The 57,671-nt window shown below is 36.1% G+C and carries 51 protein-coding genes and 1 pseudogene (2 of these 52 cut by a window edge); 50 read left to right on the top strand and 2 right to left on the bottom strand.

Features of this window, described 5'->3' with window-relative positions; genetic code table 11:
- The 39 genes from rpsB to rny form a co-directional block, all read left to right on the top strand.
- Nucleotides 1–224, top strand: partial view of a 30S ribosomal protein S2 gene (gene rpsB, locus HMPREF2603_RS04985; RefSeq protein ID WP_002480694.1) — the final stretch only. The gene continues 559 nt to the left of window position 1, outside the view; the window shows 224 of its 783 coding nt (coding positions 560–783); the start codon falls outside the window, past its left edge; the stop codon is at nucleotides 222–224.
- Nucleotides 225–461: 237 nt separating this feature from the next.
- Nucleotides 462–1,343 carry a translation elongation factor Ts gene (gene tsf, locus HMPREF2603_RS04990; RefSeq protein ID WP_002480695.1) on the top strand — a complete coding sequence of 294 codons (882 nt, stop codon included), beginning with the start codon at nucleotides 462–464 and terminating at the stop codon, nucleotides 1,341–1,343.
- Between the two features lie 138 nt (nucleotides 1,344–1,481).
- Nucleotides 1,482–2,204, top strand: a complete 723-nt coding sequence (gene pyrH, locus HMPREF2603_RS04995; protein ID WP_060803508.1) for a UMP kinase — start codon at nucleotides 1,482–1,484, stop codon at nucleotides 2,202–2,204.
- Between the two features lie 26 nt (nucleotides 2,205–2,230).
- The gene (frr, locus tag HMPREF2603_RS05000) at nucleotides 2,231–2,785 is read left to right on the top strand and encodes a ribosome recycling factor (RefSeq protein WP_023015695.1); all 555 of its coding nucleotides are present in this window, start codon (nucleotides 2,231–2,233) and stop codon (nucleotides 2,783–2,785) included.
- Nucleotides 2,786–2,970: 185 nt separating this feature from the next.
- Nucleotides 2,971–3,738 carry an isoprenyl transferase gene (locus HMPREF2603_RS05005; protein WP_002480698.1) on the top strand — a complete coding sequence of 256 codons (768 nt, stop codon included), beginning with the start codon at nucleotides 2,971–2,973 and terminating at the stop codon, nucleotides 3,736–3,738.
- A gap of 19 nt (nucleotides 3,739–3,757) precedes the next feature.
- A complete protein-coding gene (locus HMPREF2603_RS05010) occupies nucleotides 3,758–4,540 on the top strand; it encodes a phosphatidate cytidylyltransferase (RefSeq protein ID WP_002480699.1) in 783 nt (260 codons plus the stop codon).
- A 201-nt stretch (nucleotides 4,541–4,741) separates the two neighbouring features.
- Complete coding sequence (gene rseP / locus HMPREF2603_RS05015) at nucleotides 4,742–6,025, top strand: RIP metalloprotease RseP (RefSeq protein ID WP_002480700.1); 1,284 nt, start codon at nucleotides 4,742–4,744, stop codon at nucleotides 6,023–6,025.
- 21 nt (nucleotides 6,026–6,046) lie between these two features.
- Nucleotides 6,047–7,747, top strand: a complete 1,701-nt coding sequence (locus tag HMPREF2603_RS05020; RefSeq protein ID WP_060803509.1) for a proline--tRNA ligase — start codon at nucleotides 6,047–6,049, stop codon at nucleotides 7,745–7,747.
- A gap of 264 nt (nucleotides 7,748–8,011) precedes the next feature.
- A complete protein-coding gene (locus tag HMPREF2603_RS05025; protein ID WP_148130420.1) occupies nucleotides 8,012–12,319 on the top strand; it encodes a PolC-type DNA polymerase III in 4,308 nt (1,435 codons plus the stop codon).
- Nucleotides 12,320–12,456: 137 nt separating this feature from the next.
- Nucleotides 12,457–12,924, top strand: coding sequence for a ribosome maturation factor RimP (gene rimP, locus HMPREF2603_RS05030; protein ID WP_002480703.1), 468 nt, complete (start codon nucleotides 12,457–12,459; stop codon nucleotides 12,922–12,924).
- Nucleotides 12,925–12,945: 21 nt separating this feature from the next.
- Nucleotides 12,946–14,190: a transcription termination factor NusA gene (nusA, locus tag HMPREF2603_RS05035; protein WP_060803511.1), complete on the top strand. Its 1,245-nt coding sequence runs from the start codon at nucleotides 12,946–12,948 to the stop codon at nucleotides 14,188–14,190.
- 18 nt (nucleotides 14,191–14,208) lie between these two features.
- A complete protein-coding gene (gene rnpM / locus HMPREF2603_RS05040) occupies nucleotides 14,209–14,493 on the top strand; it encodes an RNase P modulator RnpM (protein WP_057509824.1) in 285 nt (94 codons plus the stop codon).
- Nucleotides 14,490–14,795 carry a YlxQ family RNA-binding protein gene (locus HMPREF2603_RS05045; protein WP_023015690.1) on the top strand — a complete coding sequence of 102 codons (306 nt, stop codon included), beginning with the start codon at nucleotides 14,490–14,492 and terminating at the stop codon, nucleotides 14,793–14,795. Before rnpM ends, HMPREF2603_RS05045 begins: the two co-directional genes overlap by 4 nt.
- Before the next feature lie 16 nt (nucleotides 14,796–14,811).
- Nucleotides 14,812–16,947 carry a translation initiation factor IF-2 gene (infB, locus tag HMPREF2603_RS05050; protein WP_060803512.1) on the top strand — a complete coding sequence of 712 codons (2,136 nt, stop codon included), beginning with the start codon at nucleotides 14,812–14,814 and terminating at the stop codon, nucleotides 16,945–16,947.
- A 95-nt stretch (nucleotides 16,948–17,042) separates the two neighbouring features.
- Nucleotides 17,043–17,426, top strand: a complete 384-nt coding sequence (locus HMPREF2603_RS05055; protein WP_002480708.1) for a VOC family protein — start codon at nucleotides 17,043–17,045, stop codon at nucleotides 17,424–17,426.
- A 272-nt stretch (nucleotides 17,427–17,698) separates the two neighbouring features.
- Nucleotides 17,699–18,448 carry a glycerophosphodiester phosphodiesterase family protein gene (locus HMPREF2603_RS05060; protein ID WP_060803514.1) on the top strand — a complete coding sequence of 250 codons (750 nt, stop codon included), beginning with the start codon at nucleotides 17,699–17,701 and terminating at the stop codon, nucleotides 18,446–18,448.
- A 29-nt stretch (nucleotides 18,449–18,477) separates the two neighbouring features.
- Nucleotides 18,478–19,761 (top strand): MFS transporter, encoded by a 1,284-nt coding sequence (locus HMPREF2603_RS05065; RefSeq protein WP_060803515.1) that lies wholly within the window; start codon nucleotides 18,478–18,480, stop codon nucleotides 19,759–19,761.
- Nucleotides 19,762–20,138: 377 nt separating this feature from the next.
- The gene (gene rbfA / locus HMPREF2603_RS05070) at nucleotides 20,139–20,486 is read left to right on the top strand and encodes a 30S ribosome-binding factor RbfA (RefSeq protein WP_002480711.1); all 348 of its coding nucleotides are present in this window, start codon (nucleotides 20,139–20,141) and stop codon (nucleotides 20,484–20,486) included.
- 132 nt (nucleotides 20,487–20,618) lie between these two features.
- A complete protein-coding gene (locus HMPREF2603_RS05075; protein WP_060803516.1) occupies nucleotides 20,619–21,818 on the top strand; it encodes a glycerate kinase family protein in 1,200 nt (399 codons plus the stop codon).
- Nucleotides 21,819–21,820: 2 nt separating this feature from the next.
- Nucleotides 21,821–23,194, top strand: a complete 1,374-nt coding sequence (locus HMPREF2603_RS05080) for an SLC13 family permease (protein ID WP_060803517.1) — start codon at nucleotides 21,821–21,823, stop codon at nucleotides 23,192–23,194.
- A gap of 13 nt (nucleotides 23,195–23,207) precedes the next feature.
- Nucleotides 23,208–23,885: a response regulator transcription factor gene (locus tag HMPREF2603_RS05085; RefSeq protein ID WP_070501978.1), complete on the top strand. Its 678-nt coding sequence runs from the start codon at nucleotides 23,208–23,210 to the stop codon at nucleotides 23,883–23,885.
- Nucleotides 23,886–23,887: 2 nt separating this feature from the next.
- Nucleotides 23,888–25,264 (top strand): sensor histidine kinase, encoded by a 1,377-nt coding sequence (locus HMPREF2603_RS05090; protein ID WP_060803519.1) that lies wholly within the window; start codon nucleotides 23,888–23,890, stop codon nucleotides 25,262–25,264.
- 34 nt (nucleotides 25,265–25,298) lie between these two features.
- Nucleotides 25,299–25,811, top strand: coding sequence for a PepSY domain-containing protein (locus HMPREF2603_RS05095; RefSeq protein WP_241964951.1), 513 nt, complete (start codon nucleotides 25,299–25,301; stop codon nucleotides 25,809–25,811).
- Nucleotides 25,812–25,929: 118 nt separating this feature from the next.
- The gene (gene truB, locus HMPREF2603_RS05100; protein ID WP_180363559.1) at nucleotides 25,930–26,844 is read left to right on the top strand and encodes a tRNA pseudouridine(55) synthase TruB; all 915 of its coding nucleotides are present in this window, start codon (nucleotides 25,930–25,932) and stop codon (nucleotides 26,842–26,844) included.
- A 14-nt stretch (nucleotides 26,845–26,858) separates the two neighbouring features.
- Complete coding sequence (locus HMPREF2603_RS05105; RefSeq protein ID WP_002480718.1) at nucleotides 26,859–27,833, top strand: bifunctional riboflavin kinase/FAD synthetase; 975 nt, start codon at nucleotides 26,859–26,861, stop codon at nucleotides 27,831–27,833.
- A gap of 124 nt (nucleotides 27,834–27,957) precedes the next feature.
- On the top strand, nucleotides 27,958–28,227 hold the full coding sequence (gene rpsO, locus HMPREF2603_RS05110) for a 30S ribosomal protein S15 (RefSeq protein WP_002480719.1): 270 nt from the start codon (nucleotides 27,958–27,960) through the stop codon (nucleotides 28,225–28,227).
- 164 nt (nucleotides 28,228–28,391) lie between these two features.
- Complete coding sequence (pnp, locus tag HMPREF2603_RS05115; RefSeq protein ID WP_002480720.1) at nucleotides 28,392–30,497, top strand: polyribonucleotide nucleotidyltransferase; 2,106 nt, start codon at nucleotides 28,392–28,394, stop codon at nucleotides 30,495–30,497.
- A 189-nt stretch (nucleotides 30,498–30,686) separates the two neighbouring features.
- Nucleotides 30,687–32,360 carry a ribonuclease J2 gene (gene rnjB / locus HMPREF2603_RS05120; RefSeq protein ID WP_002480721.1) on the top strand — a complete coding sequence of 558 codons (1,674 nt, stop codon included), beginning with the start codon at nucleotides 30,687–30,689 and terminating at the stop codon, nucleotides 32,358–32,360.
- Nucleotides 32,361–32,592: 232 nt separating this feature from the next.
- A complete protein-coding gene (locus HMPREF2603_RS05125) occupies nucleotides 32,593–34,965 on the top strand; it encodes a DNA translocase FtsK (protein WP_060803521.1) in 2,373 nt (790 codons plus the stop codon).
- A gap of 2 nt (nucleotides 34,966–34,967) precedes the next feature.
- A complete protein-coding gene (locus tag HMPREF2603_RS05130) occupies nucleotides 34,968–35,690 on the top strand; it encodes a GntR family transcriptional regulator (protein WP_002480723.1) in 723 nt (240 codons plus the stop codon).
- Between the two features lie 58 nt (nucleotides 35,691–35,748).
- Complete coding sequence (yfmF, locus tag HMPREF2603_RS05135) at nucleotides 35,749–36,975, top strand: EF-P 5-aminopentanol modification-associated protein YfmF (RefSeq protein WP_060803549.1); 1,227 nt, start codon at nucleotides 35,749–35,751, stop codon at nucleotides 36,973–36,975.
- Complete coding sequence (gene yfmH / locus HMPREF2603_RS05140; protein ID WP_060803522.1) at nucleotides 36,976–38,262, top strand: EF-P 5-aminopentanol modification-associated protein YfmH; 1,287 nt, start codon at nucleotides 36,976–36,978, stop codon at nucleotides 38,260–38,262.
- Nucleotides 38,263–38,967: an elongation factor P 5-aminopentanone reductase gene (gene ymfI / locus HMPREF2603_RS05145; RefSeq protein WP_023015676.1), complete on the top strand. Its 705-nt coding sequence runs from the start codon at nucleotides 38,263–38,265 to the stop codon at nucleotides 38,965–38,967.
- A gap of 132 nt (nucleotides 38,968–39,099) precedes the next feature.
- Nucleotides 39,100–39,939, top strand: a complete 840-nt coding sequence (locus HMPREF2603_RS05150) for a DUF3388 domain-containing protein (protein ID WP_023015675.1) — start codon at nucleotides 39,100–39,102, stop codon at nucleotides 39,937–39,939.
- A 21-nt stretch (nucleotides 39,940–39,960) separates the two neighbouring features.
- Nucleotides 39,961–40,359 carry a helix-turn-helix domain-containing protein gene (locus tag HMPREF2603_RS05155; RefSeq protein WP_002480728.1) on the top strand — a complete coding sequence of 133 codons (399 nt, stop codon included), beginning with the start codon at nucleotides 39,961–39,963 and terminating at the stop codon, nucleotides 40,357–40,359.
- 25 nt (nucleotides 40,360–40,384) lie between these two features.
- Nucleotides 40,385–40,966 (top strand): CDP-diacylglycerol--glycerol-3-phosphate 3-phosphatidyltransferase, encoded by a 582-nt coding sequence (gene pgsA, locus HMPREF2603_RS05160; RefSeq protein WP_023015674.1) that lies wholly within the window; start codon nucleotides 40,385–40,387, stop codon nucleotides 40,964–40,966.
- 134 nt (nucleotides 40,967–41,100) lie between these two features.
- Entirely contained in the window at nucleotides 41,101–42,246 is a 1,146-nt protein-coding gene (locus HMPREF2603_RS05165) for a CinA family nicotinamide mononucleotide deamidase-related protein (protein ID WP_002480730.1), read from the top strand.
- Between the two features lie 168 nt (nucleotides 42,247–42,414).
- A complete protein-coding gene (gene recA / locus HMPREF2603_RS05170) occupies nucleotides 42,415–43,479 on the top strand; it encodes a recombinase RecA (RefSeq protein WP_002480731.1) in 1,065 nt (354 codons plus the stop codon).
- 199 nt (nucleotides 43,480–43,678) lie between these two features.
- The gene (gene rny, locus HMPREF2603_RS05175) at nucleotides 43,679–45,238 is read left to right on the top strand and encodes a ribonuclease Y (protein ID WP_060803523.1); all 1,560 of its coding nucleotides are present in this window, start codon (nucleotides 43,679–43,681) and stop codon (nucleotides 45,236–45,238) included.
- 120 nt (nucleotides 45,239–45,358) lie between these two features.
- Here rny and HMPREF2603_RS05180 read toward each other — a convergent pair whose 3' ends face one another.
- A complete protein-coding gene (locus HMPREF2603_RS05180) occupies nucleotides 45,359–46,354 on the bottom strand; it encodes a YeiH family protein (protein WP_023015671.1) in 996 nt (331 codons plus the stop codon).
- A gap of 122 nt (nucleotides 46,355–46,476) precedes the next feature.
- On the opposite strand from HMPREF2603_RS05180, the gene HMPREF2603_RS05185 reads away from it, so the two are divergent.
- On the top strand, nucleotides 46,477–47,307 hold the full coding sequence (locus tag HMPREF2603_RS05185) for a LysR family transcriptional regulator (protein ID WP_002480734.1): 831 nt from the start codon (nucleotides 46,477–46,479) through the stop codon (nucleotides 47,305–47,307).
- A gap of 104 nt (nucleotides 47,308–47,411) precedes the next feature.
- Here HMPREF2603_RS05185 and HMPREF2603_RS05190 read toward each other — a convergent pair whose 3' ends face one another.
- Nucleotides 47,412–47,630, bottom strand: coding sequence for a hypothetical protein (locus tag HMPREF2603_RS05190; protein ID WP_002480735.1), 219 nt, complete (start codon nucleotides 47,628–47,630; stop codon nucleotides 47,412–47,414).
- A 270-nt stretch (nucleotides 47,631–47,900) separates the two neighbouring features.
- Here HMPREF2603_RS05190 and HMPREF2603_RS05195 point away from each other — a divergent pair, with 270 nt between their 5' ends.
- The 10 genes and pseudogenes from HMPREF2603_RS05195 to HMPREF2603_RS05240 form a co-directional block, all read left to right on the top strand.
- A complete protein-coding gene (locus HMPREF2603_RS05195; RefSeq protein ID WP_023015669.1) occupies nucleotides 47,901–48,698 on the top strand; it encodes a TIGR00282 family metallophosphoesterase in 798 nt (265 codons plus the stop codon).
- A 114-nt stretch (nucleotides 48,699–48,812) separates the two neighbouring features.
- The gene (locus HMPREF2603_RS05200; RefSeq protein WP_057509838.1) at nucleotides 48,813–50,588 is read left to right on the top strand and encodes a 2-oxoacid:acceptor oxidoreductase subunit alpha; all 1,776 of its coding nucleotides are present in this window, start codon (nucleotides 48,813–48,815) and stop codon (nucleotides 50,586–50,588) included.
- Nucleotides 50,575–51,441, top strand: a complete 867-nt coding sequence (locus HMPREF2603_RS05205; RefSeq protein ID WP_060803525.1) for a 2-oxoacid:ferredoxin oxidoreductase subunit beta — start codon at nucleotides 50,575–50,577, stop codon at nucleotides 51,439–51,441. Before HMPREF2603_RS05200 ends, HMPREF2603_RS05205 begins: the two co-directional genes overlap by 14 nt.
- Nucleotides 51,442–51,646: 205 nt before the next feature.
- Nucleotides 51,647–52,165, top strand: coding sequence for a type II toxin-antitoxin system YoeB family toxin (locus HMPREF2603_RS05210; protein ID WP_002480739.1), 519 nt, complete (start codon nucleotides 51,647–51,649; stop codon nucleotides 52,163–52,165).
- An 88-nt stretch (nucleotides 52,166–52,253) separates the two neighbouring features.
- Nucleotides 52,254–52,544 (top strand): thiamine-binding protein, encoded by a 291-nt coding sequence (locus HMPREF2603_RS05215; RefSeq protein ID WP_002480740.1) that lies wholly within the window; start codon nucleotides 52,254–52,256, stop codon nucleotides 52,542–52,544.
- 171 nt (nucleotides 52,545–52,715) lie between these two features.
- Nucleotides 52,716–54,437: an oligopeptide ABC transporter substrate-binding protein gene (gene opp4A / locus HMPREF2603_RS05220; RefSeq protein WP_060803526.1), complete on the top strand. Its 1,722-nt coding sequence runs from the start codon at nucleotides 52,716–52,718 to the stop codon at nucleotides 54,435–54,437.
- 64 nt (nucleotides 54,438–54,501) lie between these two features.
- Entirely contained in the window at nucleotides 54,502–55,482 is a 981-nt protein-coding gene (locus tag HMPREF2603_RS05225) for an ABC transporter ATP-binding protein (RefSeq protein ID WP_082709446.1), read from the top strand.
- Between the two features lie 12 nt (nucleotides 55,483–55,494).
- The gene (locus tag HMPREF2603_RS05230) at nucleotides 55,495–56,481 is read left to right on the top strand and encodes an ABC transporter ATP-binding protein (RefSeq protein ID WP_023015664.1); all 987 of its coding nucleotides are present in this window, start codon (nucleotides 55,495–55,497) and stop codon (nucleotides 56,479–56,481) included.
- The gene (gene opp4B, locus HMPREF2603_RS05235) at nucleotides 56,478–57,446 is read left to right on the top strand and encodes an oligopeptide ABC transporter permease (protein WP_060803528.1); all 969 of its coding nucleotides are present in this window, start codon (nucleotides 56,478–56,480) and stop codon (nucleotides 57,444–57,446) included. The genes HMPREF2603_RS05230 and opp4B overlap by 4 nt, the downstream gene beginning before the upstream one ends.
- A gap of 12 nt (nucleotides 57,447–57,458) precedes the next feature.
- Nucleotides 57,459–57,671 (top strand): annotated as a pseudogene (locus HMPREF2603_RS05240) (ABC transporter permease); it runs 607 nt beyond the window's last position.

Here is a 57,671-nt window from a genome sequence, read left to right on the forward strand (position 1 = left end):
TTGATACGAACTGCGATCCAGATGAAATTGATTACGTAATTCCAGCAAACGATGATGCTATCCGTGCCGTTAAATTATTAACAGGCAAAATGGCTGATGCGATCTTAGAAGGACAACAAGGTGTTTCTAATGAAGAAGTAGCTGCTGAGCAAAACATCGACTTAAAAGAAGAAGATAAAGGCGAAGCAAAAGAAACTGAAGAAACTTCTGTTGAATCAAACTAAGAATAATTCAAAATGGGTGATAAGATATTGAGGCTTATCACCTTTTTTTAAAAATAATATGAATAAAAAGTAAAGCTTTTATTGAGTATGCGATGCATACTTGATAAGCGTATAAAAAATAAAGAATAATCAGAGTTTACGCGTTTAACGCGAGACAAATAGAGTTATAATTAGAGAGAGAACTGATATACTATATTTGACTGATTATATTATGTTATATAAATGGAGGAAAATTGAATGGCACAAATTACAGCTAAATTAGTTAAAGAATTGCGCGAAAGAACTGGCGCAGGTATGATGGATTGTAAAAAAGCATTAGTAGAAACTGATGGCGATATCGAAAAAGCAATCGACTACCTACGTGAAAAAGGTATTGCGAAAGCTGCTAAAAAAGCAGATCGTATTGCTGCTGAAGGTATGACTTATGTTGGAGTTAACGGTAACGATGCTGTAATCGTTGAAATCAACTCTGAAACTGACTTCGTAGCACGTAACGAAGGCTTCCAAGAGCTAGTTAAAGAAATCGCTAACCAAATTCTTGAAACTAAACCAGAATCAGTTGACGCATTGTTAGAAACTAAATTATCAACAGGTGACACTGTTAGCGAACGTATCAACAAAGCAATCTCAACAATCGGTGAAAAATTAAGCTTACGTCGTTTCGCAGTTAGAACTAAAGGCGACAACGATGCATTCGGTGCATACGAACATATGGGCGGCCGTATCAGTGTATTAACAGTAGTTGAAGGTACAACTGACGAAGAAGCTGCTAAAGATGTTGCAATGCATATTGCTGCTATCAATCCTAAATATGTTTCTTCTGACCAAGTAAGCCAAGAAGAACTTGCACACGAAAAAGAAGTATTAAAACAACAAGCATTAAATGAAGGTAAACCAGAAAAAATCGTTGAAAAAATGGTTGAAGGCCGTTTACGCAAATATTTACAAGAAATTTGCGCAGTTGACCAAGACTTCGTTAAAAACCCTGATGTTACTGTTGAAGAATTCCTTAAATCAAAAGGCGGTAAATTAACTGACTTTGTACGCTATGAAGTAGGCGAAGGATTAGAAAAACGTGACGAAAACTTTGCTGACGAAGTTAAAGGACAAATGAAATAATAATCTATTAAAATGTTGAACAAGAAAGAAGACACCCTTGTATATCTATATAAATGCACACATTTGTATCGGACGTACCTCAATGTGTCTTCTTTACTTGTATCACATACATATTTTTACTATAGAGAGGATAAGAAAATGGCTGAAACTTCTAAATACAATCGCGTTGTCTTGAAATTGAGCGGAGAAGCACTAGCAGGAGAAAAAGGATTCGGAATTAATCCAATCATTATTAAAAGTGTTGCAAAACAAATTGCAGAAGTCGTAGAATTGGACTGTGAAATCGCAGTTATCGTTGGAGGCGGCAACATCTGGAGAGGTAAAACTGGCAGTGATTTAGGTATGGATCGCGGAACAGCTGACTACATGGGTATGTTAGCAACAGTTATGAATGCATTAGCACTCCAAGACAGTTTAGAACAACTTGACTGTGATACACGTGTTTTAACATCAATCGAAATGAAACAGGTCGCTGAACCTTATATTAGACGTCGTGCAATCAGACACCTAGAGAAAAAACGTGTTGTAATTTTTGCTGCGGGTATTGGCAACCCTTACTTCTCAACAGATACAACAGCTGCATTACGCGCAGCTGAAGTAGAAGCTGATGTAATTTTAATGGGTAAAAATAATGTTGACGGTGTTTACTCAGCTGATCCAAAAGTTGATAAAGACGCAGTTAAATATGAGCATTTGACATACATTCAAATGTTACAAGAGGGTCTTCAAGTCATGGACTCAACTGCCGCTTCATTCTGTATGGACAACAACATTCCGTTGAATGTGTTCTCTATTTCAGAAGAGGGTAATATTAAGCGTGCGGTATTAGGCGAAGAAATCGGAACAGCTATAACTAAATAATTTTATAAATTTGAGGTGTAAGAAAGATGAGTGACATTTTAAGCGAAACGAAATCAAGAATGAAAAAATCTATCGAGAGTTTATCACGTGAATTTGCGACAGTTAACGCAGGTCGTGCAAACTCTAACTTATTAGCTAGTGTAAATGTTGATTACTATGGTGCACCAACACCTGTACAACAATTAGCAAGCATCAACGTACCTGAACCACGTTTATTAGTAGTATCACCTTACGACAAATCATCAATCTCTGAAATTGAGCGTGCAATCAACGCAGCAAACTTAGGTGTTAACCCTACAAGTGATGGTGAAGTGATTCGTATTACAGTACCTGCTTTAACTGAAGAACGTCGTAAAGAATTAGTAAAAGACGTTAAGAAAATGGCTGAAAATGCGAAAGTATCTGTACGTAATATTCGTCGTGACAGCAATGATGAATTGAAAAAAGACGAAAAAAATGGGGATATCTCAGAAGATGAATTACGTTCAGCAACAGAACAAGTTCAAAAAATCACTGATGATTCTATTAAAGAAATTGAAAAAGTATTAGATGAAAAAGAAAAAGACATTATGGCTGTCTAATCATCTAAACAGATTTAAGCAAGACAGTGTTTAAATCACTTATTAAAACTGTACCAACTCAGACTTTGGTACAGTTTTTTAATTGTTCTATTCATTGCGTTTAACGAGTGTGATAAAATGATAGATAATTGCATGAATAATCTATTATAATGTAACAGAGATAGATTGAGCTCGGAGGATAGACCATGTTTAAAAAGCTAAGAAATAAGAATCGTTCTGAAACTGAAACGAACCATTCAGAATTAGATTTACATAACATACCCGAACATATAGCGATTATCATGGATGGTAATGGCCGTTGGGCGAAGAAACGTAAAATGCCAAGAATCAAAGGGCATTATGAGGGAATGCAAACCATTAAGAAAATCACAAGAGCAGCAAATGATATTGGTGTAAAGTATTTAACGCTCTACGCCTTTTCAACTGAAAATTGGTCCCGTCCTGAACAAGAGGTAAATTATATTATGAATTTACCAGTGAATTTCCTTAAGACTTTTTTACCTGAATTAATTGAAAAAGATGTCAAAGTTGAAACTATCGGATTTACAGATGATCTGCCGGCATCAACGTTAAAAGCAATTAATCACGCGAAAGAAAAGACAGCACATAATCAAGGACTTAAATTGATTTTTGCGATTAATTACGGTGGAAGAGCAGAAATCGTAGACAGTGTTCGTCGAATGTTTGATGATATGCAGAAACAAGGATATAATAGCGAGGATATCACTGAAAGTATGATGAATCAGTATTTAATGACAAGTCAGTATCCTGATCCTGAATTATTGATTCGCACATCTGGGGAACAACGTATCAGCAATTTCTTAATATGGCAGATTTCATATAGTGAATTTATATTTGACCAGAAATTGTGGCCTGATTTTGATGAACAAGAATTGTATGATTGTATTAAGATATATCAAAAAAGACAACGTCGCTTCGGCGGGCTATTATAATTTAAGGTAGGAATTTAATATGAGAGTAAGAACGGTCACGGCTATTATTGCCTTAATCATCTTTTTACCGATATTAATTATCGGTGGTCAAGTACTGATGTACTTTTCATTTTTACTAGCGTTTATCGCTTTAAAAGAATTACTAAATATGAATAAAATCCGTTTTATTTCTATACCAGGGATTATCAGTGCACTTGGGCTCGTCATTATTATGTTGCCGCAAGATTTAGGTTCATTAGTCCCTGCTATACAGTTGAAGGGACTTGTAATCATGAGTTTCGTGGTACTAAGTTATACGGTTATGTCTAAAAACCGCTTCAGCTTCATCGACGCAGCCTTCTGCTTAATGTCTGTTGCATATGTCGGCATCGGCTTCATGTACTTATATGAAACACGTGAAGCAGGTCTTGCCTTCATTTTATATGCTTTCTTAGTCGTATGGACAACAGATACAGGAGCTTACTTATTTGGACGCAGTATCGGTAAACATAAATTATGGCCGGTTATCAGTCCGAATAAAACGATTGAAGGTTTTATCGGCGGCGTGCTATGCAGCTTGTTGGTACCGATCATTATGCAGATGTTTATTGAATTCCCAGTCAACATTTTCGTTATGATGGTTGTAACGGTTGTATTAAGTATGTTCGGACAACTTGGCGACTTAGTTGAATCAGGATTCAAACGTCACTTTGGTGTGAAAGACTCAGGTAAAATATTACCAGGACATGGTGGTATTCTCGATCGCTTCGACAGCTTTATGTTCGTATTACCGCTATTAAATATTTTACTTTTACAAAACTAAAAACGTGAGGCATGCGGTTATGCAAACAAAGAAACAGCGTTTGCTTAAGGCATGCCTCATTTTTGTAACATCGTATATTTGTTGTATGTTCGCATGATTTTCATTAAAATGATTTTATAAAATGTTACCGTCACATGTATCTTGTTTAAGCAAGTTTTACATATTTGATGGACCAATTAATTAAATAGGAGTGGCCCAATTTTGCTAATAACTATACTATCTTTTATTATCGTATTCGGCGTATTAGTCTTCGTGCATGAGTTCGGTCACATGTTCTTCGCGAAGCGTGCAGGGATTATGTGTCCTGAATTTGCGATAGGCATGGGACCGAAAATATTCAGTTTCAGAAAGAATGAAACGTTATATACTATCCGTTTATTACCCGTCGGCGGTTATGTCCGTATGGCAGGGGACGGTTTAGAAGAACCGCCTGTAGAACCAGGTATGTCAGTTAAGATTAAATTAAATGATCAAGATGAAATTACGCATATCTTGTTAGATGATCAACATAAATTCCAACAAGCAGAAGTCATTGAAGTGAAGAAAATTGACTTCAAAGATGAAATGTATTTAGAAGGTATTACCTCTTATGATGACGAACGCCATCGTTTTTATATTGCGAAAGAAGCATATTTTGTAGAAAATGGTTCGTTAATCCAAATTGCACCACGTAATCGTCAATTGGTACACAAGACACCATGGCAAAAATTCTTAACATTGTTTGCAGGACCATTATTCAACTTCTTGCTTGCGATTGTGATTTTTATCGGATTAGCATATTACCAAGGCACACCGAATAATGTGGTGAAACAAGTCGCGGATAATACACCAGCACAAGAAATCGGTTTGAAGCCTGGTGATAAAATTGAACAAATCGGTGATAAAAAAATTGAGAACTTTAAAGATATCACAAAAGCTTTAGAAGATAATAAAGGTCAAAAAGTTTCAATTCAATATGAGCGTGACGGTCACCAAAAATCAGCTGAATTCAAACCTAAAAAAGTCGTTGAGAAGTTAACCAAACTGACATCTCAAACACGCTATATCTTAGGTTTCCAACCTGATAAAGACCATAGCTCTCTGATTGCGCCGCTTACAACAGGTGTAGAGCAATTCTTCAAAGCAGGAACGATTATTTTCACAGCAATTGTGTCTATGATAGGGAGTATCTTTACAGGTGGATTTTCATTCGACATGTTGAATGGACCTGTCGGTATTTACCATAATGTTGATACTGTGGTGAAAACTGGTATCATTAACTTGATAGCATGGACAGCTATGTTAAGTGTGAACTTAGGTTTAATGAACCTATTACCAATTCCAGCATTAGACGGCGGAAGAATTCTGTTCGTTATTTATGAAGCGATTTTCAGAAAGCCCGTCAACAAAAAAGCGGAAGCCTACATTATTGGTGCAGGTGCTATATTTGTAGTAATTATTATGATATTAGTGACATGGAATGACATACAACGTTATTTCTTATAGGAAATGGAGGAGCTCAGTTTTATGAGACAGTCAAAAGTATTTATACCAACGTTAAGAGAGGTGCCAGCGGAAGCTGAAGCCTTAAGTCATCGATTACTGTTAAAAGCAGGATTGATTAAACAAAGTACAAGTGGAATTTATAGTTATTTACCGCTTGCGACACGTGTATTAAATAATATTACATCAATTATCAGAGAAGAAATGGAGAAAATTGATGCGGTAGAAATCTTAATGCCGGCATTACAGCCTTCAGAATTATGGGAAGAGTCAGGACGTTGGGAAGCTTATGGCAGTGAATTAATGCGTCTGACTGATCGTAATGGTCGTCAATTCGCGTTAGGACCAACACATGAAGAAGTCGTCACATCATTAGTACGTGATGAATTGAAATCTTATAAGCAATTACCTTTAACACTATTCCAAATTCAATCTAAATTCAGAGATGAAAAGCGTCCACGTTTCGGTTTATTACGCGGTCGTGAATTCATTATGAAAGATGCGTATTCATTCCATGCGGATGAAGCGTCATTAGATGAGACATACAATGATATGTATGATGCATATGGCCGTATCTTTAAGCGTGCGGGTATTAACGCACGTCCAGTGGTCGCAGATTCAGGTGCAATCGGCGGCAGCCATACTCATGAATTTATGGCGTTAAGTGAAATCGGTGAGGATACAATTGTTTACAGTGAAAACAGCGACTACGCTGCTAATATTGAAAAAGCAGAAGTTGTGTATGAGCCAAAAGCACATGATGAAGCTTTACTGGAATTAGAAAAGGTTGAAACACCAAATGCGCATACAGCACAAGAAGTGGCAGATTTCTTAAATCGCCCACTAGATCAAATTACGAAATCAATGGTATTCAAAGTGGATGGCGAATTTGTGATTGTCTTAGTGCGTGGCCATCATGAAGTGAATGACGTAAAATTAAAAGCTTACTTCGGTACAGACAATATTGAACTTGCGAGCCAAGATGAAATTATCAACTTAGTGGGTGCGAACCCAGGTTCAATCGGACCTATTCAAGAAAAAGGCATCAAAGTATATGCGGATAATTTCGTACAAGAAATTCCTAATATTGTCGTTGGTGCAAATGAAGATGGTTACCATTATGTGAATGCGAATCCAGAACGTGACTTTAGCGTAGAAGCGTTCGGAGACTTCCGCTTCATCTTAGAAGGTGAACCGCTCAGCGATGGTTCAGGCGAAGCTAAATTCGCAGAAGGTATCGAAGTTGGACAAGTCTTCAAACTCGGTACAAAATACTCTGAATCTATGAATGCGACATTCTTAGATAACCAAGGTAAAGCACAACCATTAATAATGGGATGCTATGGTATCGGTGTTTCAAGAACATTAAGTGCGATTGTAGAACAAAACAATGATGACAATGGTATTATCTGGCCTAAATCAGTGACACCATTTGAAGTACACTTAATTACGATTAATCCTAAGAAAGATGATCAAAGAGAACTTGGTGATGAGTTATACCAAGCACTTCAAGCATCATTTGAAGTCTTATACGATGATCGTAAAGAACGTGCAGGTGTTAAATTCAACGATGCTGACTTAATCGGTTTACCAGTACGTGTTGTAGTTGGTAAACGTGCGGCAGAAGGTATTGTTGAAGTAAAACGTCGTGACAATGGAGAAAGCGAAGAAGTTGCGGCAGCAGATTTAGTGAATTACGTGAAAGATTTATACGAACAAATTTAATTTTATAAATCAAAAAGCCGAAGTGCTCTGACTGCACTTCGGCTTTTTACATAGCGAAAAATTCAGTTTGCTCATTTTAAGTATTACTGGAAATTTGGTATAATATTTTAGAACTTCAGAACAGAGATGAAAATCAACCGCGTTGTCAAACGTGGTTCCATTTTTTCTATACTCAAAAGGGCATGCACCTTTTTAAATAAATTAAAATTCTCCCTAACCGTATGAACGATGTAATTAATGACTAAGGTGGTAATGGTCTTGGCAATGACAAATCAAGAAAAATTTAAAGTGTTAGCTGATCAGATTAAAATTGCGAATCAGCTCGAACCAGATATTATAGAAAACAGTGAATTAAACCGCATTGATGTCTCTCAAAAAGAGCGGACATGGTTATTTCAAATTACACTGCCTCGCTTTTTAACTTATGAAGACTACATGTTATTTACCCACGCTTTGATTGAAGAATTTAAAGAGATTGCGACTGTAGATTGGCATTTTGTTGTTCAAGATACAAGAAACCAAGATGAGTTTGCGATGAAATACTTCAGCCATTGTATTGAACAGACGAGATTGTCACCCAAAGTAAAAGGACAATTAGGACAAAAACGTCTGATTACTTCAGGTAATGTCTTAAAAGTGATGGTTTCAAATGATATTGAACGTGATTATTTCCATAAAGCGTGTAACGGCAGCTTAGTCAAAGCATACCAACAATGCGGCTTTGACGTGAATAAGATTGTTTTTGAAACAGACACGTCTGAACATGATAATGATTTAGCTTCATTAGAAGCACATATTCAAGAAGAGGATCAACAAAGCGCAAGAGAAGCAACTGAAAAATTAGAACGTATGAAAGCTGAAAAAGCTAAGCAACAAGATAATAACGAAAGTGCTGTTGATAAATGTCAAATCGGTAAACCAATCCAAGTGGATAACGTCAGACCGATTGAATCTATTATTGAAGAAGAATTCAAAGTGGCGATTGAAGGCGTTATCTTTGATATGAATATCAAAGAACTAAAAAGTGGTCGTCACATCGTAGAATTAAAAGTAACAGATTACACAGACTCACTCGTACTAAAAATGTTTACACGTAAAAACAAAGACGATTTAGAACATTTCAAAGCGTTAAGTGTCGGTAAATGGGTATGTGCGCAAGGCCGTATTGAAGAAGATACTTTCGTACGTGATTTAGTCATGATGATGTCTGATATTGAAGAAATTAAGAAAACACCAAAACTAGATAAAGCAGAAGATAAGCGTGTGGAATTACATCTGCATACAGCGATGAGTCAAATGGACGGTATTAATCAAATCGGTGATTATGTTGCACAAGCTGTGAAATGGGGACATCCTGCTATCGCAGTAACAGACCATAATGTCGTTCAAGCTTATCCAGATGCGTTCAGTGCTGCTGAAAAGCATGGCATTAAAATGATTTACGGTATGGAAGGTATGTTGGTCGATGATGGTGTACCGATTGCATACAATCCGACTGACCGTAATCTTAAAGACGCGACTTATGTGGTATTTGACGTTGAGACGACTGGTTTATCAAACCAATACGACAAAATTATCGAGTTAGCCGCTGTAAAAGTCCATGATGGCGAAATCATTGATAAGTTCGAACGTTTCAGTAATCCGCATGAGCGTTTATCTGAAACTATCAAGAATTTGACGCACATCTCAGATGAAATGTTAGTTGATGCTCCTGAAATTGATGATGTATTAACAGAATTCAAAGAATGGGTCGGAGATGCGATATTCGTAGCCCATAACGCATCCTTCGATATGGGCTTCATTGATACTGGCTATGAACGTGCAGGTTTAGGCCATTATACAAATGGTGTTATCGATACTTTAGAATTATCACGTACGATAAATACAGAATTTGGTAAACATGGTTTGAACTTCTTAGCCAAAAAATATGGCGTTGAACTGACACAACATCACCGTGCCATCTATGATACAGAAGCTACGGCTTATATCTTTATTAAAATGTTGAAACAAGTGGATGAACTCGGTGTTAAAAATCATCAAGATATCAACCAATCACTATCAAACGAAGATGCTTATAAACGTGCACGTCCAAGTCATGTGACAATTTTAGTTCAAAACCAAACAGGTTTAAAAAACTTATTCAAGATTGTCAGTGAATCCTTAGTGACGTATTACTATCGTACACCGAGAATTCCACGTTCATTATTAGATGAGTACCGTGAAGGTTTATTAATCGGTTCAGCATGTGATGAAGGTGAAGTCTTTACTGCGGTAATGCAGAAAGACCAATCACAAGTTGAACATATTGCGAAATATTATGACTATATAGAAGTACAACCGCCTGCGTTATACCAAGATTTAATCGATCGTGAATTGATTCGTGATAATGAAACTATGATTGAGATTTATCAGCGTTTGCTTGAAGCGGGTAAAGCAGTCAATGTGCCAGTGGTTGCGACAGGTAATGTGCATTACTTAAATGAACATGATGCAATTGCACGTAAAATCTTAATCGCGTCTCAACCAGGTAACCCATTAAATCGTTCTACGTTACCAGAAGCACATTTCAGAACGACAGATGAAATGTTAGATGCATTCCATTTCTTAGGTGAAGAGAAAGCGAAAGAAATTGTCGTTGATAATACACAAGCACTAGCTGATCGTATTGAACGTGTTGTACCGATTAAAGACAAATTGTATACACCTAATATGGATGGTGCGAATGAAGAAATTCGTGAAATGAGTTATGCGAATGCACGTAAATTATATGGTGATGATTTACCGCAAATTGTTATTGATCGTCTTGAAAAAGAATTAGAAAGTATTATTGGTAACGGATTCGCTGTAATCTACTTGATTTCGCAACGTTTGGTTAAGAAATCACTCAACGATGGTTACTTAGTAGGTTCACGTGGTTCTGTCGGCTCAAGCTTCGTTGCGACAATGACTGAAATTACCGAAGTGAATCCATTGCCGCCGCACTACATTTGTCCAAAATGTAAGAAGAGCGAGTTCTTTAATGACGGTTCCGTCGGCTCTGGTTTCGACTTGCCAGATAAGACATGTGAATGTGGTGCTGAAATGATTAAAGAAGGCCAAGATATTCCTTTCGAAACATTCTTAGGCTTCAAAGGTGACAAAGTACCAGATATTGACTTGAACTTCAGTGGTGAATATCAACCTGAAGCACATAACTACACGAAAGTCTTATTCGGTGAAGATAAAGTATTCCGTGCCGGAACTATCGGTACAGTCGCAGAGAAAACTGCATTCGGTTATGTCAAAGGTTATTTAAATGACCAAGGTATTCATAAACGTGGTGCTGAAATTGACCGTTTAGTTAAAGGTTGTACTGGTGTTAAACGTACAACAGGCCAACACCCTGGCGGCATCATTGTAGTACCTGATGATATGGATATTTATGACTTTACGCCGATTCAATATCCAGCGGATGACCAATCATCAGCTTGGATGACAACGCACTTCGACTTCCACTCCATTCATGATAACGTCTTGAAACTAGATATTCTTGGACACGATGATCCGACGATGATTCGTATGCTTCAAGATTTATCAGGCATTGATCCGAAAACAGTGCCGGTCGATGACAAAGAAACAATGCGTATTTTCAGTACGCCAGAATCCTTAGGTGTTACAGAAGAAGACATTTTATGTAAGACAGGGACATTCGGTGTACCAGAATTCGGTACAGCGTTCGTTCGTCAAATGTTAGAAGATACGAAACCGACAACATTCTCTGAACTCGTTCAGATTTCTGGATTATCCCATGGTACAGACGTATGGTTAGGCAATGCCCAAGAATTAGTACGTTCAGGTACATGTGATCTATCTGGAGTTATCGGTTGTCGTGACGATATCATGGTGTATTTAATGTATGCCGGATTAGAACCATCATTAGCCTTCAAAATTATGGAGGCAGTACGTAAAGGTAAAGGCCTGCAAGAAGAATGGGAAGAAATTATGAAAGAGAATAATGTACCGGATTGGTATTTAGACTCATGTAAGAAAATCAAGTACATGTTCCCGAAAGCCCATGCGGCAGCTTACGTATTAATGGCGGTACGTATCGCTTACTTCAAAGTGCATTATCCGTTATATTATTATGCGTCTTACTTTACTGTTCGTGCATCAGACTTTGACTTATTAACCATGATCAAAGATAAAGAAGGTATCAAAGCGGCAGTGAAAGATATGTATTCTAAATACATGGAACTTGGCAAGAAAGAAAAAGACGTTTTAACTGTGCTTGAAATCATGAACGAAATGGCACATCGCGGTTTCCGTATGCAGCCGATCAGTTTAGAAAAGAGTCAGGCATTTGAATTTATTATTGAAGGCGATACATTGATTCCACCGTTTATTGCGGTGCCAGGTCTAGGTGAAAACGTAGCGAAACGTATTGTTGAAGCGCGTAATGAAGGACCGTTCTTATCTAAAGAAGACTTGAATAAGAAAGCGGGTCTTTCTCAAAAAGTCATTGAGTATTTAGATGATTTAGGTTCATTACCTGGTTTACCTGATAAAGCACAATTATCAATTTTTGATATGTAATGCTTAAAAAGTGTCAACTGTGCTACAATTGGCATTTAAAGATGTACTGTGTTATAATCATAGTGCGTAAAAAATGAACTTTAGTCACGAAGAGTGGGGTTTACCCGCTCTTTTCTATTTGTATAAAGGAGGTCAGCATGAGTAAAATTACTGAACAAATCGAAACAATTATTCAACCGGTTTTAGATGAATTGAATTTTGAACTCGTGGATATTGAATTCACAAAAGAAGGTAGAGACCGCTATCTTAGAATCTCTATTGATAAAGAGGGCGGCGTTGATTTAAATGATTGCACATTAGCATCAGAAAAAATCAGCGCAGCAATGGATGAAGCAGATCCGATTGAACAAATGTATTACCTAGACGTTGCGTCACCAGGTGCTGAGCGTCCTATCAAAGACGATAAGGCGTTTCGTAATGCAGTCAATCAACCTGTATTTGTCACTCTTTATGCGCCGGTTGAAGGTGCTAAAGAATGGTTAGGTGTCTTGCAGTCAGTAGATGACGAGTCAGTTGTGATCGAAGTGCAAGTCAAATCAAAGAAAAAGCAAGTTGAAATCCCAAGAAATAAAATTGCTAAAGCACGTCATGCAGTTTTGATTTAACGTGAGTAGGAGGATTTAACCGTGTCAAATGAATTAATATTAGCAGTAGAATATTTGGAAAAAGAAAAGAAAATTCCTAGAGAAGTACTAATCGATGCGATTGAAGCAGCATTGATTACTGCTTATAAAAAGAATTATGAATCTTCACGTAATGCACGTGTGGAATTGAATATGGACGAAGGTACGTTCAAAGTTATTGCACGTAAAGAAGTCGTAGAAGAAGTATTTGATGACCGCGATGAAGTGGACATCAGTACAGCGTTGGTGAAAAACCCAGCATATGAAATCGGTGATATCTACGAAGAAGATGTTACACCGAAAGACTTCGGCCGTGTGGGTGCACAAGCAGCAAAACAAGCTGTGATGCAACGTTTACGCGATGCTGAAAGAGAAATTCTTTATGATGAATTTATCGATAAAGAAGAAGATATCATGACTGGTATCATCGACAGAGTCGATCACAGATATGTGTATGTTAACTTAGGACGCACTGAAGCGGTATTATCTGAAGCTGAAAGAAGTCCAAATGAAAGTTACATTCCAAATGAACGTATCAAAGTATACGTTAATAAAGTAGAACAAACGACAAAAGGTCCTCAAATCTATGTATCACGTAGTCATCCTGGCTTATTGAAACGTTTGTTTGAAGAAGAAGTACCTGAAATTTATGATGGTACTGTTGTGATTAAATCAGTTGCACGTGAAGCGGGCGATCGTTCAAAAATCAGTGTCTACTCTGAAAATGATGATATTGATGCTGTCGGCGCATGTGTAGGTGCAAAAGGTGTCCGTGTTGAAGCGATTGTTGAAGAGCTTGGCGGAGAAAAAATTGATATCGTACAATGGAATGAAAATCCTAAAGTCTTTGTGAAAAACGCATTAAGCCCTTCACAAGTTTTAGAAGTAATTGTAGACGAAGACAATCAATCTACAACAGTAGTCGTTCCTGATTATCAATTATCACTAGCTATCGGTAAACGTGGTCAAAACGCACGTTTAGCAGCGAAATTGACAGGTTGGAAAATCGATATTAAATCTGAAACAGATGCACGTGAAGCAGGTATCTACCCAGTGCCAGAACAAGACGAAGTTGAAGAAACACCAATCGAAGAAGATCTTTCTGAAGATGTGGTAGTGGCACAAGTAGAAGAAGTACCTGAAGCTGAAGATGTTGAAGTAGAAGAAGCGGAAGACATTGAAGCAGCTGAATCAGAAGAAGACGAAGCTTCAGAAGAAACAGAAGCTAAAAAAGACGTAGAAGAATAATTTGGAGTGAATGCCTTTATGAAGAAAAAGAAGATTCCAATGAGAAAGTGTATACTTTCAAATGAAATGCGTCCCAAAAACGATATGATTCGTGTGGTTATAAACAAAGAAGGCGAAATTTCTGCAGATGCGACAGGTAAGAAACCTGGACGTGGTGCGTACGTTTCTAAAGATGTAGCACTTGTAGAAAAAGCACAGCAAAAAGGGATTTTAGAGAAGTTCTTTAATGCTGATGCTGAAACTTTAGAGCCTGTCTATAAAGAAATCATACGTCTCATTTACAGAGAAGAGATTCCAAAATGAATAAGAGCAACATCTTGAATTTTTTAGGATTGGCAATGCGGGCTGGCAAGGTTAAAAGTGGTGAGTCAGTTATTCTGACAGAAATCAAAAAACGAAAAACATCGTTAGTGATTCTGTCTGAGGATGCGTCATCGAGGACAACCAAAGAAATCAGTCAAAAATGTGAGAGTTATCACGTTCCGTTGCGTATATTCGGTACAAGAGAAGAGTTAGGCCAAGCACTTGGCAAATCTTCTCGCGTGAATATAGCTATAATGGATAACGGTTTTGCCAAAAAGCTATTATCAATGATAGATGAATAACGTAAGGAGTGATTATATGAGTAAAAAGAGAATTTACGAGTATGCAAAAGATTTAAAATTAAAAAGTAAAGATGTTATTGATGAATTGAAGAAGATGAATGTTGAGGTGTCTAACCACATGCAAGCGTTAGAACCGAATGAAATCAAAGAGTTGGATAAAAAATTCAAACCAAATTCATCTAAAGATAAGCAAAACGATAAAGCTGCTCAAAATAATCACAAAAAACATCAAAACAATAATAAAGATAAAAATAAAAATAATAACAATAATAGCGGTAATGCTAAAAAGAATAATAAAAAAGGCAACAAGAACCACAACAAAAATAATAATAAAAACAACAACAAACATAAGAAAAACAATAATCAAAAACCAGCACCAGAACAACCGAAAAAAGAAATGCCAGAAAAAATTACTTATTTAGAAGGTATTACGGTTGGCGAATTAGCTGACAAAATGAATATTGAGTCATCAAGTATTGTTAAGAAATTATTCTTACTTGGTATTATGGCAAACATTAACCAATCATTAGACGATGAAACAATTGAGTTAATCGCTGATGATTATGGTGTAGAAGTAGAAAAAGAAGTAGTCATTGACGAAGAAGACTTAGATATCTACTTCGATGATGAAGAAGAAGATCCGGATGCAATTGAGCGTCCAGCAGTTGTAACAATCATGGGACACGTTGACCATGGTAAAACAACGCTACTTGACTCAATCAGAAATACACATGTGACACAAGGTGAAGCGGGCGGTATCACACAACATATCGGTGCTTACCAAATCACAAATGACGGCAAAAAAATCACTTTCTTAGATACACCTGGACACGCAGCCTTCACTACTATGCGTGCACGTGGTGCGCAAGTCACTGATATCACAATCTTAGTGGTTGCAGCAGACGACGGTGTTATGCCTCAAACAATTGAAGCGATTAACCATGCTAAAGAAGCAGATGTGCCGATTATCGTAGCGGTAAACAAAATTGATAAACCAACAGCAAACCCTGATCGTGTTATGCAGGAATTAACTGAACATGGTTTATTCCCTGAAGACTGGGGAGGCGACACAATCTTCGTACCACTTTCAGCATTAAGCGGTGACGGTATTGAAGACTTATTAGAAATGATTGTCTTAGTATCAGAAGTACAAGAATTAAAAGCGAACCCAGACAAACGTGCTGTCGGTACAGTTATTGAAGCTGAATTAGACAAATCACGTGGTCCTGCGGCATCATTATTAGTTCAAAATGGTACGTTGCATGTGGGAGATGCTATTGTAGTAGGTAATACGTTCGGTCGTATCCGTGCAATGGTGAATGATTTAGGTCAACGTATCAAATCAGCTGGTCCATCGACACCGGTTGAAATTACGGGTATTAATGATGTACCACAAGCCGGTGACCGCTTCGTTGTCTTCTCAGACGAAAAACAAGCACGTAGAATCGGTGAAGCACGTCATGAAGAAAGCATCTTACAACAACGTCAAGAAAGCAAAAACGTTTCATTAGACAACTTGTTCGAACAAATGAAACAAGGTGAAATGAAAGACCTTAACGTAATCATCAAAGGTGACGTACAAGGTTCAGTAGAAGCATTAGCAGCTTCACTTATGAAAATTGATGTTGAAGGTGTTAACGTTCGTATCATCCATACAGCAGTGGGTGCAATCAACGAATCTGACGTTACACTTGCGAATGCTTCAAACGGTATCATCATCGGCTTCAACGTACGTCCTGACTCTGGTGCGAAACGTGCAGCTGAACAAGAAAATGTAGACTTACGTTTACACCGTGTTATCTACGACGTAATCGAAGAAATTGAATCAGCGATGAAAGGTATGCTTGACCCTGAATACGAAGAAAAAGTCATCGGACAAGCTGAAGTTCGTCAAACATTCAAAGTTTCTAAGGTCGGTACAATCGCAGGATGTTATGTAACTGAAGGTAAAATCACACGTAACGCAGGAGTACGCGTCATCCGTGACGGTATTGTCATCTTCGAAGGTAAACTTGATACGTTAAAACGTTTCAAAGACGATGCGAAAGAAGTGGCAAAAGGTTACGAGTGTGGTATTACAATTGAAAAATACAACGACTTAAAAGTTGACGATATTATCGAAGCATACGAAATGGTTGAAATCCAACGTTAAACTTGATAATTTAGATAAAAGCACTTCCTTAAGCGGGAGTGCTTTTTCGTATGATTAAGGGAATACTATCATAAATATAATTGGGAGGTGTATGTATGATGGTTAACAATATTTGGTTTAATCTTGCGAGTCAGGACTTAGACAAAAGCAAGAAGTTTTATCAAAATATCGGCTTTGAGATTATGGAACGTCCGGAACAAGAGGGCAAGATGTTCGGTATCAAAGCAAAAAAAGGCTCTCCAATAATGATTGTAGCCATGAAATACTTTGAATCATATATTCATCGCGTACCTTATGGTAATGATGCGTTGATTTCACTTTCGGTTGATACAAAAGAAGAAGCACATCAACTTAAAGAAGATGTACAGAGTTTCGGAGGTAAAATTATCGATCAACCTAAAGAACGTGATGGTTTTTATGGCTTCACATTTGAAGATATTGATGGGCATTTCTTCAACATTCTAGTTTTTGATGAATAAAAATCATAAAACATATTAAATATCCAATCTGATGATAGTCTCAGCACTGTATTCAGATTGGATTTTTTTATCTTAAAACAGATTGACCTCTATAAGAACTAGGTTTGTAAATGTATTGTAAAGTTTCAATAAAAACCATAAAACTTATTGAAATAGACTTTGCATAGGCATATGATTAAATTGAAATTATACATAACTTTTTAACAAGTTGTGGGAAGTGGAATTTAATATCACTACAGCAATCTATTTTATAATCTAGAAGGTGAACAGCTATGAAAACAATCTTTGGACACAGGGGTGTACCAAGTGTCGCACCAGAGAACACGTTAGCATCTTATCATGCCGCAGCAGAAATTCCTGAACTGCAATGGATTGAAGTCGATGTCGGAATTACTGCAGATGAACAATTAATAATGATTCATGATGATTATTTAGATCGTACAACTTCAATGACAGGAGAAATCAGTGAAACCTTATTTAAAGATATCCAACAAGCGAGTGCAGGTTATTGGTTCCATCCAAAATTCAAAGAAGAAAAAGTTCTAACTTTCGATGAATTTATTGATTTTGTGAATGCCTCTCAACTAAATGTCAATATTGAACTAAAAGGTATTACAGGTAATCATGGACCAAAATTAGCTAAATCATTAATTAAACAGTTAGTTGAAACAATGCCGAAATTTAGTCCTGAAGTAGAAATATTATTTTCTAGTTTTAATATTCCATTGCTTAAAGCAGTTCAAGAAGCGCTTCCTCAATATCCTAGAGCGGTACTCTATGAAATGTGTGCATTTTATGAAGATTGGCGTACAGTTTTAGATTTTTGTGATACACATATTTTGCATTTGGAAGATATTGATTTGACTGAAGCGTTAGTCAGACGTATCAAAGATGATGGTTATATTTTAAATGTATATACCGTGAATGATGTAGATAGAGTGAACCAACTCTTTAACTTTGGTGTGGATGGTGTGTTTACAGACTATCCGCAAAATTTAGTACATTTGCAAGAATCACTTTGACATAGGCCGCAACTAGGAGGAAAAACAACATGAATTGGCTGATGCATAAACTAGGATTGAAAAATGCAAGACAACTGGCAGGATACCTCTCTGTTGTCACTGCAGGACAAATTATTTATTCAGGATTCGAAGCTTTTAAAGGTACGTTTTATCACCAACTCTTGCAGGTACTGCATGTTAATAATGCGGAACTTGGTGTGATTTTTAGTTTAATCGGGTTATCGATGTTCTTCTATATTCCAGGTGGATGGATCAATAATAGATTCTCGATTCGTTCTTTACTCATCACGGGGATGTCAATTCGTTTTATCACGATGTGTATCGTGATTTTCTTGAATCCAAGCTTTACGATATTAAAAGTGATCGCAGTCATTTGGGGGTTAGTTGAAGCGTTCTTCTGGCCTGCAGTATTGAATGGGGTAGTTTTCTTCACTGATCGTGAACATAGAGGTTTAGGGTTTGGATTATTAGAATCCATTCGCCGTGCACAAGAAATGTTGATGAACTTATTACTTGTGGCCATTATGGCTGCGGTGAGTGGCGTCGTCGTATTAAAAGGCGGTATGTTAGCCTATAACTTATTACTAATCCCGATGATTATTTTAATATGGAAATTTGTACCGAAAAATGGGATTGCGGCTGATGAATCGCATAATCAAGAAACAGGTTATAAATCTGCGAAAGCTTTAAAAGGGTTAGTGTATGTGTTAACACAACCAAAAGTGTGGTTAGCTGCGATTACCGCAATGTCAGTATATTGGGGCTATATTATTTTAATTTACACTGTACCTTACTTACAAAGTGTTTATCATTTAACAACAGCACAAACTGCATTTTTCGGTGTAATCAATACAGCGTTGATGGGGGTTATCGCTGGTGTTATTGCGGGAATGATTTCGGACTTTGTCTTTAAATCTTCAGCTAAAATGATTGGTGTAGCATTACTCGCATCAACAGTGATTTTAATCGTTATTGTATACTTTAAAATCGGAACACAGTTAAGTATTGTTTTATTAGTAATCTTGTCATTAACGACATTCTTATCAAAAAGTGTATTGCTTGCGCCAATTTCAGAATTGAAATTACCTGAAGATTTTTCAGGGTCTGCGATGAGTGTCGGTTCGTTTTTAGCGTATGCGCCAGTCTTTTGGGTGTATCAATTAAATGGTAATTTACTGGATGCCTTTAAAGGACATGAAGCTGTTGCCTATCAAATGATTTTTAAAATTGGTATTGTGGTCGCATTATGTGGTGCAGTTTCAGCATTAGTATTAACGTATTTGATGAAACGTTCACGACAACGAGAAGCTTAATAATGAAATGAAATTTAAAAATGAAATGACTAAAAATAACATGATAGTGATTGGGTTATTTTTAGTATGAATAAGAAATTTTAACCCAAGTACTTTAAACGCTTGATACAGCTATAAAGTGCTTGGTTTTATTTTTGAAGGAGCCTATTATTTTTAAAAAGTATGTGTTTATTTCTGAAATGTAAAGATTGTTTTGAAATGAAATCTTATACGTTTACGCAAAATTAATATGCTTAACTGTTTCTTAACATGTTGCGCGTGTCATATTGATTAATTGTTCAATATAAAGGGAAAAGTTTTGTAAAAGGGACGATTATAGTTTATAATCTTGGATTGAACTCAATCGTTCATTGTTGAAATGAAGAGGTGAAACACACATGAGTAAAATGAGAGCAGAACGCGTTGGTGAACAATTGAAACAAGAGTTGATGGATATTATCAACAATAAAGTTAAAGACCCGAGAATCGGATTTTTAACTATCACTGACGTACAAGTGACAAACGATTTATCTCAAGCTAAAGTCTACTTAACAGTATTAGGTAAAGAAAAAGAAGTAGACGATACGTTTAAAGCGTTAGAAAAAGCGCGAGGCTTTATTAAAGCGGAATTAGGTTCAAGACTTCGTCTAAGAACAATTCCAGAATTATATTTCGAATATGATCACTCAATCGAGTACGGTAATAAAATCGAAAGAATGATTCAAGATCTTCATAAAAATGACTAATTAAATGAAGTTATGAGCAGCTATGCAAGTGCATAGCTGCTTTTTTAATTGAATTCTAATAATTCTCTAATTCTTTACAAACTTAACCTCCTTAACATAGACGATAAGGATTTTTACTAGGAGGTTATAACAATGAAAATTGCAGTGATACCCTCAGGCTTTAAAGAAAGCTTGAGTTCAGCAGAAGTCGGTACAGCAATTCAAAAAGGTCTGCATGAAGCAGATGAAAGTTTAAATATTCAAGTGATTCCCATGGTGGATGGAGGCGAAGGATTTGCGCAAACTATCACGCAAATTAAAAATGGTCAGCTTTATCATTTAAATGCAGAAGATCCATTAGGACAAAAACGCAAAACATTTTATGGTATGTTTTATGAAAACAAGCAAAAAGTTGCGGTAATTGAGATGGCCGCAATTGCGGGTCTAAGACATGTACCTAGCAACCAGAGAAATCCGCTTCACACTTCTACATACGGTGTAGGTGAAGCAATTATCCACGCATTAGATCATGGCGCTGAACGTATCTTAATCGGCTGTGGTGATTCGGGAACATCTGATGGCGGTGTCGGCATGGCACAAGCAATCGGTGCACGTTTCAAAGATTATAAAGGTAAAACAATATTTATCCATGGCGGAGGTAAAATTGACCGTATTCATGATATGGATTTATCTCATATTGATCCGCGTGTATTAAATACACCTATAGATGTAGCAGTGAATTGGTCGAATATTTTATGTGGACCAAAAGGTGTCGCAAAAGTATTCGGTCCACAAAAAGGTGCAAGTCCAAAAGAAGTCGAACATTTATCGGATAACCTTGATCATTTGGCACGTTTAATAAAACGTTCAACAGGTGAGTCAGTTGCTTATCAACAAGGTTCTGGCGCATCTGGTGGATTAGGTGCAGGGTTAATCGCTTTTGCGAACGCTACATTGCATCCACGTTTTGAATTAATTCAACAGTACTTGCATATTGAACCTGTTATTGCACAAGCTGATTTAGTCATCACAGCAGAAGGGTGTTTAGATTTCCAAACGCCAAACGGAAAAATTCCTGCTGAAGTAGCGAGAATCGCTCAACAATATGATACACCTGTGATTGCATTAGCAGGCACAATCGGTCAAGATGCGGAATTTAATTATCAAAGTGGTATTAATGCCTTTCACAGCATTATTAAACAGCCTTCAAGTTTAGATGATTCTATTGAGTATGCATCAAAATGGCTAAAGGAATGTGCACGAAATATATATCACTCAATTCAAATCGGTATGAAGATGAATCAAACAAAGTCACAAACACACACAACTAAACAAAGACATTTTGTACTTTAAAGATGAGTTATTCTAAATTAATCGCAGCCATTCTTTATCTTATTTTCACGCTATGGCTGTTTTTAGAAACAAATTTGTCCTATTTAGGACAATTGAGTGTGGCTTTGTTTGTGTTATCTTTAGGACTATTTATTTTTAGTAAAATGCCAGCAGGGTTATCTGCGATGTTGGTTGTATGTTTAGGTATTTTACTCGGTATGCCGCAAGATATTTTGTATCAATCATTAGAAGAACATGTGATTTGGTTAATGATTGGCGCATTTATTATTGGTGGCGTAGTGGAAACCAGTGGTTTATTAGATCGTTTGATTCGTTGGATTGAAGCGAAGTGTACGTCTGGGAAGCGTATGAATATCTTTGTCTTTATCTTAGTACAAATTTTATCTTTAATTATTCCATCTACTTCAGGTCGTGCAGCAGCACTTCTACCTGTATATCAAGCATTTGGCAATCGTTTTAATTCGAATCGTCAGTATTTAGGCATATTGATGCCAGTGTTAATTTTGATGGGAACAAACTTATCTTTAATCGGTGCAGGCAGTCATATTATTGGGATTGGACTGCTTGAAAATCAAACAGATGGTTCTATTTCTTATCTTCAATTCTTACTATGGGGCTTTCCATTTGGGATAATTATTGCAATAATAAGCTTATTTATGATAAAAAAGTTTTATATGAAGCCTGTTGAAAAGATTTCAACAGAAAATATAATACAATATGAAAAACAACCATTGACTAAAAAAGAGAAAAAAGCAGCAGTCCTCATTAGTTTGACAGTGATACTTTGGATTACTGAACCACTGCATGGCTTCGATATTGCCTTTGTGACAATTTTAATGAGCTTGATTATGATTATGCCTAAAGTTGATTTGATCGGATGGCGTGAAGCATTTAACAGAGTGTCATGGAGCTTAATTTTCTTTGTAGCGGGTGCGACTGCACTCGGCAATCTATTGGTGAAATATAAAGTGCTCGATGTCATTCAACATCAATTATTTCAAGTGATGCATCATGTCAAACTGGTAAATGAATTTGTGCCGCTAGTGATTATTGTAGTATTGACTGTGACTTCTCACTTGTATATTACAAGTCATACAACACGTGCAGTCGTCTTTATTCCATTACTGATTGTTTTTGGTAAAATGTTTGGTTTAAACCTGACAGCAGTTGTATTTATTGCGCTGATCGGTACGAACTACTGCTTAACTTTTCCAGTCAGTTCTAAAGCCTTGTTATTGTTTTATGAGAATAAAGAAAGACCATTTACAATTAAACAGCTCATGTATTTAAGTTTAGGTATCATGCCAGTATATATGCTTACCATGATTGTGATGTATTATGTTTATTGGCAATATGTTGGGCTTGCATTGAAATAGGAGTGAATAGAAAGTGGAAACTATCTTAATTGTGGAAGATGACGAGAAAATAGCACGCGTCATTGAACTAGAATTGGATTATGCAGGCTATGATGTCTGTATAGCGCATTCTGGTAAAGCAGCATTACAACTTTATCAAGAACGTCAGATTGATTTGATTTTACTTGATGTGATGATACCAGATTTAAATGGATTAGAAGTGCTCAGACGTATTCGAAATGATGATGACTATATTAAAATTATTATGTTAACTGCACGTGATGAAGTCATGGATAAAGTCAGCGGTTTAGATTCTGGTGCAAATGATTATATGACTAAGCCATTTGAAATTGAAGAATTATTAGCACGTATTCGTGTACATTTAAAACAGCAGCAATTAAATCAAAAAGAAGCTGCTGAAGTTTTAACACATGATTACATCGAATTGAATCCACAATCTAGAGAAGTTTTTGTCGATGGCAGTCTAGTCGAACTCACACAAAAAGAGTACGATTTGTTGTACTACTTTATGACTAACCAAAATATTGCTTTAGATCGTGCGCAGATCATTGAGTATGTCTGGGGTTATGATTTCGTAGGTGATACGAATGTTGTAAATGTTTATGTCAGATACTTAAGAAAGAAATTAGATACGGCTGATACTTCAATTATATCAAGTGTCAGAGGTATCGGTTATATAATGAGAGCTTAGTTATGAAACTAGGAACACAACTTCAAATTTATATCACTTTGATGATTGCGATTGTTGTCATTATTACTAATTTGACGATCTATTTTATTTATCGTACCACTTCGTTAAATGCGGAAACCGCACAATTAGAAGATAAAGCAATCAGCACGATGGAGGAATTACGAAAGGCCAAAGAAAATCATAACGACAAAGAAAAAGTATTGCAAAGTTTGATTTTAACTGATGGTTATATTGCGATTGTAGGTAAAGATGATGATAGTAAATTTCAAGTCACATCTAATCCAAAATATAAAGATTTAAGTGAACCGTATAAAAATAAACAATATAAAAAGGCTATTTATAAAAAAGGGCATCATTTTGTCTTAGTCAGTATTCCGCTCGTTTGGAAAGACGGAGAAGTCAGTAATTTACAAATTTTTGAGAATATCGATTTCAAATATAGTAAATACGATATTTTAAAAGTCGTTTTAACACTTTCTACATTGTTTATTTTGTTGATTGTCTTTTTATTAAATCGATTACTGACTCAAATTATTTTACAACCGATAAATCAATTGATTGAGAAAATGAAAAAGACGATTGAAACGAATCATTATGTCATTATGGATATTAATCAAAAGGATACTAAAGAGTTGCAAGCATTAACTCAGACATATAATGATATGATGGAAAATTTAAAGGAACATGATGAAAAGCAGCAAGCATTTATATCCAATGCTTCTCATGAATTGAAAACACCGATTACGGTGATTAATTCTTATAGTCAGATGTTGAAACGGTTTGGAAAAACTAGAGAAGATATTTTAAATGAAAGTATAGATGCGATCAGCGATGAAGCACAACGGCTGAAATATTTAACTGAGCAAATGTTGGATTTAGCTAAAGTAGAGCGCAGTAATCAACAGGCAGAACGGCAATCTGTTGATTTAAATGAAATATTAGAGCATAAGGCTTCACGTTTCGCACATGCATATGATAGGGAGATTATATTTCACTGTGATAATACTGCAGGTGCATTTGTGAATGAAGATCAGTTCAAACAGTTGATGACAATTTTTTTAGATAATGCGATTAAGTACAGTCAAGATGATGTGATGATACATGCGACGGAACATCCAACGCACATACACGTGAATATTTCAGATCGTGGCATTGGTATTCCGCCAGAAGATTTAGAACAGATCTTCAATAAATTTTATCGTGTGGACAAAGCAAGGGCAAGACAATCTGGGGGTTCTGGTTTAGGACTCTATATCGCGTTTGAATTAGCCAAACGTAATGACATAGAAATTCAAGTACAAAGTGTGCTTGATGTTGGCACAACGTTTATTTTGATTATAGAAAAGGTGACTTCAAATGGTGCTCAAAAAGATGATTAAAATACTGTTGATAGTCATTATTTGTATATTGATAGTGATATTATGTGCAGTGATTTATTTCAAGTCCACGCAACACGACTACACCCAACAAGAAGTTAAACAACTAGTAGATGATCGTTATGACGGCAAAATTCAATCTATTTCTTTGAACAAAGCTAAAACAACTTATAAGGTAAAATTGTTAGATGAAGGGTTGAAGTATGATTTAGAAGTAGATAAAAAAGACGGCGCAATTAAAAATGTCCATACAGTAAAAGTCAAACAACCGACTAAGTCTAAATCACAGCAAGAAAAAGCAACTAAGAAGAAAGAGACACCTTATATTTCAGAAGAAACAGCAAAAGCGGTCGCACAACATCAAGTGCCAGGTCAATTTGTTTATATTGATTTAGAAAAAGAGCACAATCCACCTTTTTATACGGTTCAACAAATCGTAGACGATGATGAAGGCGCAGTAATTAAAGTGAATGCCCTCAATAAAAAAGTACTGTCTGTGTCATGGTTCGAAATTAAAGATGATGATGACGATGATGATTTTGATGATTAAAAATATAAGCAGCTGTTGAAGAGTTATATGCGTTCAACAGTTGCTTATTTTCTTTGCCTATATTTCATTTTGAATTTATTGTAAAATAGTAGAGGTATGACAGAGAGAAGAGGTGTAGTTGATGGAGGGTATTTTACCTGTATTTAAAGAACGTGGTTTAACAAGCCATGATGTTGTATTTAAATTGCGTAAAATTTTACATACTAAAAAAGTAGGCCATACAGGCACATTAGATCCAGAAGTAAATGGCGTTTTACCGATTTGTGTCGGTGGTGCCACTAAAGTCAGTGACTATATCATGGAAAAGGGTAAAGCATATCAAGCAATGGTTACGGTCGGTGTGAGTACAACTACTGAAGACCAAACTGGAGAGGTGCTAGAAACGAAAGCAGTCAGTAAAGATTTAACAGCTGATAAAATTGATGAAGCGATTTTATCATTTGTAGGTGAAATTGAACAAATTCCGCCGATGTATTCTTCTGTTAAAGTGAATGGACGTAAGCTTTATGAGTACGCACGTAATAATGAAACAGTTGAACGCCCTAAACGAAAAGTGCGCATTTATGAAATTGAACGTAATTCTGAGATTCGTTATAAAGATGACACATGTTCATTTGATATATTTATACGTTGTGGGAAAGGGACATATATCAGAACGTTAGCAACTGATATCGGCAGAGCATTAGGTTATCCGGCACATATGTCTCAATTAACACGTGTAGAAAGCGGCGGCTTTTCTATCGATGAAAGTTTAACTTTGGATCAAATTGATGAATTATATAAGCAAGAAGCATTACAGGAAAAGCTATTTCCGATAGAATATGGTTTGAAAGGGTTGCCTCATATTCAAATTGACGACCCGAAAATCAAAAAACGTATTTTAAATGGACAGAAATTTTATAAAAATGAATTTTCTGAAGCGATTGATGAAGTAACAGTGATGGAAGATAAAGAAACAGAAAAAGCCTTAGCACTTTATATTCCGCACGCTGAGAAACCGAATGAAATCAAACCTAAAAAGGTATTTAACTAAAGGAGCATCGCAAAATGAAAGTAATTGAAGTTACACATCCAATTCAACCTGAGCAATATATACAAGAAGACGTTGCGATGGCATTGGGATTTTTTGATGGCTTGCATAAAGGACATGCGCAAGTCTTTCATACTTTAAATGAGATTGCGAAAAAACGTAATTTGAAAAAAGCGATTATGACGTTTGATCCCCATCCATCGGTTGTATTGAATCCTAAACAAAAAAGAACGGATTATTTAACGCCGTTAAGTGATAAAATCGAAATTTTAGAATCATATAACATCGATTATGTTATTATTGTGAATTTCACATCTAAATTTGCGGATGTTTCGATTGATGAGTTTGTGAACGAATATTTAATCGCAAACCATGTGAAAGAAGTCGTTGCAGGCTTTGATTTTACATTCGGCAAACACGGTAAAGGCAATATGTCTGTACTCCAAGAATTAAAAACACATTTTAATACAACGATTGTGAGCAAACAAGAAATGTTCTCAGAGAAAATATCAACAACTGAAATTAGAAAAGCATTAAAAGAAGGCGACTTGCAGAAAGCAAATGATGAACTAGGCTATCGTTACCGCATCAAAGGAACAGTAGTCCAAGGTGAAAAACGTGGCAGAACAATCGGGTTCCCAACAGCAAATATTGAACCGAGCGACGATTATGTATTACCTAAAAAAGGTGTGTACGCAGTCAGCTTAGCTATCGGTACAGAACAACGTATTTATAGAGGCGTATGTAATGTGGGTGTGAAACCGACATTCCATGATCCTAAGAAATCACATGTCGTGATTGAAGTGAATATCTTTGATTTTGAAGAAGATATTTATGGTGAACGTGTGATTGTCTTTTGGCACCACTATTTAAGACCGGAAATCAAGTTTGATGGTATTGATCCGCTTGTAGAACAAATGAATAAAGATAAAGAACAAGCGAAATATTTATTATCGGTTGATTTCGGTGATGAAGTATCTTATAATATTTAGGTCGGAATGATTACACATGTGGTAATCAAAACAAGATTAAAAACAGTCCTCACTCTTGGCAGGTCGATACTCCGACGCCTGACTCAGACTGGGGAGACTAAATTATTAAAGGAGGAAATTGACAATGGCAATTTCACAAGAACGTAAAGACGAATTAATCAAACAATACCGTGTACACGAAACAGACACAGGTTCACCAGAAGTACAAATCGCAGTATTAACTGCAGAAATCAATGCTTTAAACGAACACTTACGTACACACAAAAAAGACCACCATTCACGTCGTGGTTTATTAAAAATGGTAGGTCGTCGTAGACATTTATTAAACTACTTACGTAAAAAAGATATTCAACGTTACCGTGAATTAATCAAATCATTAGGTATCCGTCGTTAATCTTTTCTTAAGTAAAACGCTGATACCAGTTAGAGGAAAGGACCATCGTTGGTTGCTTTCCTTTTTTTATAGCTTAGATACGAATGTGCGTATAAAAATAATCATGTAAATGATATGATAGAATTATTAATGTAAAAGAGGTAGTAAGAGAAAGGAGATTCCTAATGTCTCAAGACAAGAAAGTGTTTAAGACCGAATGGGCAAACCGTCCGTTAACAATTGAAACTGGGCAGATGGCAAAACAAGCAAACGGTGCGGTACTCGTACGTTATGGGGATACAGTTGTATTATCTACTGCGACAGCATCAAAAGAACCGCGTGATGGAGATTTCTTCCCATTAACAGTTAACTATGAAGAAAAAATGTATGCAGCAGGTAAAATTCCTGGGGGCTTTAAAAAACGTGAAGGTCGTCCGGCTGACGAAGCAACTTTAACTGCGCGTTTAATCGATAGACCAATCCGTCCATTATTCCCTAAAGGTTACCGCCATGATGTTCAAATCATGAATATCGTGTTAAGTGCTGATCCGGATTGTTCACCAGAAATGGCAGCAATGATCGGTTCATCAATGGCATTAAGTGTATCAGATATCCCATTCCAAGGTCCGATTGCAGGGGTAAATGTCGGTTATGTTGATGGTCAATATGTGATCAACCCGACTGTAGAACAAAAAGAACAATCTCGTTTAGATTTAGAAGTTGCAGGCCATAAAGACGCAGTTAACATGGTTGAAGCAGGCGCAAGCGAGATTACTGAAAAAGAAATGTTAGATGCAATTTTCTTCGGTCATGAAGAAATCAAGCGTTTAGTAGCGTTCCAAGAGGAAATTATTGATTATCTTAAACCTGAGAAATCAGAATTTATTCCAGTTGAACGTGATGCAGAAGTCGAAGAAAAAGTAACTGCATTAACACAAGAAAAAGGTTTGAAAGAAGCAATTCAAACATTCGATAAAAAAGAACGCGAAGAAAATATCGACGCAGTTCGTGACGAAATTATTGAGATTTTCGAAGATGAAGAAGATCCGGAAAACGAAGCGTTACTGGCTGAAGTAAATGCAATCTTAAATGATTTAGTAAAAGAAGAAGTCCGTCGTCAAATCGCGGATGAAAAAGTACGACCAGATGGACGTAAGCCAGATGAAATTCGTCCATTAGAATCTGAAGTCGGTTTATTACCGCGTGCACATGGTTCAGGTTTATTCACTCGTGGTCAAACACAAGCGTTATCTGTATTGACATTAGGCGCATTAAGCGAATATCAATTAATTGACGGTTTAGGACCTGAAGTTGAAAAACGCTTTATGCATCACTATAACTTCCCGAACTTCTCAGTAGGTGAAACAGGTCCAGTTCGTGCACCAGGTCGTCGTGAAATCGGACACGGTGCATTAGGCGAACGTGCTTTGAAATATATCATTCCTGACACACAAGATTTCCCATATACAGTACGTATTGTCAGCGAAGTGCTTGAATCAAACGGTTCATCATCACAAGCATCTATTTGCGGTTCTACACTTGCTTTAATGGATGCAGGTGTACCAATCAAAGCACCAGTTGCTGGTATTGCGATGGGTCTTGTAACACGCGATGATAACTATACAATTCTTACAGATATTCAAGGTATGGAAGATGCTTTAGGCGACATGGACTTCAAAGTTGCCGGTACTAAAGATGGTATCACAGCAATCCAAATGGATATCAAAATCGATGGTTTAACTAGAGAAATCATTGAAGAAGCTTTAGAACAAGCACGTGTCGGTCGTTTAACAATTCTAGAACACATGCTTCAAACAATCGATCAACCAAGACCAGAATTAAGTGCGTATGCACCTAAAGTTGAAACAATGACAATCAAACCAGACAAAATCAGAGATGTTATTGGACCTGGCGGTAAGAAAATCAATGAAATCATTGATGAAACAGGTGTTAAACTGGATATCGAACAAGATGGTACTATCTTTATCGGTGCAGTAGATCAAGCGATGATCAATCGTGCGCGTGAAATTATTGAAGAAATTACACGTGAAGCAGAAGTGGGTCAAACATATAATGCGAAAGTTAAACGTATTGAAAAATACGGTGCGTTCGTAGAATTATTCCCAGGCACTGATGCGTTATTACACATCTCACAAATTGCGAATGAGCGTATCAATAAAGTTGAAGATGTATTGAAACTTGGCGACTCAATTGAAGTTAAAGTAACTGAAATTGACAGTAAAGGCCGTGTGAATGCATCTCACCGTGTATTATTAAATAAAGAAAACTAATAGAATATGAGATTGAATAAGAAGAATGCTTGTACAACTTGATGTTGCTTCACAAGCATTCTTTTATACATATGTACGGTTTAACATCGTGCTGGACTATGGATTCATTAGTGTACATTAAAAAGATTTTAACTTATAATATAGAGTGAATACTTATATGGTCGGGGATTATAAATAGGAGGAGAAAAATTGAATTTAGTAAAGAAAAAGAATAATGATATTCGCATCATCCCGCTTGGCGGCGTGGGTGAAATTGCGAAGAATATGTATATCGTTGAAGTTGACGATGAAATGTTTATGTTGGATGCAGGTCTTATGTTCCCAGAAGACGAAATGCTGGGTGTCGACATTGTAATTCCTGATATTCAATATGTCATCGAAAATAAAGATAAATTAAAAGGTATATTCTTATCGCATGGACATGAGCATGCGATTGGTGCAGTCAGCTATGTTTTAGAAAAAGTTGACGCACCAGTATATGGTTCTAAATTGACATTAGCACTTGTTAAAGAATATATGAAAGAACGTAAAATTGATAAGAAAGTCAGATATTATACAGTCAACAATGAATCTGTAATGCGCTTTAAAAATGTCAATGTATCATTCTTTAATACATCACATAGTATTCCAGATAGTTTAGGTGTAACGATTCATACGTCATATGGTGCAATTGTATATACTGGTGAATTTAAATTTGACCAAAGTTTACAAGGCAACTATGCGCCAGATCTTAAGAAAATGACTGAAATCGGAGACGAAGGTGTCTTTGCGTTAATCAGTGATTCGACTGAAGCGGAGAAACCAGGTTACAACACACCTGAAAATGTGATTGAATCTCATATGTTAGATGCATTTACAAAAGTGAATGGCAGATTGATTGTGTCTTGTTATGCATCAAACTTTATCAGAATTCAACAAGTGTTAAATATTGCCTGCAAATTGAATCGTAAAGTCTCATTCTTAGGACGTTCACTAGAAACATCATTCAATATTGCACGTAAAATGGGATACTTTGATATTCCAAAAGACTTATTAATTCCAATTAATGAAGTTAAAAATTATCCGAAAAATGAAGTGGTAATTATTGCGACAGGTATGCAAGGAGAACCTGTAGAAGCATTGAACCAAATGGCGCGTCAAAAGCATAAAATTATGAATATCGAAAAAGGCGATTCAGTCTTCTTAGCCATGACAGCGTCAGCTAACATGGAAGTAATTATCGGTGATACGTTAAATGAATTAGCACGTGCAGGAGCAGATATCATCCCAAATAATAAGAAAATCCACGCATCAAGTCATGGTTGCATGGAAGAACTCAAAATGATGATTAACATCATGAAGCCAGAATACTTTATCCCTGTCCAAGGCGAGTTCAAAATGCAGATTGCCCATGCGAAATTAGCGGCTGAAGCAGGTGTAGCACCTGAAAAGATTTTCTTAGCTGAAAAAGGCGATGTCTTAAACTTCGATGGCGAAGATATGATTTTAAATGAAAAAGTAGAATCAGGTAACGTACTGATTGATGGTATCGGTGTCGGTGACGTCGGTAATATCGTTTTACGTGACCGCCATTTATTAGCAGAAGATGGTATTTTCATTGCGGTTGTGACTTTAGATCCGAAAAACCGACAAATTGCGGCAGGACCTGAAATTCAATCACGTGGTTTCGTGTATGTCAGAGAAAGTGAAGAATTGTTGAAAGAAGCGGAAGAAAAAGTACGCGAGATTGTGGAACAAGGTCTTCAAGAACGTCGTATTGAATGGTCTGAAATCAAGCAAAATATGCGTGATAAAATCAGCAAGTTGTTGTTTGAAAACACAAAACGTCGTCCAATGATTATCCCAATTATTTCTGAAGTTTAATTAAAAGTATGCAAGATTAACATACAAGAATGCTATGGTGTGCAAACATGCGTACCATAGCATTTCATCGTATAGCTCATATTTTAATCATGTGTAACTATGTGGTCTATACGTTAAATGTTAAAATAGAAGGATAGTAAGTTTAGCATGTGTGCGTATAGGCACCTTAGTTTGTCTGTACGCATAATACATATTCACTAAGACATATTTTATGGAAAAGAAGGTGTATGTTTTGGCACAAAGAAAGAAAAGAACAACAAATACGAAACGTAAAACGACAGCAAGAAGAAAAACCACAAAGAAAAAACAAAATGAAGCACCGTTACGCTATATTGCTGCGATTATTACGGTAGTGCTTGTTGTTCTAGGTGCCTTCCAATTAGGAATAATCGGAAGAGTAATTGATACCCTTTTCAATTACTTGTTTGGCTATAGTAGATACTTAACCTACATTCTCGTTATATTAACATCAGGCTTTTTAGCTTATAACGGCAAGTTGCCGAAAACTAGAAGATTAACAGGTTCAATTGTGTTACAAGTTGCGTTGTTATTTGCGACACAGTTGTATTTAGTCTTTACGAAAGGTGCTGCTGGCGACCGTGAACCTGTTATTTCTTATGTGTATCGTCAATATGATAAAACCCATTTTCCGAATTTCGGCGGCGGGGTGCTTGGTTATTATTTAGTTCATTTCTCTATACCGCTTGTATCCATTGTCGGCGTTGTCATCTTAACAATATTACTTTTTATTTCTAGTTTTATTTTATTATCTAAACAACGTCATCGTGATGTGGCTAAAATTTTCTTAGAGAAATTAAAATCAGGCAGTGAAAAAGCAGCAGTACATAGAAAAGAACGTAAAGCACGTCAAGCTGAGCGTGCAGAAGAAAAACAACGCAGTAAAGAAGAAAAAGCAGCAGAGCGTGCACAACAAGAAGAAGTGAAGGATGTCAGCGACTTTACAGAAGTTCCCATGTCAGAAGCAGAGAAGCAAGAAGCTGCGATTCCGATTTTCGGTGATGATCAAAAAGAAGAGACACCAAAACCAGCAGAACCTAAACCTCAAGCAGAACCTGCACCTAAAAGAAAACGTGAAAAACGTCAGTTGGTAGAACAAACACAAACAAATGAATCAACAGAATCATCTGAAGATATGGGCAGTATTTCTGAAGCGGGTGAAGTTGAAAATTCAGACTATCAATTACCGCCACTTTCTATTTTGAATGAACCAGTGAAACAAAAAACAACTTCACGTGCTGAAGTTCAAAAGAAAGGGCGCTTACTTGAAAACACATTGAAGAACTTTAATGTTAATGCGAAAGTAACCCAAATCAAAATCGGCCCAGCAGTGACTCAATATGAAGTACAACCAGCACAAGGGGTTAAAGTCAGCAAAATCGTCAACTTGCATAATGATATTGCGTTAGCTTTGGCTGCCAAAGATGTGCGTATTGAAGCGCCGATTCCTGGTCGTTCAGCAGTAGGTATCGAAGTACCGAATGATAAAATCGCATTAGTTTCATTAAAAGAAGTCTTAGATGAAAAATTCCCTTCTAAGAATAAATTAGAGGTAGGTTTGGGTAGAGATATATCAGGCGAACCTATCAGCGTAGAATTAAATAAAATGCCGCACTTGCTTGTGGCAGGTTCTACCGGAAGCGGTAAATCTGTATGTATCAATGGTATCATTACGAGTATTTTACTGAATGCGAAACCACATGAAGTAAAACTCATGCTAATTGACCCAAAAATGGTAGAATTGAATGTATATAACGGTATTCCGCATTTATTAATTCCAGTGGTCACAAATCCTCATAAAGCATCGCAAGCGTTAGAGAAAATTGTGGCGGAAATGGAACGTCGTTATGATTTATTCCAACATACGGGTACGAGAAATATTGAAAGCTATAATGACTATATGAAGCGTCAAAATGAGGAATTAGATGAAAAACAATCTCTATTACCTTATATTGTCGTAATTGTAGATGAATTAGCTGACTTGATGATGGTTGCAGGTAAAGATGTTGAGAATGCGATTCAACGTATTACACAAATGGCTCGTGCTGCAGGCATTCACTTAATTATTGCGACACAACGTCCATCTGTGGATGTTATTACGGGATTAATCAAGAACAATATTCCATCACGTATTGCCTTTGCGGTCAGCTCTCAAACAGACTCTCGTACGATTATCGACCGAGGTGGAGCTGAGAAGCTATTAGGTAAAGGGGATATGTTGTACTTTGGTAATGGCGGTTCTATTCAAACGCGTATCCAAGGTGCATTCTTAAGTGATCAAGAAGTTCAAAATGTAGTGAATTTTGTAATTGATCAACAAAAAGCGAATTATGTTAAAGAAATGGAACCTGGTACAACACCAGAGGGCGGAGAAAAGAAAAGTGAAGATCCGCTATATGATGAAGCTTATCAATTTATTGTCGAACAGCAAAAAGCGAGTACATCCCTTTTACAACGTCAATTCAGAATCGGTTACAACCGTGCATCACGTTTAATGGATGATTTAGAAAACAACCAAGTGATTGGACCACAACGAGGCAGTAAACCACGACAAGTATTAGTGGATTTAGATAATGGTGAGGTGTAATGATGACAAATACGAATTCGATATACAGAATTAAAGAATGGATATTAAATGAAATTGAAGAAGGTAACTTGCAACCGGGTGATCCGGTTCCAAGTACTTTATCAATCGCAAGAGAAGTTAACGCAAAAACTGATGATGTATATGATGCAGTGGATGAACTTATTACGGAACAAGTTTTAACACAAAACTTTGAAGCAACAGCGAGTGTTAAAACTTCTCAACCTTTCTTCTATCCACTTGATAAGTTGTTAAGCATCAGCAAAATGATTGAAAATGAAGGTTATAAAGCGGGCACTATTTTTATGAATTTAGATCAACAACCAGCAACAATGTATGATCGTAAAGCGCTGGATTTAAAAGAAGGAGAATTTGTCACGTTGATTGAAAGAATCAGAACCGCTGATGGTAGTCCTGTTGTTTATTGTTTAGATAAAGTGGCAACGAGTTACCTGACTTGTGCTGCATTTCAAGCGCATGATGAATCCATTTTAACTGCAATCAAAGCTTTTGCTGATATCAGTATCGCATATTCAGAAACAGAGATTGAATCGGTCAGCTATGAACCTAAAGTGTCAGAAGCTTTAGAGTCAGCACCAAATGAAGCATTGATGCTATTAAGACAAATCCATTATGACCATCAAAACAGACCGATTCTTTACTCTTATAATTACTTCAAGAGTGAAGTAGTCAAATTTAAAACAATACGTAAAATTGAAGAAAATTAAGAAAGGGTGTGACAGTGTGAGTCAACAACACAATCATACAGAGCCGCGCATTAAGGTGATGCCAACGGATAAATTTAAAACAACAATTATCACATTCAAATTTATGGCACCGCTGGATGAAGAAACGATGACTGCGCGTGCCTTGTTAAGTAAATTACTTGTCAGAGCCACAAAACAATGGCCGACAGATAAAGCGTTTAACAGAAAACTTTCAGAGTTATATGGGGCTTATGTCAATAGTTTCGTGACAAAGTTCAAGGATAAACATGTCATCACAATTACATTAGAAATTGTGAACGAACGTTACTTAAAACATAAAGACCCTTTGTTTGATGAAGGTTTAGCATTACTTCAACAAATTCTTTATCATCCGTTAGTTGAAAACGAACGTTTCAATGAAACATTTGTGACACAAGAAAAGACATTATTGAAAAAGAAACTAGAAGCAATCAATGATAATAAAGCACAACTAGCTTTCTTAAAATTAATGAAAAACATGTTTGGCAATCAACCATATAGTTATCTAGCATCAGGTTTAATCGAACATATACCTCAAATCACACCAGAATTGTTATATCATACATACCAATCCATGTTAGAGAACGATGATTGTGCTGTTTATGTCGTAGGTAATGTCGATTCAGAAGAAGTCACAGACAAAATCAAACAACTGTTTGATATTAAACCACTACAACAAGTGTCTTCAGTCATTCAAGCACAACGTTCTAAAGACGAACTGCCGCAAACTATTGTAGAATATGACGAAATTGACCAAGCGAAGTTGAACATCGGTTATCGCTTCAACACATATTATGGACAACCAGATTACTATACCTTTGTGGTCTTCAACACAATGTTCGGTGGTGATCCATCATCTGTCTTGTTCAATGAAGTGCGTGAAAAACAAAGTTTAGCATATTCTGTACATTCACAAATTGATGGTAAGAATGGCTACATGTTTGTGTTAAGTGGTGTTTCTGCTGAAAAATATGAAGTTGCGAAAGATACGATTTTAGCGGAATTTGAAAAATTCCAACGTGGTGGATTCAGTGAAGAGAAATTAGAACTTGCGAAGAAAATTTTAATTTCACAACGTAATGAATCACAAGACCGTCCGAAAAGTATGGTAGAAATTGCGCATAATCAAATCTTATTACCGAAAGATTTAACAAATGGTAATTATGGACAAAAAATTCACGATGTGACGAAAGAAGATGTTATTCGTCTCACACAAAGTGCCATCCTAGATACGATTTATGTGTTGACGAAGGAGGACGAAGCATAAATGAAAAAACGTTATTATGAGTTAATCGATGAAACAGTATATGAAGCGCAAATGGATAATGGTTTAAAAGTTTTTATCATTCCAAAGCCAGGGTTCCAAAAAACATTTGTTACATATACGACACAGTTCGGTTCATTAGACAGCAAATTTAAACCTTTAGGCAGTGATGAATTTGTGACAGTACCGGATGGTGTTGCGCATTTCTTAGAACATAAATTATTTGAAAAAGAAGAAGGCGACTTATTTACTGACTTTGCGGAAGATAACGCACAAGTCAATGCCTTTACAAGTTTCGATCGCACAAGTTATTTATTCAGCGCAACCTCAAATGTAGAGTCTAACATTTTACGTTTGATGAACATGGTAGAGACGCCTTATTTCACTGAAGCAACAGTTGAAAAAGAAAAAGGGATTATTGCTGAAGAAATAAAAATGTATCAAGAACAACCAGGTTATAAGCTAATGTTCAATACATTACGTGCAATGTATAAACAACACCCTGTTAAAGTAGATATTGCTGGCAGTGTTGAAAGTATTTATGAAATTACAAAAGATGATTTATATCTTTGCTACGAAACATTTTATCATCCATCTAATATGGTGATGTTTGTTGTAGGTAATGTCGATCCTGAACGTATTCATGATTTAGTACGTGATCATGAAGCAAAACGAGAATTGACAGCACAGCCTGAAATTGTACGAGATAGCTTAGAAGAGCCTGAAGCAGTTCAACAAACCAAAGTGGTTGAGGAAATGAATATTCAAATTCCAAGATTGATGCTTGGCTTTAAAAACGTACCGCAACAAGCATCAAAAGAAGTCTTTATGATACGTGATATTGAAATGACATTCTTCTTCGAAATGGTATTAGGTGAAGAAACGGACTTCTATCAAAACTTATTAAATGAAGGCTTAATTGATGATACATTTGGTTATCAATTTGTGTTAGAACCTTCTTACAGCTTCTCTTTAATTACAAGTTCAACACCAGACCCAGATAAGTTGAAGTCATTATTGTTGGATGAGTTGAAAGCTAAGGTCGGCAATTTAGAAGATGAAGAAGCCTTTGAATTGTTGAAGAAACAATTTATTGGAGAGTTTATTTCAAGTTTGAACTCACCAGAATATATTGCGAATCAATATACAAAACTTTATTTCGAAGGTGTCAGCTTATTCAATATGTTGGACATTGTAGATAGTATTACGTTAGAGAGTATTAATGAAGCGGCAGAGAAAAGTTTAAACTTTGATCAAATTGCTGACAGCAGACTGGAGATTAAGAAGTAAATGAAAGCATTAGTCATTGGAGGTTCTGGCTCTATTGGTTCCGCTATTGTAGAACAATTATTGTCAGATGGTTATGAGGTCATTGTTCATTATAATCAATCGTCACCAGATCAGCTAAAAGCTAAATATGAGAGTCAGAATGTATCGTTTGTACAAGCGGATTTGACGCAAGATATAAACATGGAATCTGTATTTTCATTTATTCATAATTTGGATGTTTTAGTTTATGCAGCTGGTCGCAGTTTATATGGCATGTTTCAAGATATGACAGCAACAGACATTGATGCATGTTATCAGTTGAATGTTAAAAACATGATGCTTATTACACGTTTCTTTTTAGAACAATTAAGAGCAAGTGCTCATGGTCGCATTTTAATTATCTCTTCAATATGGGGAGAAACAGGTGCGAGCATGGAAACTGTTTATTCTGCGATGAAAGCGGCACAAATCGGCTTTGTGAAAGCTTTAAGCCAAGAACTTGCGATGACAAATATTACAGTCAATGCTGTGACACCTGGTATGGTCAGTGGTAATATGGCAGATGAGTTTGAACCTTCTGAATTAGCAGCTATTATTGATGAACTGCCACAACAACGTATGGTTACACCAGATGAAGTTGCGTACACATGTGCTTATCTTTATGATAAACGTGCACAAAGTGTCACAGGTACAATACAGAAAGTCAATGGCGGTTGGTATATTTAAACATGAATTCCATATTCATATATTTAGAGATAATGTATAATGTAGATATCTTTCAATTCTATTGAAAATGAGTATGTATCACTTCATTCTGATGAATTCTATATGTTGTTGAACTAAGGGGCGTGTTAAAACATGATAGCACCAGAAAGAAAAATTGAATGGTATTTAGAATATGAAATTACCTTTAACCGAGCTGGACTTTTAGGAGATGTCGCAAGTCTATTAGGGATGATGGGGATCAGTATTGTGACAATTAATGGCGTCGATCAAAATCGTCGAGGTCTATTAATTCGTGCAGACAGTTTAGACAAAATGCGACGCTTTGAAGATATTGTAAGTCAAATTGATGAAATTTCGATTACTAAAATGCGTAAACCGCAATTACGTGATCGTTTAGCAGTCAGACATGGCCGCTATATCAAACAAGATGCAGATGATAAGAAAACGTTCAGATTCGAACGTGAGGATTTAGGTCTGCTGGTAGACTTTTTAGCAGAAATCTTTAAAGAAGAAGGCCATAAACTAATCGGTATTCGTGGCATGCCACGTGTCGGTAAAACAGAATCAATTGTAGCAGGCAGTGTCTGTGCGCATAAGCGTTGGCTGTTTATCAGTTCTACATTGATTAAACAAACCATACGTAATTCTCTATTAAAAGGAGAATACGGACCAGAACATGTTTATATTATCGATGGGGCAGTGACTGCCAGAGAAAATGATCCTAAGCATCGTCAATTAGTCGATGAAGTGATGGCTTTACCAGCAATCAAAGTGGTAGAACATCCGGATTTATTTGTAGATTCTTGTGATTATCAGTTAGAAGACTTTGATTATATTATTGAGTTGAGAGAAACTGAAGATCAAGAAATCAAATATGAACATATGAAACAACAAACAGTTAAAAGTAAGAATAACTTAGATTTCGGTAATTCCTTTGATGACTTTGGCGGAGGATTCGGATTTTTTGAATAATGTTTCAAGGAGTGTCAAAACATGAGCAATACAATTGGACAGACATTAAAAGGGAAAAGAGAACGCTTAGGCATGACGTTAAATGAATTAGAGTCAAAGACTAAAGTGAAAAGAGAAACTTTGACTCTTATCGAAGCGAATGATTTTAATGCGCTTTCTAATCCGAATTATGCGGAAGGTATTATTGAGAAATATGCCAAAGCAGTGAATACAGATGCTTCTATCCTGATTGCTCATCATCAAGAGGAGCTGCCGAATTCTGCAGATAGCCACTATGATGAAACTATTGAACAATTCAGTGGTTCAAATCCGCCAGATTATAAAACACAAAGTAAAGATTCTAAGCAACTGGTTGTTTGGCTCAGTATTTTTATTGTGGTAACTTTGGTCTTATGGGTGGCAGCAGTATTCTTATTATAAAATAGCAAGAAAAGAGGAAATGTTTATGAATCTACCCAATCAGATAACCATCTTCAGGGTAATTTTAATACCGGTATTTATTCTTTTTGCGTTAGTCGACTTCGGCTTTGGCAATATGACATTTATCGGAAGTCATTCGATTCGTATTGAGTTCTTTATCAGCGGTTTGATTTTTATCATCGCTTCACTCAGTGACTTTGCGGATGGCTACTTAGCACGTAAATGGAATTTAGTGACAAACATGGGGAAATTCTTAGACCCGCTAGCAGATAAATTGTTAGTTGCGAGTGCTTTAATCGTACTTGTTGAGCTAGGTTTAACGAATTCAGTTGTAGCGATTATTATCATTGCACGTGAATTTGCGGTAACAGGCTTACGCTTACTTCAAATTGAACAAGGCTTTGTCAGCGCTGCAGGTCAATTAGGTAAAATTAAAACAGCAGTTACAATGGTTGCATTAGTTTGGATTTTACTTGGTGAACCACTTGTCGTATGGATTGGTTTCCCAATCGGACAAGTATTGTTATACATCGGTGTATTCTTTACAGTTCTTTCAGGTATTGAATATTTCTACAAAGGTAGAGATGTATTTAAAAAACAATCATAATCTATATCATCTTAAGGGTGGCATATACATAGCGGTGAACTGAATGCATATGAGTTCACAAATCACTATGTTTATGCCACTCTTATATTTGTATGGTATGAATTAAGATTCTCAAAGGTAATGGAGGAAATTTTATGAAAATTTCTATTGTAGCAGTAGGATCAGAACTCCTATTAGGACAAATACTCAATACAAATGCGAAGTTCCTTTCTCAATTATTTAACGGTGTTGGCTTAAATGTCGTGGAACAAGCGGTAATTGGAGATAATGAAGCTAGATTAGAACGCTTATTGCGTCAATCTCTAGAAGTTAACGATACGATCGTAATGACAGGCGGACTTGGTCCGACAAAAGATGATTTAACGAAACATACGGTAGCAAAAGTCTTAGGGCGTGAACTGGTTACAGACGAAACAGCATTAGAATATATTGAAAGCTACTTTAAAGAACAAAAACAAGAAATGAGCGAAAATAATAAACAACAAGCATTAGTGATTGAAGGGGCAACGGTTCTGCCAAATAAAGTAGGTATGGCACCTGGTATGTTAGTAGAACAAGATGGTAAACGTATTGCGTTAATGCCTGGACCACCAAAAGAAATGAATCCGATGGCAGAAGAAGAATTACTTCCATTATTAATGCAAGAAAACGGTACAATCTTTTCTGAACAATTGAAGTTTGCGGGTATCGGAGAATCACGTGTTGAAACAGAATTGTTAGACTTAATCGACAATCAATCTAATCCGACTATTGCGCCTTTAGCCGGATCTCATGAAGTTAAAATTCGTGTTACAGCAAGTGGACCAGATGAAGCTACATGTAAGTCTTTAATCAAACCAATTAGAACAGAAATTCTTAATCGTATTGGAGATTATTATTTTGGTTCTGATGAAACAACAATCGAACAAGCAACACTTGAAAAAGTACCGGGTACTTTTGCGATTTATGATGGTGTTACATCAGGAGAAGTTTACTCTAAACTTAAAGAAGATGATAAAGTTGATAAATTAAGAGGTATGTTAGTTGATGATGTTATCTTTGTAGAACAAGACTTAGATATTAAAACACGATTAAAATCAGGTGCAGAACAAGTACGTAAACTTTATCAAACTGATATTGGTGTAGCCTTATTGCATGAAGAGGATGAAGTGTATTTAGGTGTATGCACAGAAGATGACTTCAAAATAGAAGCGTTTACTATGACGCAAAAAAGGAATTTAATTAAACATAGAACGCCAAACTATGTCTATATCCGTTTGATAAATATGTTTTCTAAGTAAGAAATAGACAAAAAATTACGTTTATAAGTACTAGTGTTCGGTTGGTTATCACTAAAAACAAGAAATAACCGAACAAATATTCGTTTATTTCTTGTAATTTAGGATAGAAACCTGTATAGTATGAATTAAGATAAATTTGAGAAGATATCTCGAATAGGAGGCCAGACATTGAATAATGAACGTCAAAAAGCGCTAGATACTGTAATTAAGAATATGGAGAAATCGTTTGGTAAGGGTGCGGTTATGAAGTTAGGCGATAACAAAGCGCGCCGAGTTTCAAGTGTATCAAGCGGTTCTGTTACATTAGATAATGCCTTAGGAGTAGGCGGATACCCTAAAGGAAGAATTGTAGAAATTTACGGACCAGAAAGTTCTGGTAAAACAACAGTTGCATTGCATGCGATTGCTGAAGTACAAAAACAAGGCGGCATTGCAGCATTTATTGATGCTGAGCACGCGTTAGATCCTGTATATGCAGAAGCATTAGGTGTAGATATCAATAACTTATACCTTTCACAACCTGACCATGGGGAACAAGGTTTAGAAATTGCAGAAGCATTTGTGCGTAGTGGTGCAGTAGACATTATTGTTGTCGACTCAGTTGCAGCATTAACACCTAAAGCTGAAATTGAAGGTGAAATGGGAGATACACACGTTGGTTTACAAGCTCGTTTAATGTCACAAGCTTTACGTAAACTTTCAGGTGCTATTTCTAAATCAAACTGTACAGCGATTTTCATCAACCAAATCCGTGAAAAAGTCGGCGTAATGTTCGGTAACCCTGAAACAACGCCAGGTGGACGTGCATTGAAGTTCTACAGCTCAGTACGTTTAGAAGTACGTCGTGCAGAACAATTAAAACAAGGCCAAGAAATTGTAGGTAACCGTACTAAAATTAAAGTAGTTAAAAACAAAGTTGCGCCACCATTCAGAGTAGCAGAAGTTGATATTATGTACGGACAAGGTATTTCTAAAGAAGGCGAATTAATCGACTTAGGTGTTGAACATGATATCGTTGATAAATCAGGTGCTTGGTATTCTTACAATGGCGACCGTATGGGTCAAGGTAAAGAAAACGTTAAGAATTACTTGAAAGAACATCCTGATGTTAAAGCAGACATCGATCAAAAATTACGTCAAAAACTTGGTATTTTTGATGGAGATGTTGAAGAGAAAGAAGAAAAAGAAGCAGAAAAAAATAGTGAAAATGCATCTTTATTTGAAGAAGAATAGTATCTATTTTATAAACCTGGAAATAGCTTCCAGGTTTTTCTTTTTGCGGTGTAATTATGAAGGTTATGTAAACTATTAACCTTGACACTTCTCATGTTAAAAAAGTACAATTGGTATATATGATTCTTATATAACTTCATATAATCATATTGAAATTGATATACAAATAAACAAAATCCTAGAAAAAGGAGGTGTTTGTGTGAATTTATTAACCCTCCTACTCATTTTGCTGGGTTGTATTCTAGGAGTTGTTGTAGGGTATATAGTTGCCCAAAAAGTTTTGCACGATAAACAAGTGCAAGCAAAACAAACTGCAGATGATATTATCAATCAGGCGAACAAAGAAGCAGAGAATCTCAAGAAAGAGAGATTACTTGAGGCGAAAGAAGAAAATCAACGTTTAAAAGAACAAACAGAAAATGAACTTCGAGAAATACGTGGAAATCTTCAAAAACAAGAGACCCGCCTTCTTCAAAAAGAAGATAACTTAGAGCGTAAGTCTGATCTATTAGACAAAAAAGATGAGATTTTAGAGCAAAAAGAATCGAAAATTGAAGAAAAACAACAACAAGTAGATGCAAAAGAGAGTAGTGTTCAATCCATAATAATGAAGCACGAACAAGAATTAGAACGCATCTCCGGTCTCACACGTGATGAAGCTATCAAAGAACAGTTTCAACGTGTTGAAGAAGAACTGTCACAAGATATTGCAGTACTTGTTAAAGAAAAGGAAAATGAAGCGAAAGAAAAAGTTGATAAAACCGCAAAAGAATTGTTGGCAACAACGGTTCAACGCTTAGCTGCTGAACATACTTCAGAGTCAACAGTATCGGTAGTCAACTTACCGAATGATGAAATGAAAGGTCGTATTATTGGCCGTGAAGGTCGAAACATTCGTACTTTAGAAACATTGACGGGTATCGATTTAATTATAGATGATACACCAGAAGCGGTTATATTATCAGGCTTCGATCCTATTCGACGAGAAATTGCACGCACAGCTTTAGTCAACCTTGTTTCAGACGGTCGGATTCATCCGGGTCGTATCGAAGACATGGTAGAAAAAGCACGTAAAGAAGTAGATGATATTATCCGAGATGCTGGTGAACAAGCTACATTTGAAATTAACGTTCATAACATGCATCCAGACCTAGTTAAAATACTCGGTCGACTTAAATTCAGAACAAGTTATGGCCAAAATGTCTTAAAACACTCAATCGAAGTTGCACATTTATCAGGAATGCTTGCAGCTGAACTTGGTGAAGACGTGACATTGGCAAAACGTGCTGGTTTGTTACATGACGTTGGTAAAGCGATTGATCATGAAGTAGAAGGCAACCATGTCGAAATTGGTGTAGAACTTGCGAAGAAATATCATGAAAACGAAACAGTTATTAATGCGATTCATTCCCACCACGGGGATGTTGAACCAACATCAATTATCTCTATCCTAGTTGCTGCAGCAGATGCTTTATCAGCAGCGCGTCCAGGTGCTCGTAAAGAGACACTTGAAAATTATATCCGCAGATTGGAACGCTTAGAAGCACTATCTGAAGGTTATGAAGGCGTAGAAAAAGCATTTGCGATTCAAGCAGGTCGTGAAATCCGTGTAATTGTATCACCAGATGACATCGATGACTTGAAAGCACATCGCCTAGCAAGAGATATTAAAAAACAAATAGAAGATGAACTACAGTATCCAGGACATATCAAAGTGACAGTTGTTCGTGAGACGAGAGCAATTGAATATGCAAAATAATTTTTGAAACCAACAGAACCTTGGGCTAGAGATAGCTCAAGGTTCTTTTATATACAAATAAACTATCCCTTCAGCTTTTGAATGAGCTCAAGGGATAGTTACATTTAATTCATATTAAACTTATATATGCAGCATACTTAGAGTCGCAAAAGTTAATGCGGATAATATAATAGATGCGATTACAATTGCTATTAATGGTTTGCCGGCACGATCTTTAATATCTTTTAAGGCAACATTCAAGCCTAATCCAACCATTGCCATTATGATGAGTAATGTTGCTAAGAAATTTAATACTGCCATTAAAGGTTCTGGCAATGGTAAATACGTATTAATCAATGCAGCAATAATAAAACCAAATAAGAAATATGGAATTTCTATTTTAGCTTTTTGTGCACTGTGTTGTGATTTGTATTTCATGATTGCGAGTAAAATCAAACTGACTGGAATCAATAGAAATACACGTCCGAGTTTTGCGAGTAGTCCGATTTTAAGTGAAGCTTCTCCCGCAAATCCAGCAGCTAATACGACATGCGCAATTTCATGTAAACTACTGCCTGACCATGCGCCATATAATTGTGGCGCAATATTAAAGATAGATGTAATAACAGTGTAGGCTAATGAAAAGAGTGTTCCGATTAATGCGATAATGCCTACACTTAATGCTGTGTCTTTCTCTTTCGCTTTTAGAATTGAAGAAGTTGCGGCAATAGCAGCTGCACCGCAAATTCCTGTTCCGATTCCTAATAGAAGACCGATATCACGATCACCTTTAAGCCATTTGTTTAATAAGAAAATAAAACCGATACTAAAAATAACTACACCGATATCCACGAGTAATAATGTACGTCCTTGTGTAATGATTTCGTTAATATTTAATTTAAGACCATACAAGACAATCGCAAATTTCAAAAGCTTTTTCGCTGAAAATTCAATGCCAGGTCTAAGTGTTTCCGGATATCCTTTAATATGTCGATAAACAATCGCAAATAAGATCGCAATAGTCAATGCACCTACATTTGCGAGAATCGGCAACTTCGCTAACAACATACTGATGAGTGCGATAACCAGAGTAAAGAGTATCCCTAGTATGAAAGGTTTTTGTCTAAATGTTGTCATAGTCATGCCTCCTTAAAATTAAGGTTATCATTGGCTGACTATAACGTTAAATAAATATTTGGTATAGCGCTCATAACAAATTTGTTATAATAGTGAAAAGTCAAAGAGTCGGGGGACGTACAATGGATCCTTTTAAAGTATTAATTGAAGTCGTAAAAACGAGAAGCTACACGAAAGCAGCACAAAACTTATATACCTCGCAACCTTCAATCAGCCGAGATATTAAACGCTTAGAAAGTGACTATGACGTGAAGGTATTTGAATTTAAACATTCGAACATGCGACTCACAACTGATGGTGAAACTTTATTTCGATATGCGATACAAAAACAGCGACTTGAAGATCGTTTGAGAAAAGATTTAAAACAAGCACCTCATACAATTTCAGGAGAACTAACCATTGGCAGCAGTTACACTTACGGAGAATATCGATTGTCTGAACATCTCGCAGACTTGGCTCTAAAATATCCTAAATTACACATTCATGCGAGATTAGATAACTCAGAACATATTATTGAACATCTTAAACATAATAGTATCGATGTAGGTATTGTAGAAAAAGAAATTCAAGACAATGCGTTAAATAAAATTAAAATTGAACATGATGAGTTAGTTTTAATTCGTAGAAAAGGGCAAGTGTTTGAACAAGCTTCAACGTTTTATATTAGAGAAAGAGGCTCAGGTACGCGTGCATACCAAGAGAAGGGGATTGAGAAACTTGGCTTAGATGATATCTTTTTAGTTGAAATGAATAACACCACACTGATTAAAAATATGGTGCGCAGTGGTATGGGAATATCTATTGTTTCCTCTTCAGCACTGACTCCTTATGATCATCAATATTTAAGCGTAGTACCTGTAGATATACAACGTGATTTTTATTTGTTTACACATAAGAATAAATACATTGATGATAATCTAAGCTTATTGATAGAACATTTGAAGAAGCAATAAAAAGTTGAACATAAAAAAGAAGTTAAGCATATTTTGCTTAACTTCACGTGTTTCATGTGTCAGTGTATATCACTGCATCGCTTTTATTTTTATAATCGTTGTCTTTATTTAGATAAAAGTAAATCTGTTTGTTTTACTTCTTTAAGTACTTCGCATGTATCTAAAGCGTTTGAAGATAATTGTGCGTATCTTTCAGCTAAACGATAAGCATTAACATAAAGTTCTAAAGCTTCTTTTGCGATATCTTCAGCATCCTCACTTTTTGACGGATTTGATTGAAGTACTAGTTCTGCGAACTTTTCGGGATCAATATTAATTGACATTGAATAACGACATCTCCTATAAATTTGATAGACAAATCATAACATACAAACACACCCTGAAAAAGTAAAACTTCTAGTCGAAAATTGACAGATTTTTTACAAATACAACAATGTGATGTATGAATGACTTAATTACTTTTACCCGCTCTACATAAAATTAAAGATGAAGTTATTAAAACTTAAAAGAATCTTTGATTTCAGAACGCGATTGATACTTTTCAATTGATGCTTTTTCCATTAAACTAACTAATATGAGAGGATGAAGGAACGTTGAGAATATTATTTATCGGCGATATCGTAGGTAAGGTAGGACGTCAGGCAATCACGACGTATCTTCCTAAATTGAAACAACATTACCGTCCGACTGCGACAATTGTGAACGCTGAAAATGCGGCACACGGCAAAGGACTGACTGAAAAAATTTATAAACAATTATTACGTGAAGGCGTAGACTTTATGACGATGGGCAATCATACGTATGGTCAGCGTCAGATTTATGAGTTTATTGATGATGCGAAACGTATGGTCAGACCTGCGAACTTCCCTGATGAAGCACCAGGTGTCGGCATGCGTTATATGCAAATTAATGACACAAAACTTGCTGTTATCAATTTGCAAGGACGCGCTTTTATGCAAGATATTGATGATCCATTTAAAAAAGCAGATGCTTTGATAAAAGAAGCGCAAAAAGAAACGCCTTATATTTTTGTAGATTTTCATGCGGAAACAACATCAGAGAAAAATGCGATGGGCTGGTATTTAGATGGCCGCGCAAGTGCTGTAGTTGGAACGCATACACATATTCAAACTTCAGATAACCGTATTTTACCTCAAGGTACAGGTTACATTACAGATGTCGGTATGACTGGCTTCTATGATGGTATTTTAGGTATTAATCGTGATGAAGTCATTTACCGTTTTATCTCAAGTTTACCGCAACGTCATGTTGTACCTGACGAGGGAAGAGAAGTTTTATCTGGTGTAGTTATTGATTTAGATAAAAATGGTAAAACCAAAAAGATTGAACGGATTTTAATTAACGAAGATAACCCATTCGAAATGGTCTGATAGGGTATCGTCCGTTAGTATGAATTTCACTTAAAACCACTGTTATCATAGTAATACAGTGGTTTATTTTGTTATGATGATAGATGAATTATATTACAGGAGGCAAAGCTAGGTATGAAATCACAAGTATCTTGGAAAGTAGGCGGACAACAAGGTGAAGGAATTGAATCGACTGGAGAAATCTTTGCCACAGCAATGAACCGTGAAGGGTATTATCTCTACGGATACAGACATTTCTCAAGCCGTATTAAAGGCGGACATACCAATAATAAAATCAGGGTATCAACAACACCTGTACATGCGATCAGCGATGATTTAGATATTCTAATCGCATTTGATCAAGAAACGATTGAATTAAACCATCATGAAATGCGTGATGACAGCGTAATTATTGTAGATGCAAAAGCAAAACCGTCTCGTCCTGAAAATTGTAAAGCCCAACTGATCGTACTGCCTTTTACAGATATCGCAAAAGAGCTAGGTACGAAATTAATGAAAAACATGGTCGCAATTGGTGCAACATGTGCCATTATGGATTTAGATATCAAATCTTTCGAATCTTTAATTGCGAATACATTCGGTAAAAAAGGCGAAAATATTGTAGACATGAACGTTCAAGCGTTACATGCAGGCTATGAAGCTATGAAAGAAGAAATGACAGACTTAAAAGGTGACTACCACCTTGAAGCAAGCCAGTCTGAGCCGCATTTATATATGATTGGTAACGATGCGATTGGTTTAGGTGCGATTTCAGCGGGTTCTAAATTTATGGCTGCTTATCCGATTACACCAGCATCAGAAATCATGGAATATATGATTGAAAACTTACCAAAAGTAAATGGTGCAGTTATCCAAACAGAGGATGAAATTGCGGCTGCGACAATGGCTATCGGTGCAAACTATGCAGGTGTCCGTGCATTTACAGCATCAGCAGGACCTGGCTTGTCGTTAATGATGGAATCTATCGGTTTATCAGGTATGACTGAAACGCCGTTAGTGATTGTGAATACACAACGTGGCGGTCCATCAACAGGCTTACCGACAAAAGAAGAACAATCTGACTTAATGCAGATGATTTATGGTACGCATGGCGATATTCCTAAAATTGTCGTAGCACCGACAGATGCTGAAGATTCGTTCTATTTAACAGTAGAAGCTTTCAACTTAGCTGAAGAATACCAATGCCCAGTCATTATCTTAAGTGATTTACAATTAGCATTAGGTAAACAAACTGTTGAACAATTAGATTTCAGTCGTGTAGAAATTAAACGTGGCGAGTTGCTGCAAAGTGATATTGAAAGAGATGAAGATGATAAATCTTACTTCAAACGTTATGCATTAACAGCAAGCGGTGTATCACCACGACCAATTCCAGGTGTTAAAGGCGGTATTCATCATGTGACAGGTGTAGAACACAGTCCAGAAGGTAAACCTAGCGAGTCTGCACAAAACCGTCAAGAACAAATGGACAAACGTATGCGTAAGACAGAAAAGTTATTAATCAATGAACCTGTGATTGACGATCAACCGTATGATGAAGCGGATATCTTATATATTGGTTTCATTTCAACAAAAGGTGCAATTCAAGAAGGTAAAGCACGTCTTGAAGATGAAGGTATTAAAGTCAATCATTTACAAATTAAACAATTGCATCCGTTCCCTACACAAATTGTGCAAGAAGCGGTAGATAAAGCGAAAAAAGTAGTTGTTGTTGAACATAACTATCAAGGACAACTTGCGAATATATTAAAAATGAATGTGAACGTCCATCAAAAATTAATCAATCAAACGAAGTATGATGGTACACCATTCTTACCACATGAAATTGAAGAAAAAGGTTTAGAAATTGCCAAAGAAACTGAAGGAGTGGTTACAGGTGGCAACATTTAAAGATTTTAGAAATAACGTTAAGCCTAACTGGTGTCCAGGTTGCGGTGACTTCTCAGTCCAAGCAGCGATTCAAAAAGCAGCTGCAAATGTAGGCTTAGAACCAGAAGAAGTAGCATTAATTACAGGTATCGGTTGTTCAGGTCGTTTATCAGGCTATGTTAACTCATATGGTATGCACGCGATTCACGGTCGTGCTTTACCGATTGCGCAAGGTGTTAAAATGGCCAATAAAGATTTAACAGTGATTTGTTCAGGCGGTGACGGAGATGGTTATGCGATTGGTATGGGTCATACCATTCATGCATTACGTCGTAACATGAACATTACGTACATCGTTATGGATAACCAAATTTATGGTTTAACTAAAGGACAAACATCACCATCATCAGCTCCTGGCTTTGTGACAAAAACTACACCAAAAGGCAACATTGAACAAAACGTCGCACCGTTAGAATTAGCATTATCATCAGGTGCAACATTTGTAGGACAAGGTTTCTCAAGTGACATCAAAGGATTGACTGCTTTAATCGAAGAAGCAATCAACCATGATGGTTTCTCATTTGTGAACATTTTCTCACCATGTGTGACTTATAATAAAGTAAACACGTATGATTGGTTTAAAGAAAATCTTGTATCTGTTGATGAATTAGAAGATTATGATCCATCAGATAAAGGTAAAGCAACACAAGCAGTTATCAATCATGAATCATTGCTGACAGGTATTGTATATCAAGATAAAGAAACACCTTCTTATGAATCACAATTAGAAGTGATGAGCGGAGAAGCTTTAGCTAAGCAAGATATCAACATTGACCAATCACAATTTGATGAACTAACAAAACAATTTATTTAAAATACAAAATAGCCTTCATATTCTTCAAATAACGGGTATAAGTTATTGTAAGGGTATGAAGGCTTATTTATGATTCTGAAAATATATTTATATGATTATTTTGTATATCCATTAAATTGAGATTGACTAAAGTTTAAAATAAAAGTTTGGCATACCGCTTAATCAGGGTAATGTTTAAATAAGTCGCATTTAAGAGGTGTACAAAATGAAGAAAGAGATAAACGGAAATGAAACTCCTATGACACAAGAGCACTTATTAAATAAAATTGCACATAATTACTTAGAAGGACAGCAAGTAGATCCTTCAAATGAACATATAATTGAAAATGAAACACCACAAGGGTATGATGCACGCATTTATTTATTAAAAAACGAAGCCAATCGAAAACATTTAGCACACTGTATTAGAGATTATATCAATGGACATCTCGTAAAAGTGTTAGTAGACGATCATTTATTAATCGATTTTACGGAAACAGCAAATAATGATCATACCCATTTCAAAAGTTTAAATGGAGAATTAATCAAACATTTTAATCGAGCAATCAGACAAATTAAAGGTGAAATTCCTTTTGATGAAGATAATCATCCTGTGCCTCTATATGTTAGACGAATCAGTGAAGGTGGTTTTAAAGTTTTGAAACTTGATGAAATCCACCGCCTAGTCTATAAAGAAATTGATCATCGCCTCATTATTATCAGCTGTTATTACCACACTGTATGATTTCCATAAAACTAAGATAGAATATTCGATAGAAAATATAAATTTTGATACAGTAAAGTTAATGAAATAGTGAAAAGAGGTTTGAAAGATGCAAGATACATTGATGAGTATTCAAGTATTACCTAAAACCCCCAATGGTGAAGACGTTATTCCATATGTTGATGAAGCGATTTCTATTATTGAACAATCTGGATTAAAATTTAGAGTATCGCCATTAGAAACAACCGTTCAAGGCACAATGAGCGAGTGTTTGATTTTAATTCAAAATATTAATGACAGAATGGTCGAACTAGAAGTACCAAGTGTCATCAGTCAAGTGAAGTTCTATTATGTACCGACTGGTATTACAATGGAAGATTTGACTGCAAAATATGATTAATAAATATTATTTGCTAAAGCATTCCTAATTACAGGAGTGCTTTTTTGTTTTATCAAACAACCTAATTATAAAAATAATAAAAAATAGAAGTGTCATTGACACAATAGTCTGAATATTAATATAATAATTTCATATAAGCGGCATAGAGATAACAGCAAGAGGAGGAATTATATGAAGAAACGATGGTTTAAGTTAGCGATAGTTTTACTATCACTGTTATTAGTACTATCAGCATGCGGCAGCAAAAAGTCGGATTCTGATAATACTAAGGGTTCAAGCAGTACGGGCAAGAGTGACAAAAAAGGCGGTACATTAAATATTGGTACAGGTGCACCACCAGAAGGTAACTTCTCTGGTATTTTTGCATCATCAGTTACTGATTCAGGTGTTATCGGATTATTCAGTGATGGATTATTCAAAATGGATGATCATTTACAATTAGAACCAAACTTAGTGTCATGGAAAGAAATCGAACCTGCTAAGAAATATAAATTCACATTGAAAAAAGGTGTGAAATGGCAAGATGGTAATCCATTAACAATCAATGACTGGATTTTCACATTAGAAACATTAGCAAATCCTGACTACGATGGTCCACGTTATGACAACGTAGATTGTATCGAAGGGGCACAAGCGAAAAAAGAAGGTCAAGCGGATACAATTTCAGGTATCAAAAAGATTGATGACTACAATGTAGAAATCACATTCAAAGAGAAAAAAGTTAATAACTTATTGAAAATTTATGCTGGCGACTTATTGAGTGAAAAAATCTTTAAAGATATTCCAGTTAAAGATATGGCAAAATCAGACGCTGTTCGTAAACATCCAATCGGTTATGGAGCATTCAAAGTTAAAAAAATCGTAGATGGCGAATCAGTACAATTAGAGAAAAACAAAGATTACTGGAAAGGTGAACCAAAGCTCGACAAAATCAACTACAAAGTTGTAGACCAAAACGCGATGGTTAAAGCTCTTCAAAACGGCGACATCGACATGGTAGGTCAAGGTACACCACCAATGGCAAAACAAGTTAAAGACTCTAAAGCAGACAACATTAAAGTATTAACAGCACCATCAACACAATACATGATTATCGGATTTGTATTAAACAAATATGATAAAAAAGCAATGAAAGTCGGAGAACCACTTCCTAAATACCAAGATGTACGTTTAAGAAAAGCAATGGATTATGCGATCAATAAAGATGAATGGATTAAAGCATTCATGTATGGTTACGCTAAACCAACGAACTCATTAATTCCAACAAGTCACTGGGTATCTCAAGGTAATAAAGGCTTAGAAGACTATAGCTACAATGTTAAAAAAGCGAAAAAATTATTAGATGAAGCAGGATATAAAGATAGAGACGGCGATGGTTTCAGAGAAGACCCTAAAGGTAAAAAATTCGAAATCAGCTTGAAACACTATGCAGGTACAAACCCAACATTTGAACCAAGAACTGCAGCACTTAAAGGTTATTGGGAAAAAGTTGGCTTGAAAACTAAAGTCAGCATGGTTGAATTCAGTAAATATAATGCAGATTTAGAAAAATCAGACGGTAACGTTGAAGTTTATGTCAGAGGATGGCAACAAGGGGCTGACCCAGATCCATCAGGTTTATATAAATCAAATGCATTATGGAATGAATCACGTTACAACAACCCAGAATCAGATAAATTATTAGCAGAAGCTACTGATTTTGATGTTGTAGGAAACGACAAAGAAAAACGTAAAGATATCTACTTGAAATGGCAAAAACTTTGGAATAAAGATGTTCCAGTTATCCCTCTTGTAGAACTTGAAGATATTACTTTAGTTAGCAATAAAGTTAAAAACTTTGAAGTTTCATTCAAAGGTTCTAACCCTGCAAATGAATGGACTGTAGAAAAATAATTTTGCATGAAAAGCCTCGATTATTTTCGAGGCTTTTTCTAAGCAAAAAAAGGGAGTGTTGAAATTGACATCGAGGAATATTTTAGAAATAACACAATTAAAAACCAGCTTTTACATAAAGAAAGAATGGCATTCTGCAGTTAATGATATTAATTTGTCAGTTGAAGAAGGGGAGATTCTTGGGATCGTAGGTGAATCAGGATCAGGTAAATCTGTATTAAGTTTATCTGTGATGCAGTTATTACCAGAAAAAATTGCCAAGATTGAAGAAGGAGAAATCGTCTTTAAAGGTAAGCGTGTCGACAACATCAGTGAGAATGACTATAACCAACTAAGAGGTAAAGAACTCTCAATGATTTTCCAAGAACCGATGACAGCTTTAAATCCAGTATTTACAATTGGTAATCAGCTTACTGAAAAAATCATGCTGCATTTGAAATTGAATAAATCAGAAGCGAGAGCCAAAGCGATTGATTTGCTGAACCAAGTAGGTATTCCGCGTGCCGCAGAAGTCATTGATAACTATCCGCATCAATTATCAGGGGGGATGAGACAGCGTGTCATGATCGCATTAGCTATTTCTTGTAGTCCTGATTTGTTAATCGCTGATGAGCCTACCACTGCCTTAGACGTTACAGTACAAGCCCAAATTTTAGAGTTGTTACGTAAAATCAGAAAAGAAACGAATATGTCTATCATCTTCATTTCGCATGACTTAGCTGTTATCTCAGAACTCTGTGACCGCGTTGCCGTAATGTATGCCGGTAATATTATTGAAACTGGCACGACAAATGAAATTTTCAAATCTCCGAAACATCCTTATACACAAGCTTTAATCAGATCGATACCTAAATTAGACAGTGATGTTGAAAAATTAGAAGTCATTGAAGGTAGTGTCCCTTCACTTGTAAATATGCCGAAAGTAGGATGTAAATTCGCAAATAGATGTCCGCATGTTATGGATATCTGTAAAACTGAAAACGTCGCTTTAAAATCGATTGACGCAAAACATAAAGTCGCTTGTCATTTATATGACGAGCAATAATGGAGGAACGATATGGATAAAAAGACAATCTTAGAAGTAAACAATCTTAAGCAATATTATCCAATTAAAGGTGGATTTTTTCGTAGAACAATCGGTCAAGTTAAAGCAGTAGACGGTATCAGTTTTAAAATTAATGAAGGAGAAACAATGGGGCTTGTTGGTGAATCAGGCTGTGGTAAATCGTCAGCAGGACGCAGCATTTTAAGATTACAGACACCGACAGATGGTACTGTTTTATTCGATGGCGAGGATATCACAAAGATTCAAGGTAGAAAGTTGAGAGAAGCGAGACAAGGTTTTCAAATGGTCTTTCAAGATCCTTATGCATCATTAAACCCGCTTCAAATGGTCGGCGATATCGTCGCTGAACCGATTAAAAACTATCATAAAATATCTAAAGAAGAACTCGAAAAAGAAGTCAAAGCACTGCTTGTCAAAGTAGGACTAAACACAGAAGACTATTATAAATATGCACATGAATTTTCAGGAGGTCAAAGACAAAGGGTCGGTATTGCACGTGCACTCGCTTTGAAACCAAAACTCATCATTTTAGATGAACCTGTCAGTGCGTTAGATGTTTCTGTACAATCTCAAGTTTTGAACTTATTAGATGATTTGCAAGAAGAGTTTAATCTCAGCTATTTATTTATCGCCCATGACTTAAGTGTCGTAAAGCATGTGAGTGATTACATTGGAGTTATGTATCTCGGACACATTGTAGAACAAGGTCCGTCAGATGAAATTTATAACAATCCTAAACATCCGTACACACAAGCTTTGATTTCAGCTATTCCTGAAATTGATCCAGAAAAAAGAAAAGAACGTATTTTATTAACAGGTGATTTACCTTCTCCTGCCAATCCACCGACAGGGTGTCCATTCCATACCCGTTGTCCGATTGCTCAAGAAGCGTGTAAAACAACTAAGCCAAAGTATAAAGAAGTCAGTCAAAATCATTTCGCAGCATGCTTATTGATTGAGGAAGAGGTGGAAAAATGATTCAGTTAATTGTTCGTCGTTTATTATTGATGATTCCGTTATTATTCTTAATTTCAATCGTTATCTTCGGTATTGCGAAAATGCAGCCGGGTGATGCTTTTACAGGATCTGTAACGTCAACTGATAGTTCAGCATCTAAATATATTGAACAGCAAAGAAAAAAATTAGGCTATGACCAGCCGATTCATGTGCAATATATGAAATGGGCTGAAAAAATCGCTCAAGGTGATTTAGGTGAATCTGTACGATTCAAACGTCCAGTTTTAGATTTAATTAAAGAAAGAATGCCAAACACAATTACACTAGGTACATTAAGTTTGATATTTACTTATATTTTAGCGTTTCCGCTTGGTATTGTTTCAGGACGGAAACCGTACTCACCTTTAGATTATTCTATACAAATCGCGAACTATTTCTTACTCGCGTTACCATCATTTGTAGCGGGTGTGTTCGCAATTTATTTATTTGCTTTCCAATTAAACTGGTTCCCATTCCAAGGCTCAGTGACGATTGGTTTGGAAGAAGGTACATTCCCGTACTATATGAGTAAAATTTATCATGCCTTATTGCCTGCATTAATTCTAGGTATTATGTCGACAGCAGGTTACGTACAATTCTTAAGAAATGATATTATCGAAAATTCACGTAAAGACTATGTCAGAACAGCACGTTCAAATGGTATTTCAGAAAACAAAATTTACAACAAACATATTTTAAGAAACTCAGTCATTCCGATTGTGACATTCTTCGGTGGAGATGTGTTATCTATCTTCGGCGGGGCTGTAATTACTGAAACGATTTTCTCTTATCCTGGTATCGGTAAATTATTAATTGAAGCAATCAGCGGTAAAGACTATCCATTAATGATGGCATTACTTTTATTCTTTGCATTTTTAGGACTATTAGCGAACTTAATATCCCACATCACATACAGTATTGTAGACCCTAGAATTAAGAGCAACTAAGGAGGAGAAAACATGTCTAAAAAATCAAAAACGAAACATGAAAGTTATTCACCGCTGAAAACAGCCATGATTCACTTCACACATAATAAATTAGCAATGACAGCGCTGATTACATTAATTGCGATATTTGTGATTTCAATGTTATCTCCACTGCTTGCGCCGTACGATCCAAACTTACAAAATTTGGTTTATATTAAGGGGGATATGTCACCAGAACACTGGTTA

The sequence above is a fragment of the Staphylococcus sp. HMSC055C03 genome, assembly GCF_001809385.1.
GTDB classification, from domain to species: Bacteria; Bacillota; Bacilli; order Staphylococcales; family Staphylococcaceae; genus Staphylococcus; species Staphylococcus simulans.

Bases quoted from the DNA above. Each gene is read 5' to 3' on its own strand.
- opp4B (WP_060803528.1), top strand. From the start codon at position 56,478: ATGATTCAGTTAATTGTTCGTCGTTTATTATTGATGATTCCGTTATTA.
- HMPREF2603_RS05180 (WP_023015671.1), bottom strand. From the start codon at position 46,354: ATGACAACATTTAGACAAAAACCTTTCATACTAGGGATACTCTTTACT.
- HMPREF2603_RS05105 (WP_002480718.1), top strand. From the start codon at position 26,859: ATGAAAGTAATTGAAGTTACACATCCAATTCAACCTGAGCAATATATA.
- opp4A (WP_060803526.1), top strand. From the start codon at position 52,716: ATGAAGAAACGATGGTTTAAGTTAGCGATAGTTTTACTATCACTGTTA.
- HMPREF2603_RS05165 (WP_002480730.1), top strand. From the start codon at position 41,101: ATGAAAATTTCTATTGTAGCAGTAGGATCAGAACTCCTATTAGGACAA.
- HMPREF2603_RS05010 (WP_002480699.1), top strand. From the start codon at position 3,758: ATGAGAGTAAGAACGGTCACGGCTATTATTGCCTTAATCATCTTTTTA.
- rnpM (WP_057509824.1), top strand. From the start codon at position 14,209: ATGAAGAAAAAGAAGATTCCAATGAGAAAGTGTATACTTTCAAATGAA.
- HMPREF2603_RS05215 (WP_002480740.1), top strand. From the start codon at position 52,254: ATGCAAGATACATTGATGAGTATTCAAGTATTACCTAAAACCCCCAAT.
- HMPREF2603_RS05210 (WP_002480739.1), top strand. From the start codon at position 51,647: ATGAAGAAAGAGATAAACGGAAATGAAACTCCTATGACACAAGAGCAC.
- HMPREF2603_RS05045 (WP_023015690.1), top strand. From the start codon at position 14,490: ATGAATAAGAGCAACATCTTGAATTTTTTAGGATTGGCAATGCGGGCT.
- pnp (WP_002480720.1), top strand. From the start codon at position 28,392: ATGTCTCAAGACAAGAAAGTGTTTAAGACCGAATGGGCAAACCGTCCG.
- rpsO (WP_002480719.1), top strand. From the start codon at position 27,958: ATGGCAATTTCACAAGAACGTAAAGACGAATTAATCAAACAATACCGT.
- HMPREF2603_RS05020 (WP_060803509.1), top strand. From the start codon at position 6,047: ATGAGACAGTCAAAAGTATTTATACCAACGTTAAGAGAGGTGCCAGCG.
- yfmH (WP_060803522.1), top strand. From the start codon at position 36,976: ATGAAAAAACGTTATTATGAGTTAATCGATGAAACAGTATATGAAGCG.
- HMPREF2603_RS05075 (WP_060803516.1), top strand. From the start codon at position 20,619: ATGAAAATTGCAGTGATACCCTCAGGCTTTAAAGAAAGCTTGAGTTCA.
- infB (WP_060803512.1), top strand. From the start codon at position 14,812: ATGAGTAAAAAGAGAATTTACGAGTATGCAAAAGATTTAAAATTAAAA.
- rbfA (WP_002480711.1), top strand. From the start codon at position 20,139: ATGAGTAAAATGAGAGCAGAACGCGTTGGTGAACAATTGAAACAAGAG.
- HMPREF2603_RS05090 (WP_060803519.1), top strand. From the start codon at position 23,888: ATGAAACTAGGAACACAACTTCAAATTTATATCACTTTGATGATTGCG.
- HMPREF2603_RS05080 (WP_060803517.1), top strand. From the start codon at position 21,821: ATGAGTTATTCTAAATTAATCGCAGCCATTCTTTATCTTATTTTCACG.
- HMPREF2603_RS05200 (WP_057509838.1), top strand. From the start codon at position 48,813: ATGAAATCACAAGTATCTTGGAAAGTAGGCGGACAACAAGGTGAAGGA.
- HMPREF2603_RS05150 (WP_023015675.1), top strand. From the start codon at position 39,100: ATGATAGCACCAGAAAGAAAAATTGAATGGTATTTAGAATATGAAATT.
- rimP (WP_002480703.1), top strand. From the start codon at position 12,457: ATGAGTAAAATTACTGAACAAATCGAAACAATTATTCAACCGGTTTTA.
- HMPREF2603_RS05025 (WP_148130420.1), top strand. From the start codon at position 8,012: ATGACAAATCAAGAAAAATTTAAAGTGTTAGCTGATCAGATTAAAATT.
- frr (WP_023015695.1), top strand. From the start codon at position 2,231: ATGAGTGACATTTTAAGCGAAACGAAATCAAGAATGAAAAAATCTATC.
- HMPREF2603_RS05005 (WP_002480698.1), top strand. From the start codon at position 2,971: ATGTTTAAAAAGCTAAGAAATAAGAATCGTTCTGAAACTGAAACGAAC.
- HMPREF2603_RS05130 (WP_002480723.1), top strand. From the start codon at position 34,968: ATGACAAATACGAATTCGATATACAGAATTAAAGAATGGATATTAAAT.
- HMPREF2603_RS05065 (WP_060803515.1), top strand. From the start codon at position 18,478: ATGAATTGGCTGATGCATAAACTAGGATTGAAAAATGCAAGACAACTG.
- HMPREF2603_RS05185 (WP_002480734.1), top strand. From the start codon at position 46,477: ATGGATCCTTTTAAAGTATTAATTGAAGTCGTAAAAACGAGAAGCTAC.
- pgsA (WP_023015674.1), top strand. From the start codon at position 40,385: ATGAATCTACCCAATCAGATAACCATCTTCAGGGTAATTTTAATACCG.
- pyrH (WP_060803508.1), top strand. From the start codon at position 1,482: ATGGCTGAAACTTCTAAATACAATCGCGTTGTCTTGAAATTGAGCGGA.
- HMPREF2603_RS05230 (WP_023015664.1), top strand. From the start codon at position 55,495: ATGGATAAAAAGACAATCTTAGAAGTAAACAATCTTAAGCAATATTAT.
- HMPREF2603_RS05060 (WP_060803514.1), top strand. From the start codon at position 17,699: ATGAAAACAATCTTTGGACACAGGGGTGTACCAAGTGTCGCACCAGAG.
- ymfI (WP_023015676.1), top strand. From the start codon at position 38,263: ATGAAAGCATTAGTCATTGGAGGTTCTGGCTCTATTGGTTCCGCTATT.
- HMPREF2603_RS05155 (WP_002480728.1), top strand. From the start codon at position 39,961: ATGAGCAATACAATTGGACAGACATTAAAAGGGAAAAGAGAACGCTTA.
- HMPREF2603_RS05055 (WP_002480708.1), top strand. From the start codon at position 17,043: ATGATGGTTAACAATATTTGGTTTAATCTTGCGAGTCAGGACTTAGAC.
- tsf (WP_002480695.1), top strand. From the start codon at position 462: ATGGCACAAATTACAGCTAAATTAGTTAAAGAATTGCGCGAAAGAACT.
- yfmF (WP_060803549.1), top strand. From the start codon at position 35,749: ATGCCAACGGATAAATTTAAAACAACAATTATCACATTCAAATTTATG.
- HMPREF2603_RS05190 (WP_002480735.1), bottom strand. From the start codon at position 47,630: ATGTCAATTAATATTGATCCCGAAAAGTTCGCAGAACTAGTACTTCAA.